This window comes from Nonomuraea sp. NPDC003201 (assembly GCF_053590415.1).
The window spans coordinates 1-57671 of record NZ_JBSFTC010000036.1; the positions used below are offsets into that span (position 1 = coordinate 1).

The window sequence follows — 57671 nt, forward strand, 5'->3', positions numbered from 1 at the left end:
GCACGATCTTCCTGGGCGGCCCGCCGCTGGTGAAGGCGGCCACCGGCGAGGAGGTCACGGCCGAGGAGCTGGGCGGCGGCGACCTGCACGCGCGGGTCAGCGGCGTCACCGACCACCTGGCCGAGGACGACGCGCACGCGCTGGCCATCGTCCGCGACATCGTCTCCACCCTGGCCCCGCGGGCCGCGCGGCCCTGGGACACGGTCGAGCCCGAGCCGCCCCGGCACGACCCGCGCGACCTGTACGGGATCGTGCCCGCCGACACGCGCCAGCCGTACGACGTGCACGAGGTGATCGCCAGGATCGTGGACGGGTCGCGCTTCCTGGAGTTCAAGGCCGAGTACGGCTCGACCCTCGTGACCGGGTTCGCCCACCTCCACGGCCATCCGGTGGGGATCGTGGCCAACAACGGCATCCTGTTCAGCGAGTCCGCCATGAAGGGCGCCCACTTCATCGAGCTGTGCGACCAGCGCCGGATCCCGCTCGTCTTCCTGCAGAACATCAGCGGCTTCATGGTCGGCAAGGCCTACGAGGCGGGCGGCATCGCCAAGCACGGCGCCAAGATGGTCACCGCCGTCTCGTGCGCGCGGGTGCCGAAGTTCACCGTCGTGATCGGCGGGTCCTTCGGGGCCGGGAACTACGCGATGGCCGGGCGGGCGTACTCGCCCAGGTTCCTGTGGATGTGGCCGAACGCCCGCATCTCGGTCATGGGCGGCGAGCAGGCCGCGAACGTGCTCACCACGGTCGGCACCGCCGACGCCGACGCGATCAGGGCCCAGTACGAGCACCAGGGCAACCCGTACTACTCCACGGCCAGGCTGTGGGACGACGGCGTGATCGACCCGCTCGACACCCGCACCGTCCTCGGCCTGGCGCTGTCCGCGGCGGCCAACGCCCCGCTCGAGCCCGCCGGTTACGGCGTCTTCCGGATGTGACGCATGTTGTTCGACCGTGTTCTGATCGCCAACAGGGGCGAGATCGCCGTACGGGTCATCCGCACGCTGCGCAGGCTCGGCATCACGTCGGTGGCCGTGCACACGGCGTCGGACGCCGGAGCCCGGCACGTGCTGGAGGCCGACCTCTCCCACCAAGTGCCGAAATATCTGGATATTGAGGCAATTGTCGGGGCGGCGCTGGCGTCCGGGGCGCAGGCCGTCCACCCCGGATACGGGTTCCTCGCCGAGAACGCCGCGTTCGCGCGGCGGTGCGCGCAGGCCGGGCTGGTGTTCGTCGGCCCGCCGCCCGAGGCCATCGACGCCATGGGCGACAAGATCCGCGCCAAGGCCACGGTGTCGGCGGCCGGGGTGCCCGTCGTGCCCGGCGGGGCCGAGCCCGGCGACTCGCTGGAGACCTGGCGCGACTTCCCCGCGCTGATCAAGCCCTCCGCGGGCGGCGGCGGCAAGGGCATGGTGCTCGTACGGTCGGCCGCCGAGCTGCCCGACGCCCTGGAGTCGGCCCGGCGCACGGCACGGGCGGCGTTCGGCGACGCGACCCTGCTGATCGAGCGGTACGTCGAGAGCCCGCGCCACATCGAGCTGCAGATCCTGGCCGACACCCACGGCAACGTCGTGCACCTGGGCGAGCGCGAATGCAGCCTGCAGCGCCGGCACCAGAAGATCATCGAAGAGGCCCCCTCGCCGTTCGTCGGCCCCGAGACCCGCGCCCGCATGGGCTCGGCCGCGGTGGAGGCCGCGCGCTCGGTGGGCTACGTGGGGGCGGGCACGGTCGAGTTCATCGTGGACGGGACCACCGGCTCCTACCACTTCATGGAGATGAACACCCGCCTTCAGGTGGAGCACCCCGTCACCGAGCTGGTGACCGGGCTCGACCTGGTCGAGCTGCAGCTGCGGGTGGCGGCGGGCGAGCCGCTGCCGTTCGGGCAGGACGACGTGCGGATCGACGGGCACGCCGTCGAGGCCCGCGTCTACGCCGAGGACCCGGCCCGCGGCTTCCTGCCGACGGGCGGCCGCGTGCTGGCGTTGCGCGAGCCGGACGGCGGCGTCCCGGGCGGCCCCGCACCCGTCGTACGGGTGGACTCGGGGCTGATCGAGGGCGGCGTCGTGGGCAGCGAGTTCGACCCGATGCTCTCCAAGGTCGTCGCCTGGGCGCCGGACCGGGCCTCGGCGCTCAGGACGCTCGACCGCGCCCTGGCCCGCACTGCCGTCCTCGGCGTGGTCACCAACATCCCGTTCCTGCGGGCCCTCGCCGGACATCCGGCCGTCAAGGCGGGCGAGCTGGACACCGGGCTGGTCGAGCGCGTGCTCCCCGAGCTGCTCCCGTCCGCGGACGTGCCCGCCGAGGTGCTCGCGGCGGCGGCGCTCGCCTTCCACACCCTGCCCCGGGGCGACGACCCGTGGGAGGTCACGGACGGCTGGCGGGTGGGCGAGCGGGCCTGGACGACGTGGCGGCTGGAGTCGAGGGACGGGGTGCACGCGGTCCAGGTCCGCGGCCTGCCCGAAGAATCCGCCGAAGTCCGGATAAACGATGAGATCGTGCCCGCGCGCATCCGGCTCGGCGACGGGGAGCTGACCGTCACGATCGGCGCCCGTACCGAGCACTACCTGCGCGTACGCCACGCCGACACGCTCTGGCTCGGCAAGGACGGCGCGGCGTGGGCGCTCACCCGGCACCTCATCGGCGACCCCGGCGACCGGCCCGGCGCGGCGGCCACGGGCGACGGCGTCGTCAGGAGCCCCATGCCCGGCACCGTCCTGGTGGTCAAGGCCCAGGCCGGAGACCGGGTCACCGAAGGCCAGCCGCTGGTGATCGTCGAGGCCATGAAGATGGAGCACACGGTCACCGCCCCGCGCGACGGCGTGGTCTCCGAGCTGGCGGTCCAGGCGGGCCAGCCGGTCGACATGGACGCGGTTCTCGCCGTGGTGAGGGAGGAGGGCTGATGCCGTACCCCATGGAAGGGTTGCCGCAGCAGGTCACGATCTACGAGGTCGGCCCGCGCGACGGCCTGCAGAACGAGTCCTCGATCGTGCCCGTCGAGGTGAAGGCCGAGTTCATCGACCGCCTCGCGGACGCCGGGCACAAGGTGATCGAGGCGACCAGCTTCGTGCACCCGAAATGGGTGCCGCAGCTCGCCGACGCCGACGGGCTGCTGGCCCGGCTGCGCAGGAAGCCCGGCGTGCGCTACCCGGTCCTCGTCCCCAACCTGCGCGGCCTCGACCGGGCCCTGGAACGCGGCGTGGACGAGATCGCCATCTTCGCCAGCGCCACCGAGACGTTCGCCGCCAAGAACCTCAACCGCAGCCTGGAGAGCCAGTTCGAGATGTTCGAGCCGGTCGTGGCCGGGGCGCTGGACAACGGCGTGCGGGTGCGCGCGTACGTGTCGATGTGCTTCGGCGACCCCTGGGAGGGGCCGACGCCCATCGCCCAGGTCGTCTCGGTCGGGGAGCGGCTGCTCGGGCTCGGCTGCTACGAGCTGTCCCTCGGCGACACCATCGGGGTCGGCACGCCCGGGCACGTGACCGCGCTGATCAAGGCGTTCCGCCGCCCCGAGCGGCTCGCCGTGCACTTCCACGACACCTACGGCCAGGCCCTCGGCAACACCCTGGCCGCGTTGAGAGCGGGCGTGACCACGATCGACGCCTCCACGGGAGGCATCGGCGGCTGCCCCTACGCCGAGTCCGCCACCGGCAACCTCGCGACCGAAGACCTGGTCTGGATGTTGCGGGGGCTCGGCATCGAGACCGGGCTCGACCTGGGCAAGCTCGTGTCCACCAGCACCTGGCTGGCGCAGCTGCTCGGCCGGCCCAGCCCCTCCCGCGTCGTACAGGCGCTGTCGAAAGGCTGACCATGCTCAAGGACGAGTACGAAGAGCTGCGCAAGACCGTCGAGTCGTTCGCCCGCGAGGTGGTCGCGCCGGTGATCGGCGACTACTACGAACGGGAGGAGTTCCCGTACGACATCGTGCGGCAGATGGGCGCCATGGGGCTGTTCGGGCTGCCGTTCCCGGAGGAGTACGGCGGCATGGGCGGCGACTACTTCGCCCTGTGCGTGGCGCTGGAGGAGCTGGCCCGCGTCGACTCCAGCGTGGCGATCACCCTGGAGGCCGCGGTGTCGCTGGGCGCGATGCCGATCTACCGGTTCGGCGACGCCGAGCAGCGCGAGCACTGGCTGCCCAAGCTGACCTCGGGCTCGGCCCTGGGCGCGTTCGGCCTGACGGAGCCGGGCGGCGGGTCCGACGTGCCGGGCGGGATGCGCACCACCGCCGTGCTGGACGGGCCCGAATGGGTGATCAACGGGACGAAGGCCTTCATCACGAACTCCGGCACCGACATCACCGCCGTCGTCGGCGTGGCCGCGATCACCGGCGAGCGGGAGATCTCCACGATCCTCGTGCCGAGCGGCACGCCCGGGTTCACGGTGTCGAAGAAGTACTCCAAGGTCGGCTGGAACGCCTCCGACACCCGCGAGCTGTCCTTCAGCGACTGCCGCGTCCCCGCCGCGAACCTGCTGGGCGAGCGCGGCCGCGGCTACGCGCAGTTCCTGCAGACCCTCGACGAGGGCCGCATCGCGATCGCCGCGCTCAGCGTGGGGCTCGCCCAGGGGTGCGTGGACGAAAGCCTCAAGTACGTCAGGGACCGGAAGGCGTTCGGCCACCCGATCGGCCACTACCAGGCCATCCAGTTCAAGATCGCCGACATGGAGACCCGCGCCCACACCGCCCGCCTGGCCTACTACCACGCGGCCGAGAAGATGCTGGCCGGGGCGCCGTTCAAGAAGGAGGCCGCGATCGCCAAGCTGGTCTCGTCGAACGCGGCCATGGACAACGCGCGGGACGCCACGCAGGTGTTCGGCGGGTACGGGTTCATGAACGAGTTCCCCGTGGGGCGCTTCTACCGCGACGCCAAGGTGCTGGAGATCGGTGAGGGCACGAGCGAGGTCCAGCGCATGCTCATCGCCCGGCAGCTCGGCCTGGGTGACCTCTGACCGTTTCCGGCCGAACGTTTTCGGCTGAACGTTTTCGGCGGGGCGAATCGAGGGAGTTTGCGTCCGCGACCTCGGACGATCTAGTGTCGTCAGTCATGACGGCTGACGATCTTCTCATCAGGAGGGCGGAGAAGGCGGACGCGGACGAGGTGTTCGCGCTGGCGCGCGAGTTCGGTCTGACGTTCAGACCGGAGCGCGGGGCCTTCGACGCCGCCCTGCCCGAGCTGCTGGCGAACGAGGACGCCCTGCTGCTCGCGGCCGTCGTGGGCGGTCGCGTGCAGGGCTACCTGCTGGGGTTCGTGCATCTGACCCTGTTCGCCAACGGGCCGGTCGCCTGGGTCGAGGAGGCCATGGTCGGCTCCGGGGCGCGCCGGCAGGGGATCGGCCGGGCCCTGCTGGAGGAGTTCGAGCGGTGGGCGCGCACGCGGGAGGCGGGCTACGTGGCGATGGCCACGCGGCGCGCACCCGAGTTCTACCACGCGCTGGGCTACGAGGCCTCTGCCACGTTCTTCCGCAAGGTCCTGCGCTAGCCCGGCCGGCCGGGAATTCTGTCGTGAGCTGATGGCATTCTTAGGGCGTGAGTATCCATGCCGTCAGTCCCCGCTTCGTCGGACGTGCCCGTGAGCTCGCCGCCCTCGGCGACGCGCTGGTCGGGGCGCGTGCCGGGGCGTCGTCCGCCGTGCTCGTCGGCGGCGAGGCCGGGGTCGGCAAGACGCGGCTGATCAAGGAGTTCACCGATCGGGCCGACGACGCGCTGGTGCTCGTCGGCGGCTGCCTGGAGCTGGGCACCGAGGGCCTGCCGTTCGCGCCGTTCACCGCCGTGCTGCGCGGGCTCGTGCGCGAGCTGGGCCGCGACGGGGTGGCGGCGCTCGTGCCCGGCGGCACCACGCGCGGGCTGGCGCGGCTGCTGCCCGAGTTCGGGGAGCCGGACGGAGACGGGCCCGAGGCCAGGGCGCGGCTGTTCGAGCAGGTGCTGGGGCTGCTGGAGCGGCTGGCCGAAGAGCGGCCCGTGCTGCTGATCGTCGAGGACGCCCACTGGGCCGACCGGTCCACCCGTGACCTGCTGTCGTTCCTGGTCCGCTACCAGCCGACCGCGGCGGGCCTGCTGATCGTGGTCACGTACCGCACCGACGAGCTGCACCGCACCCACCCCCTGCGCCCGCTCCTCGCCGAGCTGGGCCGGGTCGAGCGGGTGCGCAGGGTCGAGCTGCGCAGGCTCACCCGCAAGGAGGCCGTCGCGCAGGCGGCCGGCATCCTGGAGCGGGAGCCGTCCCCCGCCGACATGGACCTGATCTACGCGCGCAGCGAGGGAAACCCGCTGTTCGTGGAGGCGCTGCTCAGCGACGGAGGCGGCGTCGCGCTGCCGGAGTCGCTGCGCGACCTGCTGCTGGCCAGCGTCGAGCGGCTGCCCGCCGAGACGCAGGAGCTGCTGCGCGTGGCCAGCGCCGGCGGGCAGCGCATCGAGCACGACCTGCTCTCCGCCGTCGCCGGGCTCGACGAGAACGCGCTCTCCAGCGCGCTGCGGCCCGCCGTGGCGGGAAACGTGCTCACCGTCGACGGCGAGGGCTACTGCTTCCGGCACGCGCTGATCCGCGAGGCGCTCCACGACGACCTGCTGCCCGGCGAGCACACCCGCCTGCACACCCGCTTCGCCGAGGCGCTGGAGCGCGACCTGTCGATCCTGCCCGCCCCGCGCGGCGCGATCGAGCTGGCCCACCACTGGCACTCCGCCCACGACGCCACCTGGGCGCTGGTCAGCGCCTGGCAGGCGGCCGGCGTCGCCCGCAGGTCCACCGCCTACGACGAGCAGCTCAGGATGCTGTCCAGGGTGCTGGAGCTGTGGGACCAGGTGCCCGACGCGTCCGAGCGCATCGGCTGCGACCGCATCGACGTGCTCAGGAACACGGCCACGGTCGCGCACCTCGCCGGGGAGTACGAACGCTCCATCGCGCTGGCCGGCGCCGCCCTCGCCGAGATCGACCACGACGCCGACCCGATCAGGGCGGCCAAGCTGCTGCGCCAGCGCGGCCTGACCCGCTACGACCTGGGCCGCTCCGGCTTCGTCGACGACCTGCGCGAGGCGGCCGCGCTGGTCGCCTCCGACCGGCCGACCAAGCTCCACGCCCAGGTCCTGGAGACCCTGTCCCGTATGCTCCACGGGCGGGAGGTCTGGTCGGAGCGGCTCGCCACGAGCCGGCTGGCCATGAAGATCGGCCACGAGCTGGGCGACCGCAAGGTGGAGGCGCACGCGCTGATCGACCTCACCTGGGCGCGATTCGGCTTCTCCGAGATCGAGGCGCAGCTGGAGGCGTTCGCGGAGGCGCGCAGGCTCGCCGGCGGCGGCGAGGCGTACAACGCGCTGATGCGCTGCGCGATCTCCGAGTCCGACGCGCTGGAGGGGGCGGGCCGCCACGAGCGGGCCGCGCAGGTGGCCCGCGACGGCATCGAGGAGGCCCGCCAGTACGGGCTGGCCCGCACGTCCGGCGCGTTCCTGTCGATCAACCTGGCCGAGCCGCTGGTGTCACTGGGGCAGTGGGACGAGGCGCTGGAGGTGGTCGAGCACGCGCTCGACCTCGCGCCGCCGGCGCCCTACCAGGCCAGCCTGCAGGGGTTCGCCACGGACATCGCGCTGGCGCGCGGGGAGTTCGACCGGGCCGAGCGGCTGCTGGGGTCGTCGCGGAGCGTGCTGTCGCGCGGGACCTACCGCGACCAGACGGTCCTGCCGCACCTGTGCAGGGAGGTGCGGCTGCTGCACGCGCGCGGGGAGCTCGAGGCCGCGGTGGAGGTGGCAGCGAAGGCGCTGGAGGAGCGCGATCTGGTGGAGACCCCGCGCTACTCCTGGCCGGTGCTGGTGACCATCGCCGACCTGCTCGGCTCCGTGGTGCCGCGGCAAGGGTCCGGGGTGGGCACGCCGGTGGCGCGGCTCGGCGCGGCCCTCCTGACGCGGCTGCGGGCGCTGGGGCGGGAGCTCGAGGTCGACGGCGACCTCCAGCGGGCGGAGCACCTCACCTTCACGGCGCTGACGGGTCCCGAGCCGGACGACGGCGCCGCCGAGCCGCCCGGGTGGCGGTTCGAGGCCTGGGACCGGGCGGCGGGGGCGTGGGCGGCGCTGCGGCAGCCGTACGCCGAGGCGCGGTGCCTGGTGGGCGCGGCGCAGGCGGCGCTGGCGGACGGCGACCGGCAGGAGGCCGCGGAGCGGCTGGGCCGCGCGCGGGAGCTGGCCGCCCGGCTGGGCGCGACGCCGCTGCTGGAGCAGCTCGACGCCTTCGGGCGGCGGGCCAGGATCGGGGGCGCCGAGGAGGCGGCCGACGGGCTTCCGCTGGGGCTGACGGCCCGCGAGCTGGAGGTGCTGCGGGAGGTGGCGAACGGGCGGAGCAACCGGGAGATCGCCGAGGCGCTGTTCATCTCGGCGAAGACCGTGAGCGTGCACGTCTCCAACATCCTGGCCAAGCTGGGCGTCGCCACCCGGGGCGAGGCCGCCGCCACCGCCTACCGGCTGCGGCTGTTCGACGCGCCCCTTTGAACGGCAGGGCGAGTGCTCAGCCCGTCAGCTGGGCTTCCAGGCGGTAGCCGTCCACGGTGACGTAGACCTGGTCGCCGGGGCGCGCGTTCAGGCGCATCAGCACCGGCTGGAGGGAGTCGAAGACCGGCTGGTGGCCCTGCCAGACCAGGACGATGGCGTTGTCCCCGGGCCCGGTCACCGACAGCAGGGTGCCGGGGCGCATGCCGAGCTGGGCCGCGTAGCCCTCCGGCACCGGCACGGGGCCGCCCCTGAGGTGCTCCGGGGTCACCTCGATGCGCTGCCAGCGGCGCGGGTCCGAGGACGGGCTCGGCAGCGGCGGAGGCGGCGTCGGGGGAGAGCCTGCCAGCATCGGCGAACGGCCGCCCGACAGCGCCGAGAGCGTCGCCAGGGCCGCGGACGGGTCGATCGAGTTCGCCGGGGTCGGCGGGATGGGCTGGCCGCCCCGGTGGTGGTGGCCGTTGGCGCCCGGCGTGCGGCGGGGCAGGGGCTGGGCGGGCGACGGGGCCTCGGCCACCGGGTCGCCGCTCCTCTCCTGGGGCAGGGCGTCGTACCAGGCCCTGGCGGAGTGGGCGCGGATGCCCAGCTCGCCCATCAGCTCCACGACGTCCGCGTCGGGCGGGCTCGAGGCCAGCAGCTGCCTCGTACGGTCCTGGAGGCGGTGCAGGTCGCCCACGACCAGCCAGCCGTCCTGGAAGCGGCGGTCGGGCATGAGCGTCACCAGCACGCGCCACAGCGGGGTGCGCAGCGAGGGGACCGTCACGGGATGGGCCGGGTCGGCGCCGATCAGCTGGTCCTCGGTGGCCGCCGCGCCGAGCCATTCGGTCAGGCGGAACATGTGGCCCGTGACCGGCGCGGACTCCGAGGAGCGCAGCCAGTGCAGGACGCGTTCCTCGGCCGTGCGCTGGGCCTGGGAGAGCGCGTCCCGGTCGACCAGCATCTTGTGGGCGAGCGTCCGCAGGCTGACCGGGTCCTCGGCGAACAGCCGGTGCACGGCCACCGCCAGCTCCAGCTTGTCCAGGCTGCGGAACAGGTTGTCCACGACCCGCACCATCGCGTGGTCGGCGTCGGTCGGCACGGGGCTGCTGGGGACCGGCGGAGCGGTGGGAACGGGCGCCGCGTAGCTCGGGGTGCCGTTGCTCTTGGAGGCGCCCGGCGCGCCGGGGACGACGGGCATGGACCCCGTGCTGGGGCCGCCGGGGATCGCGGGCATCGACCCGGTGCTGGGACCGCCGGGGACGGCAGGCATCGACCCAGTGCTGGGGCCGCCGGGGACCGCGGGCATCGACCCAGTGCTGGGGCCGCCGGGGATCGCGGGCATCGACCCAGTGCTGGGGCCGCCGGGGACCGCGGGCATCGACCCAGTGCTGGGGCCGCCGGGGACCGCGGGCATCGACCCGGTGCTGGGGCCGCCGGGGGCGGAGCTGTTGTCCTGGCGGCCGGACTGGGCGCCGGGCTGGGCGTCGGACTGGGGGCTCGCGGGGCGCTGCGGGGCGCGGTCGGGCCGGCCAGGCTGGCCGGGGGCCGGGCGGCCCTCGCCGGCGAACCCCTGCGCCGGGAACGAGCCGCTCTGCGGCTGCGCGGAGAACGAGCCGGTCTGCGCGGGGAACGACCCCGTCTGCCGCGCCGGCCCAGCGGCGTCCGGCGCCGGCTGGGCCGGGAAGGAACCGGTCTGGCGGTCCTGGGACGGGCCGGTCTGGCGGTCCTGCGCGGGGGCGACCTGGCGGTCCTGAGAGGGACCGCCCGGGCGGTCGGATATCGAGGGGAAGGAGCCGGTCTGGCGGCCGCTGTCCGGCCCCTGGGCGGCCTGGGGGCCGGTGCCCGAGGGCTGCTGGGACGGGAACGAGCCCGTCTGGCGCTGGTCCGCGGCGGCGGCCGGGCGCTGCGGCGCGGCGTCGGCCTGGCCCGGGCGCTGCTCGGCGCCGCTCTGGGCGGCGAACATGCCGGTCTGGGGCACCGGATCTGCCTGGACGGGGAAGGAGCCCGTGCCCCGGATGAGCGGCCGGGTGACCTCGGGGTGATCGGCCGCGGGGGCCGCACGCTGGGCCGGGATGCGGCCGAGGATCTCGCGGAAGACGGAGCCGATCACCACTTCGGGCGTCGCCGACGGCGTGCCCAGGTCGCTGGGGGACAGGCGGCGCAGCCGCTGCCAGCCGCCGAGCCCGGTGATCGCCGTACGGGTGTCCTCGGGCCAGCCCGGCAGCGCCGGATCGATGTGGTGGACGGTCAGCGCGGGCAGCAGGTCGGCCAGCGGCAGATGGTCCCAGCGAGAGGAGGCCAGCCGCGCCAGCCGCTCGCAGATCCAGTCGAGCCCCGCCGTGCCGAGCGCCCTCGACAGCGCGAGGGAGTGCCACCATCCCGCCGGCAGCCGCGGATCGGCCAGTGCTTCGGCCACCTGCTGCGGGCGGCTCCAGCGCAGAGCAGGGACTAGGTCGCTCAGGCAGATCGATGACTCGACTTCCATCGGCGGACCTTATCCTCCCCAGTGAGCCGCGTGGTGCTGACCGAAACGCGTGTGGCTAATGGTGTAGCTTACGCGGCAAGCTATCAATCAGTGTGAATAGGGTAAAGACGGTTCAGATCCAAACCGTACCGTGGCCGACCGCCCACCTGGGCCACACATGCGGCACCAGCACGGCAACCAGCCTCCAAAGCCGCCTCCTCGCCGACACCCTGCAGAACCCCGGTGAGGTACCCGGCGGCGAACGCGTCACCCGCTCCCGTCGAGTCCACGACCTCGGTGGACACACCTGCCGCCGCCGCGACGACCTCGCCGTCCACGGCGGCCAGCGCGCCCCGTGCTCCCAGCTTCACGATCGCTGTGCCGTATGTCTCACTCAAGAGTACGGCGGCGCGCTCCGCCGTCGTGGCTCCACTCAGCAAGAGGGCCTCATCAAGATTCGGGAGGATCAGGCCGGCGGGGGCGGATTCGCGGATGAAACGTTCGACCCCGAAGTCGCGCAGCGGGCCGGTGGAGGCCGGGTCGACGCTGATCGCGATCCCGGCGGCGGCGGCCTCGGCCATCGCCAGCCTGGCCAGGCGCAGCCCGCCCTCCGCGAACAGCAGGTAGCCGGACAGGTGGAGCCGGCCGACGCCATCGAGCAGGGCCGGGTCCCAGTCGGCCTCGGAGATCAGGCCGCCAGCGCCGCGGTTGGTGAGCATCGTACGCTCGCCGCTGCGGTCCACCATCGCGATCACGACGGCGGTGGGACGGTCGGGATCGACCGAGACGTGCGGCCGGACCCCCGTCTTGGCCAGCTCGGTGGTGTGCCACTCGCTGCTGTCGTACCCGAGCCTCGCCAGCAGGCGCACGTCGGCGCCGAGGCGGGCGGCCCAGGCGGCGGTGTTCGCGCCGGAGCCGCCGGGGCGCAGGACGATGTCGGCCGCCGTGTCGGTGCCCGACATGACCGGCGAACCATGCAACGCCACCACATCGGTGACCACGTCACCGATGACGAGCAGGGCCCTGCCCGTCACTTTGTCCGTCACGGCCGCGCCCATGACCGGGCGATCTGCGAGGCCAGGGCGACGTTGCCGCGCACGGCGGCCAGGTTGGCCTCCAGGGAGGCCCCGCCGGTGCCGTCCACCAGGTAGCCGAGCAGGAACGGCGTGATCGCCTGCCCCTTGACGCCCTGCCGCTCGGCGGCGGCCAGCGCCTCGGCCAGCACGCGGTCATGGAGCTCGGGGTCGAGCTGCTGGTCCACGGGGACGGGGTTGGCGACGATCAGCGCCGTCTCCTGGCCGCCGAGCGCGTCCTGGCCCCGCATGATCTCCGCCGCGTCGGCGGGCGACTCGATCCGCCATTCGATCGGCTGGCCGGAGGAGTGCAGGTAGAAGCCGGGGAAGGTGTCCGTACGGTAGCCCGCCACGGTCACGCCGCGCGTCTCCAGGCGCTGCAGCGTCGCGGGCACGTCGAGGATCGACTTGACGCCGGCGCAGACGACGGTGATGCGGGTGCGCGCCAGCGTGTCGAGGTCGGCGGACTCGTCCTGGTCCTCGGTCCAGCCGCGGTGCACGCCGCCGAGGCCGCCGGTGGCGAAGACGCGGACGCCGGCGCGGGCGGCGAGGAACGACGTGGCCGACACGGTGGTGGCGCCGCTGGCCTTCAGCGCCGCCGCCACGGGCAGGTCCCGCTGGCCCAGCTTGCGCAGGCCGGACTCGGTCGCGATGCGCTCCAGCTCCACCTCGTTGAGGCCGATGCGGGGCACGCCGTCCAGCACGGCGATCGTGGCCGGGACGGCGCCGGCCGCCCGTACGATCCCCTCCAGCTCGCGCGCCACCTCCAGGTTGCGCGGCTGCGGCAGCCCGTGGGAGATGATCGTGGACTCCAGGGCGACGACGGGCGCGCCATTCGCCAGGGCCTCGGCGACCTCGTCGGACGGCTGCAGAACGGAGTCGGGGGTGCTGCGCATGGTGAGTTTCGTGCTCCTTGGGTGGGTCCTGGCCTGCTAGGGCGAAAAACGTATTTTACGGGATTTTGTGCGGAACTCAGCAGGCTGCGGCGCTGATCAGGTGGCGGTTCACCTGAGGATCACACAGGGGGTGCGGTGCCCGCCAGTGACCCGGCGGATCGTGAGAAATGTCCGAGAGTGAGCGTTGACGGGTGGTGTGGGTGGGGTCGTATGGTGCGGGGATGGGGTCGTATGACGTGATCGTGGCCGGAGGCGGGCACAACGGGCTGGTGGCGGCCGCCTACCTGGCCGGAGCGGGGCGCAGCGTGCTCGTCCTGGAACGCCACGACCACGTGGGCGGCCTGGCGATCTCCGCGCGGGCCTTCCCCGGCGTCGACGTACGGCTGTCGCGCTACTCCTACCTCGTCAGCCTCCTGCCCTCCGCGATCGTCCGCGACCTGGGGCTGGACCTGGAGCTGCGCCGCCGCCGCTACGCCTCGTACACGCCCAAGGGCGACACCGGCCTGCTCGTCGACAACGAGGACGCGGCGGCCACGGCAGCCTCGTTCAGGGGCGTCACCGGCGGCGCGGCCGACCACCAGGCGTGGCAGGACTTCTACGCCATGACCGCGCGCGTGGCGCAGGCGCTGGCGCCCACGCTGCTTGAACCCCTCCCGTCCGCCGCCGAGGTCGAACGGCTCGTCGGCCCCGAGGCGTGGCGGGACCTGTTCCGGCGGCCGATCGGGCGGACCGTGGAGGAGCGGTTCGGGGACGACACCGTGCGCGGCGTGGTGCTGACCGACGCGCTCATCGGCACGTTCGCCGACCCCGCCACCGACCTGCTCGCCAACCGGTGCTTCCTCTACCACGTGATCGGCGACGGCACCGGCGAGTGGAACGTCCCCGTCGGCGGAATGGGCGCCGTCTCGGGGGCGCTCGAGGCGGCCGCCAGGCGGGCGGGCGCCGAGATCAGGACCGGGACCGAGATCGTGGGGATCTCGCCGTCCGGCGAGGTCACGTTCGCGGACGAGGGCGGCGAGCACACGGTGAACGGCGGCCACGTGCTGGTCAACCTGCCGCCGGCCGTGCTCGACCGGGTGCTGGGCAGGCCCGGGGAGGCGCCGGAGGGCGCGCAGCTGAAGGTCAACATGGTGCTGACGAGGCTGCCCCGGCTGAAGGACGCGTCCGTGGACCCGCGGGCGGCCTTCAGCGGCACGTTCCACATCAACGAGAGCCGCGACCAGCTCGCCGCGGCCTACGAGCAGGCGGCGCGCGGGGAGATCCCGGAGCTGCCGCCGGCCGAGGTCTACTGCCATTCGCTGACCGACCCGTCGATCCTCGGGCCCGGGCTGAGGGGCAGGGCCGAGACGATGACGCTGTTCGGCCTCCACATGCCCGCCCGCCTTTTCCGGAAAAATCCGGATAAAGCGAGAAAGGCCGCCCTGGACGCCACCTTCGCCTCCATCAACTCCGTGCTCGCCGAGCCCATCGAGGAATGCCTGCTCAGGGCCCCCGACGGCACGCTGTGCGCCGAGGCCAAGACCCCGGTCGACCTCGAGAACGAGGCCGGGCTGCCCGGCGGCCACATCTTCCACACCGACCTGAGCTGGCCGTATGCGGAAGAAGGCGAGCGGTGGGGCGTGGAGACCGAGCACGAGCGCATCCTGATGTGCGGCGCCGGCGCCCGCAGGGGCGGCGGCGTGAGCGGCATCGCCGGCCACAACGCGGCCATGGCGGTGCTGAAGCGCTGATCCCCCTGATCCCCCTGATCCCCTCGGCTAATCCTCCGAGATCAGCCTCGTGGCCACCTCCATGGCCACGGCCGACCGCTCCGCCTCCGGCACGTCCAGGTCGAAGAGGAACGGCACGCTGCCCAGGATCACCGCGAACACCGCCAGCCGGGCCTCGAACTTCCGCACCGGGCCGGACTCCGGATCCTCCAGCAGGGACACCATCTTGACGATCCCGGCCTGCATCCGCTCACCGGCCGGCAGGCCCTGCATCACACCCTGGTTGACCTGCGCGAACTTGAACAGGGGACGCCACTGCCCCTCCAGCAGCTCGCCGATCCGCCGCAGGATCTCCCGCCTCGATTCGGGGGTCTTGGGCTGCGCGTGCCCCCACTCCACCAGCTCGTCGATCGACTCGGCCAGCCGCTCGCCGACGCTCTCCAGGATCGCCTCTTTGGTGCTGAAGTGGTAGTAGAGCGCCGGCCTGGTGATCTGCAGCCGCTCGGCCACCTCCTGCAGCGTGGTCTGCTCATACCCCTGCTCGGCGAACAGCTCCAGCGCCACCTGCCGGATCCGGTCCCTGGTGTCCGTCCGCCGCCCTGCCATCCCGCTCCCATCACTTGACGACCGGCCCGCGATTGCTTACTTTCGCGTAAGTAAGCAATGCGATCCGGCTTGTACGGGAGCAGACTATGGCCGAAACCTTCCCTGTCCAGCGCACCTGCCCGTTCGCGCCCCCGCCCGAGTACGAGCGGATGCGCGAGCAGGCCCCCCTCGTACGAGCCTCGCTCCCCGGCGGGGACGTCTGGCTCGTCACCCGCCACGCCGCGGCCAAACAGGTCCTGTCGGGCACGGGCATCAGCACCAACCCGGCGACCCCCGGTCACCCCAACTGGGCGTTCAGGCCGGAGCCGCCCACCCCCGAGGAGCGGGCCGCGGCAAAGGAGTTCGCGATCGGTCACTTCATCGACCTCGACCCGCCCGAGCACGGCCGGTTCCGGCGGCTGCTCATCCCCGAGTTCACCGTCAGGCGCGTCAAGGAGCTGCGGCCCGGCATCCAGCGCACCGTGGACGAGCTCATCGACGACATGCTGGCCAAGGGCGACGAGGCGGAGCTGGTGGAGGCGTTCGGGCTGGCGCTGCCGTCGCTGGTCATCTGCCAACTGCTCGGCGTCCCCGTCGACGACCGCGAGTTCTTCCAGTCGCGTACCCGCGAGATGCTCTCCAGCGCCGACGGCCCCGCCGCGAGCTACGCCGCGATCATGGCGCTCAGGGACTACCTCGACACCCTGGTCGCCAAGGCGGAGCAGCAGCCCAAGGACGACCTGCTCGGGCGGCTGATCGAGAGCGGTCAGCTCACCCATGCCGAGCTCGTGGGCGTGACCTTCCTGCTGCTCGTGGCGGGCCACGAGACCACCGCGAACATGATCCCGCTCTCCGCCCTCACCCTCCTGCGCCACCCCGCCCAGCTCGCCGCGCTGCGCGAGAATCCGGACAAGTGGCCCATGGCGGTGGACGAGCTGCTGCGCTACCACTCGATCGTGGACTGGGTGGCGTTCGACCGGGTGGCCGTCGAGGACCAGGAGATCGACGGACAGCTCGTCAGGAAGGGCGAGGGCATCTTCGTGCTCGGCGCCTCCGCGAACAGGGACGAGCGGGCGTTCGAGCGGCCGGACGAGTTCGACGTCGAGCGCGGGGCCCGCCACCACGTGGCGTTCGGGTACGGTGTCCACCAGTGCCTCGGCCAGAACCTGGCCAGGGCCGAGATGGAGATCGCGCTGCGCACGCTGTTCGAGCGCATCCCCGGCCTGCGGGTCACCGCGCCGGACGAGGAGCTGCCGATCAAGAGCGACGGCCCCATCTTCGGGCTCAAGGCGATGCCTGTGGCGTGGTGATCTCATGGAACGCGCATGATGGCGTTTATCAGGTTTTCATGATGAGCCTCTAGCGTTTGTCGCATGAGTGAGCCCGCACGGTTGCTGGTGGTGGACGACGAGCCCGCGTTGCGCGAGGCGCTGCAGTCGAGCCTGGAGTTCGAGGGCTACAAGGTCGTCACGGCCAACGACGGGCAGGCGGCGCTGGACGCGGTCGCGGCCGACACCTACGACGCCGTGCTGCTCGACGTCATGATGCCCCGGCTCGACGGGCTGACCGCGTGCCGGCGCCTGCGCGCCTCGGGCAACCACATCCCGGTCCTCATGCTCACCGCCCGCGACGCGGTGGGCGACCGGGTCTCGGGGCTCGACGCGGGGGCCGACGACTATCTCGTCAAGCCGTTCGAGCTGGACGAGCTGCTGGCCCGCGTCCGCGCGCTGCTGCGGCGGGGCGCGCTGAGCTCGAGCCCCGCCGAGGGCGCCGACACGCTCACGTACGGCGACCTGCGCATGGACCTGGCGACCAGGGAGGTCACGCGCGCCGACCGCCGGCTGGACCTGACCCGGACCGAGTACCTGCTGATGGAGCTGTTCCTGGCGCACCCGCGTCAGGTGCTCACGAGGGACCAGATCCTCAGCGAGGTGTGGGGGTTCGACTTCGAGCCGACGTCCAACTCGCTCGACGTGTACGTCATGTACCTGCGGCGCAAGACCGAGGCCGGGGGTCAGCCCCGCGTGATCCACACGGTGCGCGGGGTGGGGTACGTCCTACGGGCCACGCCGTGATCTGGCGCAGCCTCCGCACCCGCCTCACACTCCTGGTCGCGGTCGCCGTCGCCCTGGCGGTGGCGGTCAGCGCGGGTGCGTGCTTCATGATCGTCCGACACCAGCTGTACGACCAGATGGACCGGCAACTGGGCAACCCGCCCGGCAAGAACCCGCGCGAGCAGCTGGCCTGGCTCCAGCATGAGTGCGGCCCGGTCCCGCGCTCCCAAGAGCACTATGGGCCGCAGCGCTCGACCCAGATCATCTTCGCCGACGGCCGTCCTCCCTGTTACAAGGGGCCCGCTCTCGTGGTCACCGAGGAGGACAAGTGGGTGGCGGCCGGCGGGCGCTCGCATCCGCACAACGGCCTCGCCGAGGACGGCACGGAAATGCGCATCCTCACGGAGACCGTGGCGCCGGGCGTGGCCGTGATGGACGCCGTCCCAGTGGGCGAGCTGCGCAACACGCTGAAGATGGTGGCGTTGCTTCTCGGTGCGGTGGCCGCGCTGGGCGTGCTGGCCGCGGCGACCGCCGGCTTGCTCATCGCCCGGGCCGCGCTGCGTCCCGTGGGTCGCCTGACCAAGGCGGTCGAGCACATCGCGCAGACCGAGGACCTCGACACTCACATCCCCGTCGAAGGCGATGACGAGATCGCCCGGCTCTCATCCTCCTTCAACGCCATGACCACCGCCCTGGCCGGCTCCCGCGAGCGTCAGAAGCAGCTCGTCGCCGACGCCGGCCACGAGCTGCGCACCCCCCTGACCACCCTGCGCACCAACATCGACCTTCTCCTCCGCAGCGAGCAGACGGGCCGCAGCCTCGACCCCGACGCCAAGAAACGCCTGCTCACCAACGTCAAGGCCCAGTTCGCCGAGCTGTCCACGCTCGTCGCCGACCTCCTCCAGCTGGCCAGGGGCGACACCGAGCACGAGCCGCACGTCGAGCTGCCCTTTCACGAGGTCGTGACGGCGGCCGTCGAGCGGGCCAGGCTGCGCGGCGCCGAGGTGGTCAGCGACCTCAGACCCTGGTACGTCGTCGGCAGCGCCACCTCCCTCGAACGCGCCGTGCTCAACCTCATCGACAACGCCGCGAAGTTCAGTCCCGGCGGCCAGGTCGAGGTGTCCTTGTCGCACGGCCGGCTGTCCGTGCGGGACCACGGCCCGGGGCTGCCGGAGGAGGAGCTGCCGCACGTCTTCGAGCGCTTCTGGCGCTCCCCGTCCGCCCGTGGCCTGCCCGGATCCGGGCTGGGCCTGGCGATCGTGGCGCAGGCCGTCGCGGAGGCCGGGGGAGAGGTACGTCTGGCGAACGCGCCCGGTGGTGGAGCGATCGCGACAATGGACCTTCCCGGAACTCTCATGCGTAACTCAGAATCGGATAAGTCCCGTTAAAGACCCGACCCGTGAGCTGGCTGCATGGAGATAACAGCAGTAAGGACGCGCCTGGTCGAGGTGGTCGTCCCGGTCTACAACGAGCAGCGGGCGCTCCGCGAGAGCATCACCCGGCTGCAGACGTACCTCACCGGGAACCTCCCCTACGGCTTCCGCATCACGATCGCCGACAACGCCAGCACCGACAACACCTGGCAGATCGCCACGGAGCTCTCCCAGGAGCTCCCGCACGTGCGGGCCGTGCACCTCGACGAGAAGGGCCGCGGCCGGGCGCTGCGGCTGGTCTGGTCGCAGAGCGAGGCCGACGTCGTCAGCTACATGGACGTGGACCTGTCCACCGACCTCGACGCGTTCCTCCCGCTGGTCGCGCCGCTCCTGTCCGGCCACAGCGACCTGGCCATCGGCACCCGCCTGGCCAGGGCGTCCCGGGTCGAGCGGGGGCCGAAGCGCGAGTTCATCTCCCGCTCGTACAACCTGCTGCTGCGCTCGGTGATGGGGGCCGGGTTCTCGGACGCGCAGTGCGGGTTCAAGGCCGTCCGCACGGAGATCGCGCAGGCGTTGCTGCCCGGCGTCGAGGACGAGCAGTGGTTCTTCGACACCGAGCTGCTGCTGCTCGCCGAACGGCACGGGCTGCGCATCCACGAGGTGCCCGTGGACTGGGTGGACGATCCGGACAGCCGGGTCGACATCATCCAGACCGCGCTCGACGACCTGCGCGGCCTGGCCAGGGTCGCGCGTAAGACTCTCTCGGGGGCGGCCCGCATCCCGGTGCCGGCCCGGGTCCAGCGGGCCGAGCTGCCGAAGGGGATGGCCAAGCAGCTGCCCAGGTTCGCGATCGTCGGTGTGGTGAGCACGCTGGCGTACCTGGCGCTGTTCTCGATGCTGCGGCAGATCGTCTCGCCGCTGGCCGCCAACGCGGTCGCGCTGCTGGTCACGGCCGTGGCCAACACCGCCGCGAACCGCCGCTTCACGTTCGGCGTCAAGGGCTCGGTCGGGGCGATGCGGCACCAGCTCGAGGGCCTGATCGCGTTCTTCGTCGGGCTGGCGCTCACCTCGGGGAGCCTCGCGCTGCTGCCCGCCGGCGTCTCGCACGGGGTGGAGCTGGTCGCGGTCATCATCGCCAACGCGGCGGCCACGCTCGTCCGCTTCCTGCTGCTGCGCGTGTGGGTCTTCAACCCCAGGCGGAGGACGGCACGATGACCGCCACCGCCATGCGGCCCGGGCACCGGGCCGCAACGAGCCGCAGCCTGCCCGCACGCGTCCTGCTGGGCGCCGAGGAGGACCCGCGCTGGTCGCGGCCCGCCATGTGGGCGGTGCTCGCCGTCGCTTTCGTCCTGTACGCGTGGGGGCTGAGCGGCAACGCCAACGAGTACTACGCCGCCGCCGTCCTGTCCGGCACGCAGAGCTGGAAGGCGTTCTTCTTCGGCGCGCTCGACGCCGGATCGTTCATCACCGTGGACAAGCCGCCGCTGGCGCTGTGGGTGATGGGGCTGTCCGCGCGGATCTTCGGCTACGGCACGTGGAGCATGCTGCTCCCGCAGGCCCTGGCCGGGGTGGCCGCCGTCGGCCTCGTCTACTCTGCCGTGCGCCGCGCCTGCTCCGGGAGGACGTACGCCGACGCGGCGGCCCTGGTCGCGGCCGTGGTCATGACGCTCACCCCGATCACCGTGGCCATCAACCGGGACAACAACCCCGACACGATCCTCGTGCTGCTGCTCGTGCTGGCGGCCTGGTTCTGCCTGGAGTCGCTGCGTACCGGGCGCCTGCGGTCGCTGCTGGTGTGCGCGCTCTTCGTGGGGCTGGCCTTCAACGCGAAGATGCTCCAGGCGTACCTGGTGGTGCCGGCCTTCGCGCCGGCGTACCTGCTGTGCGCCCGCGTGCCGTGGCTCAGGCGGGTGGGGCACCTGCTGGCGGCCGGTCTGGTCATGCTGGTGTCGAGCGCCTGGTGGATGGTGATCGTCGACCTCTGGCCCCGTGACTCGCGGCCGTACGTCGGCGGCTCCACGGACAACTCCGTCTGGGACCTGGTGATCGGCTACAACGGGCTCGGCCGGATCTTCGGCCAGGGCGGCGGCCCCGGCGGCGGACCCGGCGGCGGACCCGGTGGCGGACCCGGTGGCGGCGGTGGTGGCGGCTTCGGCGGGGAGTCCGGGGCCGGGCGGCTGTTCAACGACATCCTGGCGGGGCAGATCTCCTGGCTGCTGCCGTTCTGCGTGGTGGCGCTGGCGTTCGCCGCGGTCATGCGGGTGCGCCGGATCGAGGGCCCGTCCGGGGCGGCGTGGCTGGTGTGGGGCGGCTGGCTGGTCGTCCACTACGCCGTGTTCAGCTTCTCCAGCGGCACCTTCCACCCGTACTACACGACCGCGATGGCGCCCGCCGTGGCCGCGCTGTGCGGGCTGGGCGGGGTGGCCATGTGGCAGGAGTATCGCCGCTCGCGGACCTGGGCCTGGGTGCTGCCGCTGGCGGTGGCGCTGACGGGCGGCTGGTCGTTCGTGGTGCTGCGCCGCACGCCCGACTGGGCGCCGTGGCTGGCCTGGGTCGTGCTCGGGGCGACCTTGGCGGCCGTGGTGGTGCTGGTGCTGGCCAGGGTACGGGCGCAGGTGACGGTCAGGATCGCCGCCCTCGCGCTGGCGGCCACGGTGGTCGCCGGGCTGGCCGGGCCCGCCGCGTACGCCGTCACGCCGCTGGGGTCGCAGGTGAACGGGACGAACCCGACCGCCGGCCCGAACGCGGGACAGATGGGCTTCGGCCGGATGGGCGGCGGCGCGGGCGGCCAGTTCCCCGGCGGCCAGATGCCCACCGGGCAGATGCCCACCGGGCAGATGCCCGGCGGGCAGGACGCGGGCGACGGGACGGGACGGACCGGCCGGGCGGGCTTCATGGGCGGCGGTCCCGGCGGCGGGATGAGCGACTCCATGGTGAAGTACCTCCTGGCGAACCAGGGCAAGGCCACCTGGCTGGTCGCCGTGAACAGCGCCATGCAGGCCTCGCCGACCATCCTGTCCACCGGCAAGCCCGTGCTCGCCATGGGCGGCTTCACCGGCAGCGACGCCGCCATGACCGTGGATCGCCTCAAAGAGCTCACCTCCTCCGGGCAACTCCGCTACGTTCTGTCGGGCGGCGACCGCGGCGGTCCGGGCCGGGGCAACACCGAGGTGAGCACCTGGGTCCAGCAGAGCTGCAAGGCCGTGGACGGCCAGGACGGCCTCTACGACTGCGCCGCGTAACGGGAAAGGGGCGCCTTGACGGTGCCCCTACCCATCAACCAGCACATTCTCGGGCCATCTGCCCATCAAGGCCCAAGTCGCCCAAGACAGGATGAAATATGGCCAACGATCCCGGCATCCCCGCGCGTCGCATTTCTCTCACCCGCTCCTCTGCTGCCTAACCTGCGAAAGTCGAGCACTTAACTAGGGGGAGACCATGACGATCAACATCGTCAAGCGCAGTGCCTGGAACGCCCGCCCGCCGAGAGACCCGGACGCCGTCGTCAAGGTCCCGTGGGCGAAGCGCACCGAGTTCGTCGTCCACCACAGCGAGGGACCGACGACGCAGACGCCGCGGCAGATCCAGGACTTCCACATGGACGAGCGGGGGTGGAACGACATCGGCTACAACTTCCTCGTACGGGACGACGGCACCGTGTACGAGGGCCGCGGCTGGGACGTGCGGGGAGCCCACGCCACGGATCACAACGTCAGCGGCATCGGATGCGCCTACATCGGGATGAACAGCCCGACCGACGCCGTGAAGATGGCGATCCGCGCCGTGTACGACGAGGCCTGCGCCAAGGCCGGCCGTACGCTGGCCAAGCGCGCCCACCTTCAGGTGGGCAACACCGACTGCCCCGGCACGAAGCTGCTGGCCTGGGTGGAGGCCGGCATGCCGGTCCCCGCCGCGGCCGGCGTCAATCTGCCGTCGGACGACGACCGGCTCGCCTGACGCGGCGGGGACGGCACCTCAGGTCGTGACGCCGGACCGGCGCCACGGCGCGAACGCGTTCCCCACGCGGTGCAGGGCGGGACGCAGCTCCGGATGGTGGCGCAGGATCACTGAGGCCATGCTGCTGTTCGCGATCCAGTCCAGCCCTGCCCTCGTGTAGACGCGCTCGGCGTAGTCAGGGGTGAAGAACCTGTCGCTGTTGAGCCTCCGCGAGGCCATGAGGATGAAGACCCGGAAGGCCGTGTCGCTGAAGGCGAACCCTTCCGGGCGCTTCTCGGCGAACATGCCCACGACCAGGTCGACGTCCTCCAGCCGGTCCGCGTACACCTCGCGCAGCTCCTCCGCCAGCGCCGGGTCGTCCGTGAGCGTGTCGAACCCGCTCGCCGGCGGCAGGTCGAGCAGCCTGCGGAACTCGTTGTAGCGGGGCACGCCCAGCTCCCGGCAGCGGATCAGGTCCGTGGCCGCCAGGTCCACCAGCTTGCCGTCGGGGCGTTCGAACTCCTGCAGCAGGCGCGGGAAGTTGCGCAGGACGATCGCGCCCGGGTGCTCGGTCCCGAAGGAGTACAGCAGGTCGGCGGCGGAGATGGCCGAGGCGACCCGCAGCGCCGCGGGGCCGGACAGCTCGCGCAGCGTGGTGTCGCGGATCCTGGAGTCGTCGCGCAGGTGGCGCAGGCTGTAGTCGTCGGGGATCAGCGGGTGCATCCGGTAGACGGCCGCGAACTCCTCGGTGATGCTGAACGGCACCCCGAAGTGGTCGGTGCGCGAACCCGGGATGCCGCTGATCGTCTCGCTCCGGCTGATCCTGCCCAGCGCTCTGTTGATCCGCTCGGAGGCCAGGCCCCACCAGTTCGCCCGCAGGCCGGTCACCGCCGTGGGGTGGCTGATGACCGCGGGCGTCCACTCCACGGTGTGGATCTTGGCGACGAGCGCGGCGTTGATCAGCCTGGCGCGCTCGAACAGCTCGTCGTCGCCCCAGGCCGGATACTCGGCGTGCAGCCGTTCGCAGATGGCGTTGTGCTCGTGCTCGAACAGCCCCTGCATCATCACCAGGCCGAGCCAGAAGCCCGGTTCGCGGGTCGGGTCGGCCTTGCCGCCCGCCATCGCCCGGGTCCCGGACGGGCGATGGCGGATCCTCCCCCGGGTTCCGGTGCGCAGGGCGCGCTGCTCCTCGTCGCTCAGTCCGTAGACGAGCGACAGGTCCCACCAGTGGGTGAGCGTGTTCAGCGAGGTCGCGGGGCCCTCGTAGCCGGGCGGGCGGGTCGGGTCGGGAGGGACCCGCGGGATCGTCAGCAGGGGTTCGGGCCAGTCGTCGCCCGGCTCCAGCGGGATGGTCCACGGGTCCTCGGACGGGCTGATCCCGTGGCTGAACCAGTCCCTGATCATGAACTGCAGCCAGGTCGCGGCCAGGACGTTGAGGGAGCGCGCGGGCTGGAACTCGGTCCGCGTCATGAGCCGCCGGCTGATCGTGCGCGGGTTCGGCGTCATGACCCGCTCGGGAGGCTCGGCATACGTGTGGTCAAACGGGACGTTCCGCCCGAACCGGGTCCCGGCCATGCCCATGGCCGGATGGTCCACGTCGTTGTACGAGCCGTCGGCGGTCCGCCGTACGTCGTAGCCCTTCGGGTCCGGGACGGGGGGCGGCGGGCCGACGGAGGGCAGGCGGCCGGTGTCGTACAGGTTCTGTTTGCGCAGCCGGTTGCGGATGCCCACCAGGACCGCCAGGCCGAGCGGGGTGGGCAGCCGGTCCCAGCCGAAGCGGTGGTCGAGCGCCCGGGCCAGCGCGTCATAGGCGGTCCAGAACCATGAGCGGCGATAGCCCGCCCCGGCGACCGGCGGTTCCCGCCCGGCGGGCGGCCGGACGCGTTCGGGCGCTTCGGCGCGTTCGGGCGCGGGCGCGGTGGCGTGGGCGGAGGCGGCGGTGAGGCGCGCGGCGATACGGAGTCGGTGCTTCATCGGATCTCCCCGTGGGCGGTCGGCGGCGGGTTTTCTGTGAGTGGTCGGCTACGGCATCGGCGCCGCGTACTCGCGCGGCCGGGGCAGGCCCAGGAGGCGGTCCGTCGCCGCGCGGTCGGGAGGCGGCAGCCGGTCCTGCCCGAGCCCCAGCCCGACCACGGACTCCAGGCCCTCCCGGGGCGGCGGGGGCGGTGTATCCGACGTGTGGAACCAGCCCTCCACGTGGTCGTGGAGCACCCCGCGCACGGAGGGGATGAAGGCGGTCAGGAACGGCCGGTCGCGGATGTCCAGCCGCTTCAGCCAGTCCGCCCGCTCGTGGTCGCCGAGCAGGAGCCGGCTCTCCGGGCCGCCGCCCCACGACAGGCCCATCCGGCCGCTGAGCGTGACGGACGACTTCCAGAGCATCCCGCGGAAGGAGGCGTAGCCGATGCCGGTGAACCGCATCGGCAGCCACGCCCGCGGCGGGCGCGGCACGTCCACGCGCATGACCAGTCGCCCGTCGAGGTCGTACTGGCTGCTGACCGTGGACCCGTCGGTGACGAAGTCGAGCGAGGCGCGCCGCTTGGGCATGCCCCAGATGCCGCGGCCGCCCTTGACGGAGATCTCGGTGCTCACCGGCATGTCGCCGATGTGGACGCCGGTGCCGAAGGCCGAGCGGAACAGCAGCGGGAGCAGCGGCGGGGCGGGCCGGCCGCCCGGCGTGCACAGGATCCCCGTGCAGAACTCCACGTACGTGCCGATCGGGGTGTCCTGGTAGTCCACGACCGCGATCAGCAGCACTCCCTCGCCGCGGATCCGGTACGGGCTCAGCTCCTCCGGCAGCGCCTCACGCGCGCCGCGCGGGTCGATCGGGTAGGCGGCGATGAACGCCGGGCTGCTCCGCGTCCCCACCGGCATCCGGAACGGGATGCCGTCCACGTTGGCGAATCGGCCGGCGACTCTGCCGGATGGGCGCCGGCGTCGTGCGGTGAAGGTCATCGGTTCCCCCTGTGCCGGGCCGGCGTGCCGGCCAGCTCCTCGATGATCAGCGGAAAGACGTCGCGGTGGGCGCGCTCGCCGAAGAACACGTCCAGATGGCTGTATCCGCAGAGAAGGTGCAGGGAGTGGTGGGGGGCGAAGCGGGAGAAGAAGTCGTAGGACCGGCGCTGGCTCTCCGGGAGGAAGCAGCGGTTCAGCTCGCCCGCCAGGAAGACGATCCGGGCGTCGGTACGCGGTTCCTGCGCCGTGTAGTCGTCCGGCAGGCCGTCGATGGGCTCGTAGCTGACCAGATGGCCACTGCGCACGCATTTGTCCATCTGCCGGAAGAAGGTCAGCGGCACCGGACCGAACTCGTGCGGGATCCAGAGGTCGTGCGTGGCCGCGCCGAGGTTCTCGTGCCGCCACAACGCGGGGAACCCGCTGCCGTACGTGAAGCTGACCAGCTTGCACACCGTGCTCCCGCACTCGGCGTGGGCGGCCTTGACCAGCTGGGTGATCAGCGCGGCCGCGCCCGGCGGCGGGTGGTCGCCCCAGGACGGGTCGAGGTAGGACAGGAACCTGCGCGTGACCGGCACCGCGTACCGGAGCTTGGCCCGCGACCAGCGCGGCACGACCGGGTGCAGGGACACCGCGTTCGTGATGATCGTGTCGACCTGGGGCACCAGGCCCGCGCACGCGGACATCATGAACGAGGTCGAGCCCTGGCAGTGGATGATCGCCTTGATCCGGTCGGCCCCGGTCTCCTCGACGACCTTGCGCACCGCGGCGGGGTGGTCGTATCCCGCCGCCTGGTCGAGGGTCCACGGGTTGGGCGGCAGGTCGATGCTGGCCCGCCAGTCCTCCAGCCAGACGTCGTAGCCCTGCGAGACGAGCATGTCGACGACGCTGGCGGGCACCGGCGCACGGAACACCTTGGACCGGACCCCCGCGCCGTGCACGAGGAGGACCGGGGCCTTGGCCGGCGGGGCGTGCCCGCGCACGTTGACGAGGCGCAGGTTCTTGCCGTCTCCGGCGGTGAAGGGTACGACGCGTTCGTGTGTAGCGGGTCGTCCATGCATACCGATCGCCACGATCTCGGGCCGCTGCCGGCCCCGGGCCGGCAGACCTGGTCTGGACTCCTGGACTTCCTGGTTCCGGTGCTCAGCTCACCGATCGGTTACTCTTGCATTCTACATCTCCCCGACTTTTCGGACCTGTCCGGACGAGGGAGAGGCAATGCGCCATAACGGTTCTGACCAGGCAAGACGTCCTGCCCGCGAGCACGCCGACGTCGTCGTGGTGGGCTCGGGGTTCGGCGGCGCGGTGGCGGCCTACCGGTTCGCGGAAGCGGGGCTGCGGGTGGTCGTGCTGGAGCGCGGCCGGCCGTACCCGCCGGGGTCGTTCCCGCGCGCGCCCGCCGCGATGGCGCGCAACCTGTGGGATCCGAGCGAGGGCCTGTACGGCCTGTTCGACCTGTGGAGCTTCCGCGGGCTCGGCGCGGCCGTCTCCAGCGGGCTCGGCGGCGGCTCCCTCATCTACGCCAATGTGCTGCTGCGCAAGCCGGAGCGGTGGTTCGTCAAGGAGAGCCCGCTGCCCGGCGGCGGCTACGAGCACTGGCCCGTCACGCGGGCCGATCTCGACCCGCACTACGACGCCGTGGAGCGGATGCTCAAGCCCCAGCGCTACCCCCTCGGCCAGCCGCCGTACGACACCACGGCCAAGACCCTCGCCATGCGCGAGGCGGCCGGGCGGCTGGGGCTGGAGTGGGAGCTGCCGCCGCTGGCCGTCGCCTTCGCCCCGGAGCCCGGCGGCCATCCCGCTCCCGGGCTGCCCATCCCGGACCCGGAGTACGGCAACCTGCACGGCCTGCCGCGTACGACGTGCCGGCTGCGCGGCGAGTGCGACCTCGGCTGCAACGACGGCGCCAAGAACTCCCTCGACCACACCTACCTGTCGGCGGCCCGGCACGCCGGCGCCGACCTGCGCACCCTGCACGAGGTACGGTGGCTCGCCCCCGCTCCCGGCGGCGGCTACGCCGTGAGCTACGTGGTGCACGAACCGCGCGAGGACCGGCGGCGGGTCAACACCCGGCGGCTGCCCCAGCGCACGATCACCTGTGACCGGCTCGTCCTGGCCGCGGGCACGCTCGGGACGACGTACCTGCTGCTGACCTGCGGTTCGGAGTTCCCCGGCCTGAGCCCCACGATCGGGACCCGCTTCAGCGGCAACGGCGACCTCCTCACCCTGGTCACGGACGCCCGCGACCGCGCGGGCCGCCACCGCTCGCTGGAGGGCAGCCGCGGACCCGTGATCACCAGCGCCATCCGGGTGCCGGACGCGGCCGACTCGGGGCACGGGGACCGCCGGGGCTTCCTGGTCGAGGACGCGGGCTACCCGCCCTTCGCCGAGTGGCTGGGGGAGTTCGCAGGGGTGCGCGGCCAGGCCAGGAGGGCCGGCAGGTTCGTGCTGGGCAGGATCGGGGCCCTGCTGAGCCACTCGCCGAGCAGCCGGATCAACGCCGAACTGGCCGCGCTGCTCGGCGACGGGCACCTGTCCGACGGGTCGCTGGGCCTGCTCGGCATGGGCCGCGACATCCCCGACGGCGTCATGCGCCTGCGCCGCGGCTACCTCGACGTCGACTGGACGACCGCCACGTCCATGCCGTACTTCACCACGATGCGCGGGGTCATGCGGGACATGGCGCGGGTCCTGCGGGCCGGCTACCGCGACAACCCCCTGTGGCTGGCCCGCAAGGTGATCACGGTGCACCCGCTCGGCGGCGCCCCGATGGGCCGCCACCCCGCGGAGGGCGTCGTGGACGAGTACGGCGAGGTGTTCGGGCATCCGGGCCTGTACGTCCTGGACGGGGCCTGCGTGCCCGGCCCGGTCGGCGTCAATCCCTCCCTGACCATCGCCGCGATCTCGGACCGGGCCTGCGAGCACGTCCTGGAGACCGCGCCCCGGACGGCGGCGCGGCGCGCGGAGGTCTCGTCCGGACTGAGCTTCACCGAGGAGATGCGCGGCCACGTCATGCCCGGCTCCGCCGACCCGGAGGAGGGCGAGCGGCTGGGACGCGCGAACGGGCACCCGCTGGCGGTCCACCTGACCATCACCGCCGGCGACGTCGAACGGTTCGTGGCCGACGCCGGGCACGAGGCGTCCGCCGCCGGGTGGGTGAGCTGTCCCGTGCTCGGCGGCGGACGCCTGCGGGTGGAGGGCGGGTCGTTCAACCTGTTCGTGGCGGGCGAGGACCCGGCCCGGCGGCGCATGCTCTACCGCCTGCACTTCACCGGCGACGGGGACGTCCCGCTGACGCTCACCGGGGTCAAGGACGTGCACGACGACCCCGGGGCCGACCTGTGGTCCGACACCTCCACCCTGTACGTCCGGATCCTGCGCGGGCACACCCGCCCGGCGGACGACGCGGAGGCCGAGGTGGTCGCCGCGGGGATCATCCGCATCCACCTGCCGGACTTCCTGCACCAGCTGACGACGTTCCGCACGTGGGGGCCGGACGGGGCAGCGGGGCTGGTGCGGTTCGGCCGGCTGTTCCTGGGCGAGCTGTGGGAGGCCTACCACGATCTCGCGGCGGGATCGCGGGTGCCCTGACGGCCGCCCGGCCTTGACAACGATGTCAATCGGCTCCTTGATGTTCTTATGGCCGTACCACTGATCGCCGCCCGCGGGATCATGAAGAGCTACGGCCACGTCGAGGCGCTGCGCGGCGCGGACTTCACCCTGCGGCCCGGCGAGGTGGTCGCGCTGATCGGCGACAACGGCGCGGGGAAGTCCACGCTCGCGAAGATCCTCTCGGGCGTCGAACGGCCGGACGCCGGGACGGTCGAGGTCGACGGCGAGCCGGTGGCGTTCGGGTCCGCCGAGGAGGCCAGGGGCGCCGGGATCGAGACCGTCTACCAGGACCTCGCGCTCTGCGCCGACCTCAGCCCCGCGGCCAACTTCTTCCTCGGCAGGGAACTGCTCAGGCCCGGCCTCCTCGGCCTGCTCGGCGTACTGGACAACGCCGCCATGCGCCGGGCCGCGCGCGAGGCGTGCGAACGGCTCGGCGTGCGGCTCCCGTCCCAGACCGCGCCGGTCTCCGGCCTGTCCGGCGGGCAGCGGCAGGGCGTCGCGGTGGCCAGGGCGGTGACGTGGGCGCGGCGGGTGGTGTTCATGGACGAGCCCACGGCCGCGCTCGGGGTCGTGCAGACCCAGCGCGTGCTCGACCTCATCCGCGGCGTGCGCGACTCGGGCGTGTCCGTGGTGCTGATCAGCCACAACATGCAGGACGTGATGGCGGTGTCCGACCGGGTGGAGGTGCTGCGGCTCGGACGCCGGGTGGCCCGCTTCGAGACCGCGCGCGTCTCGATGGAGGAGCTGGTCGGGGCCATGACCGGCGCGATCGAAGCGCGGGAGGAAGCGCCGGACGGGGGCGGCGAGCCGGACGGCCCTGGTCTCGACGGGCGGGACGGCGCGGGTCCGGGCGGGCGGGAGGGCGGCGTATGAAGGGGGTGCGGCTGGGGGAGCTGCAGGTCGTGTGGATCGGCCTGGTGCTGGTCGCGCTGCTGGCGGCGTTCTCGATCCTGGCGCCCACCACGTTCCCCACCTCGTTCAACCTGCTCAACCTCGTCAGCGACGCGGCCATCCTGCTGCTGCTCGCCACCGGCATGACGTACGTGATCATCACGGCGGGGATCGACCTGTCGGTGGGCGGGGTGCTGGTGTTCTCGGCCGTGGCGGCCGCCGAGGTCATGGACGCCACCGGCTCGCTCGCGCTCGGCACCCTGGCCGCCCTGGTGACGGGGCTGGCGTGGGGCGTGCTGAACGGCGTGCTGATCGCCCTGGGCCGCATCCCCGCGCTGATCGTGACGCTCGGGACGCTGGGCATGTCGCTCGGCGGGGCCCTGCTGCTCACCGGCGGGGTCGATCTGCGCGCCCCCACGGACCTGAACCTCGGTCTCGGGCTGGCGCGCTGGCTGGGCGTACCGCTGATCGTGTGGATCTGCGCCGCCATCACCGCCGCGCTCGCGCTCATGCTCGCCTGGACCCGCTTCGGGCGGCACACGTACGCGATCGGGTCCAACGCCGAGGCCGCCCGGCGCGGCGGCGTGGCCGTGCGCCGGCACCTGATCAAGGTGTACGGCCTGGCGGGGCTGCTGGCCGGGCTGGCCGGGCATCTGTCGCTCGCCAAGTACGGCATCACCGGCGTGTCCGCCCACTCCACCGACAACCTGCAGGCCATCGCCGCCGTGGTGATCGGCGGCACCTCGTTGTTCGGCGGCGTGGGGACGGTGGCCGGGACGGTCATCGGGGTGTTCATCCCGGTCGTGCTGCAGAACGGCTTCCAGATCCTGGGCGTGCGGCCGTTCTGGCAGCAGGTGGTGGTGGGCGCCGTGCTCGTCGCCGCCGTCTACGTCGACCAGTGGAGGCGCAGGGCCCGGGACGAGTAGGAGGAGGCACCACGATGCGCAAGGCTGTGGCAGCTCTGGGAACGCTGCTGTTGACGATCGCCGCCTGCGGCGGGCAGGGCGGGCAGAGCGGAGGCGGCGGCCAGGTCAGGGTGACGCTCGTGCAGGGGCTGGCGGGCGAGGAGTTCTACGAGACCATGGCATGCGGGGCGAAGGCCAAGGCCAAGGAGCTGGGCGTGGCGCTGGATGTCCAGGGGCCGCAGAAGTTCGACCCGACGTTGCAGACGCCGATCGTCAACTCGGTGGTGGCGAGCAAGCCGGACGCCATGCTCATCGCGCCGACCGACGTCAAGGCCATGATCGCGCCGCTGACCCAGGCCAAGCAGCAGGGCATCAAGATCATCCTGGTGGACACGGTGGTCGAGGACCCGGGCATCGGCCTGTCCAGGATCAGCACCGACAACGTCAAGGGTGGGGCGGCGGCGGCCAAGGCGCTGGCGGAGCAGATCGGCGACAAGGGCAAGGCGCTGGTCATCTCCACGGACCCGGGCGTGAGCACCGTGGACGCCCGCATCAAGGGGTTCGAGGAGGAGATCAAGGCTTCGCACCCCGGGATCACGTACCTGGGCGTGCAGTACTCGCACAACGACGTCGGCGAGGCTTCCAAGATCGTCAACGCCGCTCTGGCCAAGGACCCCGATCTGGCGGGGATCTTCGCCGCGAACCTCAACTCCGCCACCGGCGCCGGGTCCGCGCTCCAGCAGGCGGGCAAGCTGGGGCAGGTCAAGATGGTGGGCTTCGACGCGGGGCCCGCGCAGGTGAAGCAGCTCAAGGACGGCGTCGTACAGGCGCTCATCGCGCAGTTGCCCGGGGACATCGGGGCCAAGGGGGTGGAGCAGGCGGTCGCGGCGGTCAAGGGGCAGCAGGTCACGCCGTCGATCCCGACGGACGCCACCATCGTCACCGCGCAGAACGTGGACCAGCCGGAGGTGCGGAAGATCCTCTACAAGGCCGGCTGCTGACGGGCTCGGCGCGCATCGCTTCGGCGCGCTTGCCGGCTCGGCGCGGCCCGCTGAGCCGCCGACCCGGAGCCGCCGTCTTGCCAGGGCCGTGGTGACGCTCCCCGCCCCTCGGAGTGGGCGGTGCCACTACGGTGGCGCCGCCCGCGATCGCGTACCCGGGAGACGGGCTGGCGGCACCGAGCGACGTCCAAAGGGGCGCTGCGACCCTCCTGCCCGCCTTCGCCCGCCCGGTCGGCGCGAGGGGCGTTCTGGCGGGCTGGGGCGTGCGTCGGCGAGCGTGGGTGTGGGGTGTGGGGCCGAAATTCCGTGCAGGAGGCCGTAAGCCGTGTTTCGGGCCGAGCGGGGGAACGGTCAGGCGGGGAGGGCGGCGAGGAGGAAGGCGAGGCGGGCGGCGGCGGACTCGACGTCTTCGGCGGTGCCCAGGCGGTAGCCCCACGAGGTGATGTACGCGCCCTCGTCCGAGCACGTCACCGTCTCCGTCAGCGTGGCCGAGAAACGATTGCGGACCGACACGTAGGCCGGGTCGCTCGACAGGGCGAGGCTCTGGATGGTCAGGTCAGCGTGACGACCTGCGTGCCAGGCGAATCGCTCGAGGCAGAGCGCGGTATCAAGCATCATGCGTCACCTCCGCAACGTCTCGCGACAGAATTGCACGATCTTGGGTGGGGAGGCAAGCAATTGCTGCGGTTAATGTGATGTTTGTTTGCGGTAATCGTGAAGAATTCCGATGATGACCTCCCGCCCGGGTTCGTCGAACTCCGCCACCTTCGCATAGTCATCGAAGGCCCGGACGTAGAAGCCGATGTCATCGGGATCACGAAGGATCAGGTCCTTCGTCATGGTTTCCACCCCGACCATGGCCTCGTTGTAGATCCAGAAGCCGTTGATCGGGCTCGACGGCAGCTCCGTGCTGAACGGGATCACGCCGAACTCGACGTTCGGCAGCGTGCTGACGGCGAGTAATCGGTCGAGCTGGCCGCGCATCACCTCGGGCGGGGCGAGGGCGGTGCGCAGTGCCGCCTCCGTCACCACGAACCTGAACGTGCGCGTCCGGTCGTACAGGATCTCCTGGCGCTGCATCCGCACCCGCACCGCCGCGTCGATCTGGTCGGCCGCGCTGTAGAGGCGCTTGACCTTGCGGAAGACGTGCCTGGCGTATTCGGAGGTCTGCAGCAGGCCCACGATGATGCCGGGCTCGAACACGCGGAACAGCTTCGTGCGCGCCTCCAGGTCGCGGATGTCCTCCTGGAGGGCGGCCAGGCCGCTGCGGTGGCGCTGCTTCCAGTCGTCGTGCCGTTCGAGCAGCGCGATGGCCTGCCTGATGAGCTCGTCGGTCGTGTCGGGCGAGGCGCGTACGGCCTGCGCCCACACGACCACGTCATCCTCCGTGGCGGTCTGCCGGGCGTTCTCCAGGCGGGAGACCTTGGACGGCTGCCAGCCCAGCCGCTGGGCCAGCTCCTTGCCCGACAGGTGCGCGGCTTCGCGCAGCTGTCGTAACTGGCCGCCGAGGTCGATGCGCGCCTGCTGAAACGACGTCACGCCGCAAGAGGCTAGCCCTGCTTGCGTGGATCATGCCAGTGTCACTCGCAATTGTGATCAAGCGGTGGCCGAGGGTGTTCCTCCGCTGGTCGGGAAAGCGGTTGCCGGGCCGTCGGGGAGGACCCGGCGGGCGATTTCGGTGATGAGCTCGCGCGGAACCTCGACCGCGGCCTCGCCGTCGAGCACGTCACGGAGGTCCGCGAGCGCCTCCGGGTCGGTGACTTGCAGACCTTGCACGACGATGGTGCCGCGGTCGGTCTCGTACAGGGTGGGACAGGCGCCCGCCTCCGAGGTGGAGCCGAGGAACCGCATTCGCATGACGATCCTTCCCCGATAACAGGTGCAATTGCGCGCAATTGTACGACTCGAGGATTAAGAAGTGATCATTTTTCCGGAAATCAGCCGAGAACGCCGTCCATAAACTGATGTGCTCGTTCGAACAGTTGCAGGGTGGTTTCGTGTAGTACGTCCCCTATGTCCTTTGGTGCCTTTCCCGCGAACGCCCGCGCGTGCGAGCCCTCCAGGACGATGCCGAGCTTGAAGCAGGCCATCACCGCGTACCAGCCGACGGCCGACAGGTCGCGCTCCGACAGCGCCGCGTAGTACTCGATGAGCTCGCGCGGCTCCGGCAGCCCGGGGACGTGGCCGTTGTTGCTGGGCCAGGTGGCCAGCAGCCAGCCGAGGTCGAGCAGCGGGTCGCCGATCGTGCTCATCTCCCAGTCCACGATCGCGGCCACGCGGGGGCCGTCGCAGGCGAACATCAGGTTCGCGAAGTGGTAGTCGCCGTGCATGATCCCCGGGGTGAACGTCCGGGGCAGGTTGCGCGCCAGCCAGTCGGCCGTCTCGGGCAGACCCGGAATGTCGGGGCCCGGATAGCCGTCCAGCTCGCCGTACGAATCGAGCTCCTTGAGCCAGCGCGGCACCTGCCGCTCCAGGAACCCCTCCGGCCTGCCGAACCCCGGCAGCACCCCCGGATCGACCCGCCCCAGCTCGGCCAGCGCGGCCGCGGCCTCCAGCCCCATGCGGTGCCTGATCGCGGCGTCGGAGGCGTGCGGCTCCGGCAGGCCCGTCGAGGGGTTGAACCCGTCGATCGGCTCCATCAGGTAGAACACCGGCTCCCGCTCGGTCTGCGCGGCCACCAGCCTGGGCGCGGGCACGGGCGTGCCGCGCAGCGCCGCCAGCACCCGCGCCTCGCGGCGCAGCACCTCGTTGCTCCTGCTGCGGGCGTGCAGGGGAGGACGGCGCAGGATGTACGGGCGGCCGCCGCGCTCGAAGCGGACCATGACGTTCTGCGTGCCGCCCAGGACCGGCGCGACGCCCGTGATCGGGCCGCCGGGCAGGCCCTGGGCGTCCATCCACGTGCCGAGCGCGGCGAAGTCGATGGCGCTGACGTCGATGTGGGTGGAGGTCATGACCGCCCTTCGGCAGAATCATATTCTGGCCGCCCGACCCTACGAGAGCCCCGCACACCCGGTCAACCCGACGCTCTCCCGTCGCCTGGCGCCGTGCGGTCAGCCCAGCGCCTGCATGAACGGCAGGAACTGGCAGGCGCGCTCGCCCGGCAGGTCGCCGCCGTGCACCATCCTCGCGGTCCGCCACGGGTGGCCCATGCCGTGCGCGACCGCCCATGCGACCAGGCCGTCCATCGCCTCGTCCAGGTCCATGCGCACCTCGCCGCCCACGTCCAGCGCCAGGTCCGCGATCAGCGCCCGCGCGGTCTCCTCGTCCCGCGCCACGACCGGGCCGATCACGGTGTTGTCGTCGTTGCGCCAGCAGTGGCCGAAGCCGCCGTCCGCGATCCGTACCCGCTCGCCGAAGTCGAACATCCGCCGCAGCAGCGCCGACCTGTCCGTCCCGAACAGCTCCGCGTCCAGCTTCACGATCCCGTCCAGATCGGCCTCAGCGGCCGGACGGGTCCGGCCCGACGGCTCGCCCGCGAACACGCCCGTGTGCTTGACGACCCCGCCGACGGCCCGGAACCCCATCTGCTCGTACAGGGGGCGGCCGTTGTCGGTGGCGAAGAGGGAGACCGTACGGCCGCCGGCCCGCTCCATCACGTGCTCCATGAGCCGGCGGGCCAGCCCCTGCCTGGCGTACCTGGACGCGGTGAGGACCATGCTGATCACGGCGTGGTCGTCGCCGTAGCAGGTCAGGACGTTCGTGGCGGCCAGACCGTCGCCGTCGGGGGCGTCGATGCCGTACGCCTCGCCGACCTCGAGCAGGAGGCCCCACTTGTGGCGCTCTTGGGGCCAGTCGCGGTCCTTGGCCAGGCGGGCGCAGTCGTCGAGGTCCTCTTGGGTGAGTCGGCGGATGGTCATGGTTGCACCCTAGGGGACGATGGCACGATGGCACGATTGGATTACGTCGTTGCGGTCGATGTCGGCGGTACCACCTTCAAAGGCGGATTTGTCGCCCGTGACGGGACAATTCTGCATTTCGAGCGACGTGCGACGCCTCGCGGCGCCGACCAGGTGATCGCGGCGATCTCCGCCTTCGTCGCCGACCTCGCGCGGCCCCGCGCCGGTCGCCGCCCACTCGCCGTGGGGCTGGCGGTGCCGGGGCTGGTCACGCCCACCCATGCCGTCTACTCCGCGGCCTTCGGGTGGCGGGACGTGCCCGCCTCGTCGTTCGCGGACGTGGACCTGCCAGTGGCGCTCGGGCACGACGTCCGCTCGGCCGGGGAAGCCGAGCTGGCCTACGGGGCGGGCGGGGACGACGTCCTGTTCCTCCCCATCGGTACGGGTATCGCGGGCGCGGTCGTCCTGTCGGGCTCGCTGTACGGGGGCGCCGGGGGCTTCGCCGGGCAGATCGGTCACATCCCGGTCCGGCCCGACGGTCTGGCGTGCGGGTGCGGGCAGCGGGGATGCCTGGCCGCGTACGCGTCGGGCGGGGCCATCGCGGCACGCTACGGCTCGGGCACCTCCGCGGACGTGGTGCGCCTGGCCGCCGAGGGGGACGAGCGGGCGGCGGAGGTGTGGTCGTCGGCCGTGGACACGCTCGCCCTGGCGCTGGCCACGTACACCCTGGTGCTCGACCCGGCGCGCATCGTAATCGGGGGCGGGGTCTCGCTGGCGGGGGACGCGCTGCTGGTGCCGCTGCGGGAACGGCTGGCGGGGCGGCTGGCCTTCCGGCGGGCGCCGGAGGTGGTGGCGTCGTCCCTCGGCGTACGCGCCGGGCTCCTCGGGGCCGGGTTGCTGGGCTGGCGATCAATCGCGTAGGTGCGGAGGTATGTCCACCTCCTTCGCCCGCAGCTCCTCACCCAACGCCTTCGCCTGCGGGTCCATCCTCGGACTCGCGGCCACGCCCCTGCCGAGGAGGCCGTGGATGACGAAGTTGAGCGCCTTGATGTTGGGGAGCTCGTAGCGGTCGACGCGGTGCGGGGCGAGGGCTGGGAGGAGGCGTTGGAGGGTGTCGGGGGTGAGGTGGGCGGCCAGCCAGTCGTACCGTTCCCGGGTGTCGGTCCAGACGCCCAGGTTCGCGTTCCCGCCCTTGTCCCCGGACCGCGCCCCGGCAATCCGCCCCAACGGCACCCGCACCTGAGGCCCGACCACCGACGCCTGCCCGGCCGTCTGGGGCCCGACCACCGACGCCTCCTTGGCGCGGGAGGGCCCGAGCTCCTGCCCGTCGCTCCCGGCCTCTTGCCCGTCGTTTCCGGTGGCGCTCTCGGCCCCTTGGCCACCGTTCGTAGGCGCCGGGCCGCGTGGTGCCGCGTCCCGCCGACCCGGCGCTGAGAGGAGGGCCGGTGCGGGGTGCGGGGTGGTGGCTTCGGCTGCGTCGCCCGCTGCGCTCACCGTGTCCGCTTCGCTCGCAGTCTCCGTCGCGCGCGTCGCGCCGACCGTCTCCGTCGCGTCTGGAGGCCGGAGCCGCTGACCGCCGCTCCCCGTCGCGGGCCCGGCTTCTGGCGTGTCGGGGGTGGTGGGAGGGAGCTCGTTGCCGTTGAGGAAGATCCGGGGGTGGACCTCCGAGGCGGGGACGAGGACGGGCCAGTAGACCCCGTACGGCGTGGCGTTGCCCGGTGGGGTGAGGGCGTAGAAGCCCGGGTAGCTGGCGAGCCCCGTCTCCACCACGGCGGAGGAGAACGCGCGTCCCGCCCGGCGTTCGTCGGCGTCCATGACGGTGATCCGCAGCAGGCCCGAGTCCGTCAGCTCCACGTCCACCCGGTCGAACGAGTCCCGGGGAACGCGGGCCCAGAGGGCGTCCTGGGCGGCCCGGGCCTTGGCCTCCACGTCCAGGCCCGTCAGGACCAGGGTCATCGTGTTGCGGTAGCCCGCCAGGTAGTTGACGGCCACCTTGAGGGTGTCGGGTGGCGGCTCGCCCCGGACGCCCGAGATCAGGACGCGGTCGGGCCCGTCGTCCGTGAGGGTGATCGTGTCGAAGCGGGCCACCGCGTCAGGCCCCAGGTAGCGCGGGCCCCCGAGCTCGTACACGAGCTGCGCCGTGACCGTGCCGGCCGAGACCAGCCCGCCGGTGCCGGGGTGCTTGGTGATCACGGCGGAGCCGTCCGCGTTCAGCTCGGCGATGGGGAAGCCGCAGTGCGCCAGGTCCGGTACGTCCTGGAAGAACGCGTAGTTCCCGCCGGTCGCCTGGCACCCGCACTCGATGACGTGTCCCGCCACCACCGAGCCGGCCAGCTGGTCCAGGTCGCCCGGCCCCCACCCGTACCGCCAGATGCCGGGGCCGGTCACCAGGGCGGCGTCCGTCACGCGGCCGGTCACCACCACGTCCGCGCCCGCCGCGAGGGCGGTGGCGATGGGGCGGCCGCCGAGATAGGCGTTCGCGGTCAGGGGGGTCGCGGTGAGGGGTTCGCCGGTGTCGGCGTTGGTCAGGTCCAGGGGGCGGCCGGTGAGGTCGTCGCCCGTGATGTGGGCGATCGTGGGGGAGAGGCCGAGGCGGGTGGCCAGGTCGTGTACGGCCTCCGCGCAGCCGGCCGGGTCCAGGCCGCCGGCGTTCGTCACGATTTTGATGGATTTATCGAGACAAGGGCCCAGGACATCCTCCATTTGCCGGAGGAATGTCGGCGCGTACCCGGGGCGGCCCTTGAGGCGGTTCCCGGCGAGGATGAGCATGGTCAGCTCGGCCAGCCAGTCGCCGGTGAGCACGTCGATCGGCCCGCCCTCGACCATCTCCCGGGCGGCCGAGAGGCGGTCGCCGTAGAAGCCGCTGCAGTTCGCGATCCGCAGCGTCATCGGGCGGCCCACCTGGGCGGCCGCTTCTCCCTGAACGCCGCGATGCCCTCCTGCCCCTCCTCCGAGGTGAAGCGCTCGGCCGACAGTTCGGTCATCCGCCGCAGCCCCTCCTCGAACGACAGCGCGGGCACCTCCCGCACCATCCGCTTCGCGATGGCCAGCGCCTCGGGGCCGCCCTTGATCAGCAGTTCGGCGTAGTGCGCGACCGTCGCGTCCAGCTCGTCCTCCGGGACGGCCCGCGAGAGCAGCCCGATCTCCGCCGCCCGGGCCGCGTCGAACACCTCGCCGGTCAGGAAGTACTCGGCCGCCGCCCGGGGCTCGACCCGGCGCAGCACCGGCACCGAGATCATGGCGGGTACGACGCCGAGCCGTACCTCGGAGAAGGCGAAGGACGCCGTCAGCGGCGCGATCGCGAAGTCGCAGGCCGCCACCAGGCCCAGGCCGCCCGCCCGCGCCGTGCCGTTCAGCCGGCAGATGACCGGCTTCGGGCTCTCCCAGATCAGCGTGAGGACGTCGGGGAACGACGCCGTCACCGCCGCGCCCGAGGCCTTCTGCTCCTTGAGGTCGGCGCCCGAGCAGAACACGTTCCCGGTGCCGGTCAGCACGATCACCCTGGCCTCCGGCTCGTCCAGCGCCCAGTGGAGCCGGTCGGACAGGTCGGCGAGGAGCCGTACGGACAGGGCATTGCGGTTGGGCGGCGAGTCCAGCGTGACGGTCGCGACGCCCGCCGCCAGGTCCTTGTGCACCAGGCTCGTCATGCAGTCTCCTCCTGGATGATCGCCAGCACCGCGCCCGCTTCGACCTGCCGGCCCTTTTCGACGTGTACGTCCGACACCACGCCGTCGGACGGCGCCGCGATCCGATGCTCCATCTTCATCGCCTCGAGCACCAGCACCGGCTGCCCCTTCGTCACCCGGTCGCCGGGCTCCACCTCGACCCGGAGCACGCTGCCCGGCATGGGGGCCAGCAGGGAGCCGGGCGCGACGTGCTCGACCGGCTCGGGGAGGCGGGGGAGCGGGGTCAGCTCGGCGCACCCGCCGACGTGGTCGACGTAGACCCTGCCGTCCTCGTCATAGCGGGCCACCTCGAAGGTGTGCCGGACGCCGTCGCGTTCCAGGATCACCTCGTACGGCTCCGCGCTGATCACGGTGACGCCCGGGGAGAGCGGGTCGTAGACGACCTCGGCCTCCTCGAAGCGGGCCCGGCGGGGCTGGGAGCGCACGTTGCGCCAGCCGCTCGGGAGGCCGGTCAGCACGGTCGCCCGGCGGCGGTTCTCGGCGGCCATGGCGAGGGCGGCGGCCAGCACCGGGAGCTCGCCGGGCCCGTCCGGGGAGCTGCCGTCGAGAGGGCCGCCGGGGGCGAGGAAGCCGGTGTGGGTGTCGCCTGCCCCGAAAGCCTGACTTGTCAGGATTTTTACCAGTAAATCGCGATTTGTCGCGACCCCGTGGAGCTTCGCCCGCCGGAGCGCCGTGACCAGCTTCCGCACCGCCTCCGCTCGTACCCGCCCGTACCCGATCACCTTCGCCAGCATCGGGTCGTAGAACGGCGAGATCACCGACCCGGACTCCACCCCCGAATCCACCCGCACCTCCCCGGCGACCTCGAACCGCCGCAACACCCCGCTCTGCGGCAGATAGTCCCCGTCCTCCGCATAAAGCCGCACCTCCACGGCATGCCCGGCAGGCTCGGGCGGCGTCACCGGCAGGGCGGCCCCCTCGGCCACCTCGAGCTGCAGCCGCACCAGATCGACCCCGTAGACCAGCTCGGTGACCGGATGCTCGACCTGGAGCCGGGTGTTCATCTCCAGGAACGCCACCCGATCCCCCTTGACCAGGAACTCCACGGTCCCGGCCCCGACATAGCCGATCTTCCGCGCGGCCCTGACCGCCGCCTCGCACAGCCGCTCCCGCAGCTCGGCCGAGATCCCCGGCGACGGGCACTCCTCGACGACCTTCTGGTGCCGCCGCTGCACGCTGCACTCGCGCTCGCCCAGCGTCCACACCGTGCCGTGCCGGTCGGCCAGCACCTGCACCTCGACGTGCCGGGCGTTCTCCAGCAGCGGCTCCACGAACACGGTCCCGTCGCCGAACGCCGACGCCGACTCCCGCCGCGCGGACTCGACCTCCCGCGCCAGCTCCCCGGCCTCGCGGACGATCCGCATGCCGCGCCCGCCCCCACCGGCCGACGCCTTGACCAGGACCGGGAACTCCCCGGGCGCCTCCGGGTCGAGCGAGGGGAGCACGGGCACCCCCGCCTCCGCCATCAGCCGCTTCGCCTCGACCTTGGTCCCCATGGCCGCGATGGCCTCGGGCGGCGGCCCGGCCCACACCAGCCCGGCGTCCAGGACCGCCCGCGCGAACTCCGCGTTCTCGGACAGGAAGCCGTATCCGGGGTGCACGGCGTCCGCACCGGAGGCGCGGCAGGCGTCCAGGATGCGGCCGATGTTCAGGTACGTATCGGACGGGCGGGCGCCCGGCAGCCGTACGGCCAGGTCGGCCTCGGCCACGTGCGGCGCGTCCGCGTCGGGGTCGGAGAAGACGGCGACCGTCGAGATGCCGAGCGACCCGCAGGTGCGGAAGACGCGGCGGGCGATCTCGCCCCGGTTCGCGACGAGCAGGCGGGTGATCATGGCCGGAACACCCCGAATCCCGCCGGTTCGGGCACCGGCGCGCTGTTGACGGCCGACAGGCACAGGCCCAGGACGGTACGGGTGTCGCGCGGGTCGATGACCCCGTCGTCGTACAGGCGGCCCGACAGGAAGAACGGCAGCGACTCCGCCTCGATCTGGGCCTCCACCATCGCGCGCATCGCCGCGTCGGCCTCCTCGTCGTACACCTGCCCCTTGGCCTGCGCGGACGCGCGGCCCACGATGGACAGCACCCCGGCGAGCTGCGCCGGGCCCATCACCGCCGACTTGGCGCTCGGCCAGCTGAACAGGAAGCGGGGCTCGTACGCGCGCCCGCACATGCCGTAGTTGCCCGCCCCGTACGAGGCGCCCATGACGACGGTGAGGTGGGGGACGGTCGAGTTGGACACCGCGTTGATCATCATGGCGCCGTGCTTGATGATGCCACCCTGCTCGTAGTCCTTGCCGACCATGTAACCGGTCGTGTTCTGGAGGAACAGGAGCGGAGTGCGCGACTGGTTCGCGAGCTGGATGAACTGGGTGGCCTTCTGCGACTCCTCGCTGAACAGCACGCCGCGCGCGTTGGCCAGCACGCCCACCGGGTAGCCGTGGACGCGCGCCCAGCCGGTCACGAGGGAGGCGCCGTACAGCGGCTTGAACTCCTCGAACTCGCTCCCGTCCACCACGCGCGCGATCACCTCGCGGGGGTCGAACGGCACCTTCAGGTCCTCGGGGACGATGCCCAGCAGCTCTTCGGCCGGATATCTGGGCTCTCGCGCCGCCTGCGGGCTCATGCCCTGCTTGCGCCAGTTGAGGGAACGGACGATCCGCCGCCCGGTCCGCAGCGCGTCGTGCTCGTCCTGTGCCAGGTAGTCGGCGAGGCCGCTGGTCCTGGCGTGCATCTCGGCCCCGCCCAGGGACTCGTCGTCCGACTCCTCCCCGGTGGCCATCTTCACGAGGGGCGGGCCGCCCAGGAACACTTTCGCTCGTTCCCGCACCATCACCACGTAGTCGCTCATGCCGGGCACGTACGCGCCGCCTGCCGTGGAGTTCCCGAACACCAGCGCAATGGTCGGAACGCCCGCCGCCGACAACCGGGTCAGGTCACGAAATATCTGGCCACCCGGGATGAAGATCTCCTTCTGCGTCGGCAGGTCCGCGCCGCCGCTCTCGACCAGGTTCACGTGCGGGAGCCTGTTGCGCAGCGCGATGTCGGCCGCCCGGAGGGACTTCTTCAGCGTCCACGGGTTCGACGCGCCGCCGCGGACCGTGGGGTCGTTCGCGGTGATCACGCACTCGACGCCCTCGATCACCCCGATCCCCGACACCATTCCGGCCCCGACCGGGAACTCGCTGCCCCAGGCGGCCAGCGGCGACAGCTCCAGGAAGGGCGAGTCGGGGTCGATCAGCAGCTCGATCCGCTCCCTGGCCAGGAGCTTGCCGCGCCTGCGGTGCCGTTCGACGTACTTCTCGCCGCCCCCGGCCACCGCCTTGGCGTGCTCGGCGTCGAGCTCGCCCAGCTTGGCGAGCATGGCCTCCCGGCGCTCGCGGTAGTCGTCGCCCTCGGTGTCGAGCCTGCTCCTGATCACGCGCCCTCCTCCCGCAAACCTGACGTTCCCGTCAACCCGATCGCCCTGGCCCACAACCGTGTCAGGTGATCGACCGCCACCTGCTCGTCGGCCCGCTCCCCGAGATCCAGCCACACGTGGGCGAAGTGCTCCACCATCCCGCCCAGCATGACGGCGGTCAGCCGCGGATCCAGCTCCGGATCGGCCAGCCCCTGCTCCTGCAGCCGCTTCAACCCCTCCGCGCCCCGCCGCACGAACACCTCCCGCAGTTCGAGCAGCAACCGCCCGAACCTCTCCTCGGACGTGGCCGCCTGCTCCACCATCCGCACCAGCCGCGAGTTCGCCGCCCAGGCCCGCAGGTAGAGCCGGTTGGCCGCCTCGATCCGGGCGTACGGGTCGTCCGGGTCCGCCGCCGCGCCGACCACGCTGGCCGCGAACATCTCCCCGACCACCGCCGCCGCGACCTCGCCGAACAGCGCTTCCTTGGAGTCGAAGTAGGTGTAGAACGTGCCATGGGACACCCGGGCCCGCCCGCACACGTCGTCGATCCGCACGGCGTCGTACCCGTGCTCCTCGAACGCCTCCCGCCCAGCCTGCAGGAGCGCGGCCCGCGTCCGCCTGCCCCTGGACGTCGGCACCGAAGACCTGACGATCACGTCAACTACGCTAACGCAAAAAGGGCCCCGTACAAGGGGCCCTTTTCAGCGGATGTCGTCGTCAGGTCAGGTGCAGTGGCTCCAGCCGGACTTCCACGTCTGGCCGCCCCACGAACCGCCCCAGATCACGCACTTCTGCTTTCCGGGCAGACGGATCGGGCCGGCGTAGGCGGTGAAGTTGCCCGGGTTGCTGGCGCTGGAGCCGCCCTTCACCTGGAGGATGGCGTTCATCTGCGCCTTCTCCGGGAACAGCATGCGCGACATCGTGACCACGCAGTTCTTGCCCGCGGCGGAGTTGTACAGGAGGTAGACGGTGGCGTTGCCGCTGGCGATGGAGCGCGAGTCGATGACCTTGTAGCCGGAGCCGCACACGCTCGTCGCCTTGTACGGGTTCGGCTTGCGCGGGGTGTACGTCTTGCCCGGCTTGGCGGTGGAGGGGATGTTGCTCGTCGGGCCGGAGGACGGCTCGCCGGTCGAGTCGCTCAGCGTCGGCTCCACCACGGGGTCGACCATGTTGGACGACTTCTTCTTCGTCTTGGTCTCGGACGGCTTGGGCGTGGGGTGCGGCCGATTCGTCGTGGTCTGGGGCTGGGGTGCCTGGGTGACCGGGTTCGGGACCTCGGCGATGGGTTCCGGCTGCTTGGTGTGCTTGGCCTTGTTGCTCTCCGTCGGATCGATGCTCAGGGTGGGCACCGACACCGAGGTGTCCGTGGGCAGCGGCACCGGGGTCTGGTCGCCGGGCGGCGGGTCGACGGGCTGGCCGCCGCCGGAGCCGTCGCCGCTGGTCTTGTTGGAGGAGTTGCCGACGGCCACCACCGGGACTTCCTTGGTGTTGGCCTGCACCACCACGGCGCCGACGACCACGAGGAGGGCGGCGGCCGCGGCTCCGGACAGGGCGAGCGTCAGCGTGCGGCGCTGCTTCGCGGGCGCGCTGTCACCGGGGCCCGACGGGCCGCCGGGACGGGTGGGACCGCCCTGCGTTCCGGGCCTGCCCGGTCCGCCCGGCGTTCCCCCCTGGAAGGGCGACTGGCCCTGAGGCGTGCCGGGGCCGTGCGGCGGCATCCCGGGGGAGCCCGCACCGTGCTGCGGTGGCATTCCGGGCGCGCCCGGACCCTGCGGGCCGCCCTGAGGCGCTTGAGGGCCACCGTGAGGCGCCTGCGGGCCGTTGCCCGGCACCGGTGCCCCTGGCGTGGCGTTGCCGGGCACTCCGGGCTGGGAGCCGACCGGCCCGGCGGGTATCCCAGGCTGGGAGCCGGCGGGTCCGGCAGGCATACCGGGCTGGGAGCCGGCGGGCCCGGCGGGCATGCCGGGCTGAGGCGCACCGGGGGTCCCCGGACCGCCACCGGGCGTTCCCGACATGCCAGGTGTCCCAGGCTGCGGGGTGCCCTGGGGCTGGTTGCCCGGCATGGGGGACGCGGCCTGGGCGGCGGCCGCGGTGGGGCGGCCGTACGGGCCCGTCTGCGGGACGGGCGGGACGGGGCCGGTGGGCTGGGTCCAGGGGCCCGGGTAGACGTCCTGGCCCTTCGCCGCAGGGGCGCCACCCTCCACGCCCGCACCGGCCGCGGCGGCGGCGCCGCCGATCAGCTGCTGGCCCGTCACCGGCTCGATGGCGGACTTCGGGGCCGGCTGGCCGGTGAGGCGGACGATGAGCTCGTCCGCGCTGGGCCGCTGCGCGGGGTCCTTGGAGAGGCAGAGGCCGACCAGCTCCCCGAGCATGCCCTCCATCCGCCCGAGCTCCGGCTCCTCGTTGAGGATCCGGTTCATCACCACGGGAATGGAGTCGGCGCCGAAGGCGGGCTTGCCCGTCGCCGCGAACACCATCGTGACGCCCCAGGCGAACACGTCGGCCGCCTCCGACACCGCGGCCCCGCTGAGCTGCTCGGGCGCCAGGTACGAGGGCGTGCCCATGGCCATCCCCGTGGCCGTCGCGCCGGGCGAGTCCAGGGCGCGGGCGATGCCGAAGTCGATCACGACGGGACCCTCGGGCCCCATCAGGACGTTGGCGGGCTTGAAGTCGCGGTGCAGGATGCCGGCGCGGTGGATGGCCGCGAGTGCGGTGGCCGTGCTGATCGCGAGCCGTTCGAGGGCCGCACCCCGCCGCGGCCCCTCGTTGATGACCATCTCACGCAGCGACGGCCCCGGGACGTACTCGCTCACGATGTACGGACGGCTGCCGTCCAGGTCGGCGTGGAGCACTGGAGCGGTGCAGAATCTGGCCACCCGCTGTGCCACCGCCACCTCGCGCAGGAACCTCGTCCTGGCGTCGGCGTCGGCCACCAGGGCGTTGTGCAGCAGCTTGACCGCTACCTGCTCCCCGGAGTCACTCTTACCCAGATAGACAACGCCCTGGCCGCCCTCGCCGAGCCGGGCGACGATTTCATACGCCCCCAGCCGCCGCGGGTCGTCCGCCGCCAACGGCTGGAACTGATTCACGTCGGACCCCCATTACAACCCATTAGATGGGGCAAAACGCTACCAGCGTGATGGTTGGGACGTCTGCCGGACCTATCAGAAGTTTCATGTTTTGACGAAGAAAGTCAGGCCGCTGTAAGCCCGTCGTCGCAGGTCGGACGGGCTTCCGGCCCCAATGTCACGGCTTGGTCAAGGTGCCCACAGTCCGAGATTCTCCAGGCCAGAGCTAGATCGCCTTGCCCGGGTTGAGGATGCCCAGGGGGTCGAAGACCGCCTTGATGCCCTGCTGGACCTCGGTGACCACCGGCCCCGACTCCAGGTCGAGCCAGCGCCGCTTCAGCAGGCCCACCCCGTGCTCCCCGGTCAGCGTGCCCCCGAGCTCCAGCGCGCGCGTGAACACCTCGTCCGCCGCCGCCCACACCTCCGCCGGCGGCTCCGGCATGCCGCGGTCGAAGATGAAGACCGGGTGCAGGTTCCCGTCGCCGGCGTGCGCCACCGTGAGGATCTTCACCCCGTGCCGTGCGGACGTCTCCTCGATGGCGGTGATCATGTCAGGCAGCAGGGACCGGGGCACGCACACGTCCTCCACCAGGCACGCCCCGAGCCGCTCCTTGGCCTGGTAGTCCAGCCGGCGCAGCTTGATCAGCTCCTCGGCCTCCTGCGGGCTGGAGGACACGGCCACGAACGAGGCGCCGTTCTCCAGGCACAGCCGCTCCATGCGCTCGACCATGGCCTGGCTGTCGGTGGCGTCGGACTGGCCGATCAGCGTGGCCTGCGTGTCCGGTTCGAGCCCGATGTTGAGCCAGTCGTCGAGGGCCTCCAGCGAGGCGCGGTCGATCAGCTCCATGAGGGACGGCTGGCAGCCCGCCGCCATGATCGCCGAGACCGCGGCGCCCGCGTCCCGGAGCGAGCCGAACTCCGCCGCGAACGTGGCCGGCGGCGCTGTGGGCGCCCGCCTGAGCCGGACCGTGGCCGCGGTGATGACGCCGAGCGTGCCCTCGGAGCCGACGAACAGGCCGGTCAGGTCGTAGCCCGTGACGCCCTTCATCGTGCGCCGGCCGGTGCCGATCACGCGGCCGTCGGCCAGCACCACCTCGAGCCCGAGCGCCGAGTCCCTGGTCACGCCGTACTTCACGCACCGCAGCCCGCCCGCGTTCGTGGCCAGGTTGCCGCCGATCGTGGAGATCTCGTACGACGAGGGGTCCGGCGCGTACATGAGCCCGTGCTCCCTGGCGGCCCTGTCCAGGTCGGCGGTGATGACGCCGGGCTCGACGACGGCGATCTCGTCGGCGGGGGAGAGCTCCCTGATCGCGTTCATCCTGGCGAGCGAGAGCACGATCGAGCCGTCACCGGCGACGGCGGCGCCCGCCAGGCCCGAGCCGCCGCCCCGCGGCACCACGGGCACCCGGTGCTCGGTGGCCCACCTCATCGTCGTGACCACGTCGTCGCGCGAGGCGGCCAGCACCACGCCGAGCGGCTTGCCCGGCGCCACGAACGTCCGGTCGCGGGCGTAGGAATCGATCACATCCGGGTCGGTCAGGACGCGACCTTCGGGCAGAGAGCTCACCAACGCATCAATCGGCTTCACACCATGCACTTTAGGTCGAAATCACTCGGCCGGAGGGTCCGGCCGGACACGCTCCGCCTCCCGGTTTGCGCAGGTCGTTACTTAAGGCCAAACTGCCCAGGTGGAAGTCAGGTGCCCGGTGTGTTCGGAGACCGACCAGGTCGCCGCGGTCCCCGGAGCGGTGGCCTCCGGGACCACGTACAAGATCGGCAGAGTGCGGCTGCCCGGCGTGCGCGAGGTCGCCGACCTGCCCACGGCGGCGGCGCTGGGCGCCTCGAAACACGTCATGAGCCGAACGCAGCTCGCGGTCTGGCTGTCGTTCCCCAGCCGCCACTACACCCCGTGGGCCAGGAACCAGGGCTATCTCCTGCTGCTGGTGGCGGCTCTGGTGCACCTGGTCGTGTCGCTGGTGATCGCCATGGGCCAGGACCCCAAGTGGGGCGAGGTGCTGCTCGCCCCGTTCTGCCTGACCGGCCTGTTCTGGGGGCTCGGGCTGCTGAACGTGCTCGGCTCGTACGGCGCCAGGAAGCGCGACACCCTCGAGGCCCCGGCCAGGGAGAAGGCCCTGGCCGTGTGGGAGGGCCTCTATTACTGCGCGCGCGACAACGTCGTGTTCGAGCCGGGGGTCGGCGTCTCGTTCCATCCGAGCGAGACGCGCGAGTACATCTTCGGCTTCAGGAACGGCCGCTAGCTCAGCCCAGCTCCTCCGCCGCCGCGCGGGCGCAGACGGCCAGGCCCTCGATGGCCTGCTCCAGCTCGTCCAGCCCGGGGAAGGTCGGGGCGATCCGGATCGTGCGGTCGGCGGCGTCCTTGCCGTACGGGTGCGTCGCGCCCGCGGGCGTCAGCGCGATGCCCGCGGCCTTGGCCCTGGCCACCACCTCGGCGGCGTGCGGCACCTCCAGGCTGATGAAGTAGCCGCCCGCGGGGCTCGTCCAGGCGCCGAGGCCGCCGAGCCGCTCGGTCAGCACCTTGTCGACCAGCTCGAACTTCGGCCCGATCAGCTCCGCGTGCCGCCGCATGTGCGCGGCCACGCCCGCCGGGTCGCCCAGGAACTCGACGTGGCGGAGCTGGTTGAGCTTGTCGGGGCCGATGGACTGCTTGCCCGTGTTGTGCAGGAACCACTCGACGTTCGCGGGCGAGGAGCCGAAGAAGGACACGCCGGAGCCCGCCAGCGTCACCTTGGAGGTGGAGGCGTAGACGAACACGCGGTCGGCGTCGCCGTGCTCGGCGGCGAGCGTGAGCAGGTCGGCCAGCTCGTCCGGGGTGTCGGTGAGGTGGTGCACCGCGTAGGCGTTGTCCCAGAAGATCCGGAAGTCGGGCGCGGCGGCCGGCATGGCGGCCAGCCTGCGGACCGTCTCGTCGCTGTAGGTGACGCCGGACGGGTTGCTGTACTTCGGCACGCACCAGATGCCCTTGACGCTCGCGTCGGCGGCCACCAGGCGCTCGACCACGTCCATGTCGGGGCCCTCGGCGTTCATCGGGACGGGCACCATCTTGATCCCGAACCGCTCGGTGATCGTGAAGTGCCGGTCGTATCCGGGGACCGGGCACAGGAACGTGACCTCCGGCTCCTCCACCCACCGCCGCGCGGCGCCCGGCACCCTGGTCAGCAGCGCGTGCACGATCGTGTCGTGCATCAGGGCCAGGCTGGAGTTGCCGCCGACGACCAGCTGGCCGGCGGGCACCTGGACCAGCGGCGCGAACAGCTCGCGCAGCTCGGTCAGGCCCTGCAGGTTGCCGTAGTTGCGGCCGTCGGTGCCGTCGGCCGCCCGGTAGGACGTGGGCAGCTTGAGCAGGTCGTTGGAGAGATCGAGCTGGCGCGGCGACGGCTTGCCCCTGGTGAGGTCGAGCGAGAGCCCTCGCTGGACGAGGGCGGCGTAGTCAGCCTGAGCAGTCACGGGATCTTCTCCTCCGAAGTCGGGTCCGGTTACGAAGGATAGAAGACCTCACCCGGTGAGCCCGCGGATATCCGCAATGTGGGACATGTGGCGCGTCAGGCGAGGAGGCGGCCGGGGGCGTTGCGGCGCAGGAAGTCCTCTGCCTCCGCCAGGGACAGCCCGGGGCGGTGGGCCAGGATGAGCCGGTCCACCCCCGCGTCCGCGTAGGCGCGCACGGTCCCGGGGTCGAGGGGGCGGGCCGGGGTGACCGAGATGTGCGGGGTGGTGCCCGCCGCCGCGGCCTCGGCGCGTACGGACTCGATCTGGGCCGCCGCCGCCCGCAGGCCCAGCATCCAGCCATACCAGCCGTCGGCCAGCTCGGCGGCCCGCCGGTGCGCGGCGCGCGTGTGGCCGCCCATGACGACCGGCACGCGTCCGAGCGGGCGCGGGTGGGCGTCGACACCCTCGAACGAGACATATCGGCCGTGGAAGGCGGGCTCGTCCTGCTCCCACAGCGCGCGCATCGCCCGCAGGTACTCGGCCGTGCGCTCGCCGCGGCCCTCCAGGGGCACGCCGAGCGCGCGCAACTCCGGCTCCAGGTAGCCGGCCACGGCCCCGAACACCAGCCGTCCGCCGCTGAGCACGTCCACGCTCGCCAGCTGCTTGGCCAGCACCAGCGGGTCGCGCTGGGGCAGCACCACGCAGCCGGTGGCCAGCAGGATCCGCTCGGTGTGCGCGGCCAGGAACGCCAGCGAGACCACGGCGTCCAGCAGCGGCGCGCCGGGTTCGAGCGGCGAGGGCTCGACCCGCGGGCTGGGCAGGACCACGTGGTCGGCCGTCCACAGCGAGTCGTAGCCCAGCTCCTCCGCCAGCGCGGCGATCCTGGCCGCGCCGCGCCGGTCGGCGCCGGCGTAGCCGTTGGGCATGTGAAATCCGAGCGTCATGGGCACGCCTGGAAACGCTAGGCCGGATCCAAGCGATCCACCAGCGACGATCACGCATGGGTCGCATGCCGCGCCCGCATGTCAAACCTTCCGGTGCGAATGTCAAAGAACGTCTTCCCGAGCGGCGCCGCTTGGCGTGGAATGGGTAGATCGGGGCAGGCCATGGTGGGCCGCGTCCGGCGGTCCGCCGCAGGTAGCCGAATCGCGCCTGAGGTGGGCGGCGTCCAGCGGTCCGTCGCAGGTAGCACTCCGCACTGGAGGGAGCAGCCGTGACGACTGTTCGCGAGACCTCGATCGAGCAGGTCAGGCGCCGCCGCACCGGGACCGTCCTCGCCTCCTGGCTGTCGACGACCGACCACAAGGTCATCGGGTACCTCTACCTGATCACCTCGTTCGGGTTCTTCCTCGTGGCCGGCCTCATGGCCATGGTCATCAGGGCCGAGCTCGTCTCCCCCGGCATGCAGCTGGTCAACCAGCAGCAGTACAACCAGCTGTTCACCATCCACGGCACGGTGATGCTGCTGCTGTTCGCCACCCCGCTGTTCGCGGGGTTCGCGAACGTGGTCATGCCGCTGCAGGTCGGCGCGCCCGACGTGGCCTTCCCCCGGCTGAACGCGGTCGCGTACTGGATGTTCCTGTTCGGCGGGCTGATGGTGGTGGCCGGGTTCTTCACCCCGGGCGGGGCGGCGGACTTCGGGTGGTTCGCCTACACGCCGCTGTCGACGGCGCTGTACTCGCCGCAGATCGGCGGCGATCTGTGGATCATGGGCCTGGCGCTGTCGGGTCTCGGTACGATCCTCGGCTCGGTCAACTTCATCACCACGATCATCGGCATGCGGGCGCCCGGCATGACCATGTTCCGGGTGCCGCTGTTCACCTGGACCGTGCTGCTGACCAGCATGATGGTGCTGATGGCGTTCCCCGTGCTGGCCGCGGCGCTGCTGGTGCTGGAGTCGGACCGCAAGCTGGGCACGCAGGTCTTCCACAGCGAGAACGGCGGCGCGCTGCTCTGGCAGCATCTGTTCTGGTTCTTCGGCCACCCCGAGGTCTACATCATCGCGCTGCCGTTCTTCGGGATCATCTCCGAGGTGATCCCGGTCTTCAGCCGCAAGCCGCTGTTCGGCTACCTGGGGCTCGTCGGCGCGACGATCACCATCGCCGGGCTGTCGATGACCGTGTGGGCCCACCACATGTTCCCGACCGGCCAGGTGCTGCTGCCGTTCTTCTCGCTCATGACGTTCCTCATCGCGGTGCCGACCGGGGTGAAGTTCTTCAACTGGATCGGCACGATGTGGCGGGGCCATCTGAGCTTCGAGACGCCGATGCTCTTCGCCGTCGGGTTCCTGGTGACCTTCCTGCTCGGCGGGCTCACCGGGGTCATCCTGGCCTCGCCGCCGCTCGACTTCCACATCAGCGACACGTACTTCGTGGTCGCGCACTTCCATTACGTCGTCTTCGGCACGGTCGTGTTCGCGATGTTCTCCGGCTTCTACTTCTGGTGGCCGAAGATGACCGGCCGGATGCTCGACGACCGCCTCGGCAAGGTGCACTTCTGGACGCTGTTCATCGGCTTCCACACCACGTTCCTGGTGCAGCACTGGCTCGGCATGCTCGGCATGCCCCGCCGGTACGCCGACTACAGCCCGGGCGACGGCTTCACCGCGCTCAACGAGTTCTCCTCCGCCGGGGCGTTCCTGCTCGGGGCCTCGACGCTGCCGTTCCTCTACAACGTCTGGAAGACGGCCAGGTACGCGCCCAAGGTCACCCTCGACGACCCGTGGGGGTACGGCGGCTCCCTCGAATGGGCCACCAGCTGCCCGCCGCCGCGCCACAACTTCGTCAGCATGCCCCCGATCCGCTCCGAACGGCCCGCCTTCGACCTGCACTACCCCCGCGAGCAGGCGGAGCTGCCCTCAGTAGTTGAGCACGACGAAGCCTCCGAGGCCGAGCCTCGCCCGGAGAATCCCGACTGATCATGAAATTTCGCCTATCTAGGGAGATCGGCGATGTCAGGCACGCGAATCCCCTTCACGCCCGAGACGGCCCCCTGCGGGAAGAAGTCCGGCGGTGAGCGCCTCGTCGACGACGACGGCTACGGCCTGGTGATCCGTGACCAGTTCTTCGACTGCGGCTGCCGCCGGATCCGGCACGAGTACCACGACGGCAGCATCCACCTGTCCGCCATCCGGCACGACGGCAAACGGGTGAAGGACCCGATACAACCCGACCACGGGAAGTGACGTAATGATCGACGTGCTCATCGTCGGAGGAGGCGGAGCGGGCCTGCGGGCGGCCGTCGCGGTCGCCGAGAGTGACCCGTCCCTGAAGGTGGCGGTCGTCTCGAAGGTCTATCCGATGCGCAGCCACACCGTCTCCGCCGAGGGCGGCGCCGCCGGGGTGATCGGCGTCGGCGACACGCTCGACGAGCACTGCTACGACACGATCTCCGGCGGTGACTGGCTGTGCGACCAGGACGCCGTCGAGGCGTTCGTGGCCGAGGCGCCCGAGGAGCTGATCCAGCTCGAGCACTGGGGCTGCCCCTGGAGCCGGGAGAGCGACGGGCGTGTGGCGGTCCGCCCGTTCGGCGGCATGAAGAAGATGCGCACCTGGTACGCGGCCGACAAAACGGGCTTCCACCTCTTGCACACCTTGTTCCAAACAACCCTGAAATATCAGGACGTGTTGCGGTACGACGAGTGGTACGTCACCAAGCTCGTCGTCGACGACGGCCGCGTCCACGGCGTCGTGGCCGTCGAGATCAGGACCGGCCGCATCGAGACCATCGCCGCCAGGACCGTCATCCTGGCCACCGGCGGCTGCGGCCGCGTCTTCCCCTTCACCACGAACGCCGCCATCAAGACCGGCGACGGCATGGCCCTGGCCTACCGGGCGGGGGCGCCGCTGAAGGACATGGAGTTCGTCCAGTACCACCCCACGGGCCTGCCGTTCACCGGCATCCTCATCACCGAGGCGGCCAGGGCCGAGGGCGGCTGGCTGATCAACAAGGACGGCTACCGCTACCTGCAGGACTACGACCTCGGCAAGCCCACGCCCACCCCGAAGCTGCGCAGCATGGAGCTGGGCCCGCGCGACCGCCTCTCCCAGGCGTTCGTGCACGAGCAGCGGAAGGGCCGCACGGTGGACACCCCGTACGGCCCGGTCGTCTACCTGGACCTGCGCCATCTGGGCGAGAGCAAGATCGACGCCCGCATCCCGTTCGTACGCGAGCTGTGCCGCAGCTACCAGAACCTCGACCCGGCCACCGACCTCATCCCGGTGCGCCCGGTCGTGCACTACATGATGGGCGGCGTCCACACCGACATCGACGGCGCCACCCCCGTCGCCGGGCTGTTCGCGGCCGGGGAGACCGCCTGCGTGAGCATCAACGGCGCCAACCGGCTCGGCTCCAACTCGCTGCCCGAGTGCCTGGTCTTCGGCCGCCGGGCCGGGATCGCCGCCGCCGAGTTCGCCAGGTCGCACCGGGACGGCGAGCCGGCCGCCGTGCGGAGCCAGGGGGACGACGAGCGGCGCCGGTTGGAACGCGTCCGGGAGGGCAGCAGCACCGGTGAGCGGATCGCCGACCTGCGCGAGGAGATGCAGCACACCCTGGAAGGGGCCGCCGGCATCTACCGCACGGGCGACGTGCTCACCAAGGCCGTCGACACGCTCGCGGAGCTGCGCGAGCGCGCCGAGGAGGTCCGCATCGACGACACGAGCACCGCGTTCAACACCGAGCTGATCAACCTTCAGGAGCTGCACACCATGCTGGAGGTCGCGCAGACCATCGTGGCCTGCGCGCTGAACCGGCAGGAGTCGCGCGGCGCGCACCAGCGCACCGACTTCCCGGCCAGGGACGACGCCGCCTACCTCGCGCACTCCCTGGTGCACCGCGCACCCGACGGCACCCCGTCCGTCGGGCTGCTCCCCGTGACGATCACCCGCTGGCCTCCGGGAGAAAGGGTGTACGGACGTGACTGATGGGACGGCGACGATCAGGGTCGAGGTGGCCCGGTACCGGCCCGGCGAGGACGAGGAGCCGGTGTTCCAGGGGTACGACGTGCCGCTCATGGCCGACTGGGCGGTCCTCGACGGCCTCAACCACATCAAGGACCAGCTCGACGGCAGCCTGTCGTACCGCTGGTCGTGCCGGATGGGCGTGTGCGGCTCGTGCGGCATGACCGTCAACGGCGAGCCCAGGCTGACCTGCGGCACCTTCCTCACCGAGTTCGGCGCGGGCCCGATCAGGATCGAGCCGCTGAAGGGCTTCCCGGTCATCAGGGACCTGGTCGTGGACATCGACGGGTTCCTGGCCAAGCTGTCGTCCGTGCGGCCCTGGCTGGTCAGGGAGGGTGAGGAGCTGCCGCTGACCGCCGAGTACGCCCAGACGCCCGAGCAGCTGGAGGCGTACAAGCAGTACAGCATGTGCATCAACTGCCTGCTCTGCTACTCGGCCTGCCCCGTCTACGTGCTCGACCCCGACTTCCTCGGCCCGGCCGCCATCGCGCTCGCCCAGCGCTACAACCTGGACTCGCGCGACATGGGCGACCGGTTCGACGTGCTCAACCAGGAGGACGCCGTCTGGGGGTGCACGTTCGTCGGCGAGTGCACGCGGGTCTGCCCCAAGCACGTGGACCCGGCCGAGGCCATCCAGCGCTACAAGCTGACCGCCGCCCTGCGTTCGGTCCTGCCGTGGAGCAGGCGATGACGACCGCCTACCGCCCGCCGCGCGACAACCTCTGGTTCGTCCGCACCCGCCACTGCGCGGTGTTCGTGCTGCGCGAGCTGACCAGCGTCTTCGTGGCCTGGTCGATCGTCTTCGTGCTGATGTTCGCCGACGCGGTGCGCGGCGGCGCCCTCCAGGAGTTCGCCGCGCTGGCCGCCCGGCCGTGGATGATCGCGATCAACGTGCTCGCGCTGGCCGCGACCGTCTTCCACACGATCACGTTCCTCAACCTCGCCCCCAAGGCCACGGTCGTCCGCCTGGACGGCTGGCGGGTGCCCGCCTGGATGATCCAGGGCGGCAACCACTCGGCCTGGGTGGCGATCTCCCTCCTGATCGCCTACTTCGTCCTGAGGTCGCCATGAGACGCACCCTGGAGCCGTACCTGTGGCTGCTCTTCAGCGGCGGGGGAGTGGTGGCGGCGCTCGTGCTGCCGGTGCTCGTGCTGCTCTTCGGGGTGCTCATGCCGCTCGGCGTGGTCGACTGGCCCGCCCCCGAGCAGCTGCGCGCGCTGCTCGACCCCGTGCTGGTACGGCTCGCGCTGCTCGGGGTCGCCGTGCTGTGCCTCTTCCACGCCGCGCACCGGATCAGGTTCACCAGCGAGGAGGTGCTCGGCATCGCCAGGTTCGACCTGGTCATCGCGGTGATCTGTTACGGGGGCGCCGTCGCGGGCGGGATCGTGGCGGGGCTCGTATTGTTCTGATTCCTTATGCCAACAGTGCGCTAAATGTCCCCCTTTGATCACATTTCAACGACGTACTTTACTATTCGTTGAAACACCCTCTAACGTCCGGCATTGCACACCCCTATGGCCATGCGCCCGGCGACCCCGGGCAGAGAGGGTTCCTGGTGCCCAGCACGAAGCGCTTATTAGCAGCATTGCCGGCGGTCGCCCTTCTCGGCGCCGCCCTGTCCGCGCCCACGGCTCAGGCGGCGTCCGTCGCGAAGTACGAGCCCACCGCCGCGGACTACTACATCAACTATGCTCCTCCGGCGGTCGAGAAGGACCCGCAGGAGCCGTCGGTCAACGACAAGAACCAGCGCTCGCTCAGTCCGGCACAGAAGTTCGACCGCAAGTTCACCAGTGGAAATCCGGCCGCCGGCCGCATTCTCGCCGCCCGCGAGAACGAGGCCATCAGGACCGGCCGCAATCCCGCTGAATGGATTTTCAAGAACTCCAAGCAGACCCGCACGGCCAAGCTCCTGACGATCCTCGTCGAGTTCAACGAGCAGGCCAACGACGACTTCTCGGGCTTCAACCGGCCGCGCACGACCGACAGTGACGCGAACGACTGCGTGGTGGAGCCGCCCCGCACGCTCAAGAACGGGCCGCTCCACAACAAGATCCCCAACCCGGCCACGCTGCCGCACAAGGACAACAACTCCTTCTGGGTCAAGGACTTCAGCCCCGAGCACTTCAACAAGATGCTCTACACCGACAAGGGCATCACCGAGCGCGTCCGCCCCGACCTGAAGGACCCGCGCGACGGCAAGCCCGGCATCGACATCTCCGGCTACACGATGAAGAAGATGTACGAGGAGATGTCCAAGGGCGCCTACTCCGTCACCGGCTCGGCGGCCGGCTGGATCAAGGTCCCGCACTCCGAGGCCTGGTACGGCGCCGCGGCCTGCGGCGCTCCTCCGCAGGACATGTCCGGCCACCCCGACAACCCGCGCGGCGCCCAGCAGCTGCCGATCGACGTGGTGGAGAGCCTGGTCAAGGCCCAGCCGAGCTTCCCGTGGGCGGACTACGACGTCGAGGACGTCGCCGACGCCGACGGTGACGGCAACTTCAACGAGCCCGACGGCGTGATCGACCACCTGGTGCTGGTGCACGCCGGCAAGGACAAGTCGTCCGACGGCGGCGCCGAGGGCACGTACGCGATCTGGGCCCACTCCAGCGCGGTCGCCGGCGGCTACAAGATCCCCGGCACCGACAAGAAGATCTCCAACTACATCGTGCAGCCCGAGGACTCCGGCGTCGGCGTCTTCGCCCACGAGTACGGCCACGACCTCGGCCTGCCCGACCTGTACGACACCTCGGGCCAGGCCAGCTCGGCCGTGGACTTCTGGGACCTGATGTCCAGCGGCTCCCACTCCGGCCCGATCTTCCAGTCGATGCCGTCGCACATGGGTCTGTGGGACAAGTGGGTGCTCGGCTGGGCGAACCCGAAGACGTTCAACCCGGGCGACGCCTCCAAGATCGTCACGGTCGGACAGTCCTCGCGCACGCCCAAGCTCACCGAGGACGGCGTCCGGGTCAACCTGGCCTCCACGCCGCTCAAGATGATCGACCCCCACAGCGGCTCGAACGCCTGGTGGAGCGGCCTCGACCAGGACTGGGCCAACCTCACGGTGACCCGCGACCTGCCCGTCCCCGCCGGGACCGATCTCAGGTTCTGGATGTGGAACAACTACGTGATCGAGCAGGACTGGGACTTCGGCTTCGTCGAGGTCTCGACCGACGGCGGCCAGACCTGGGCCCAGCAGAAGGTCTTCGACGAGGCCGGCGCCGAGGTCAGCACGCCCGACGACTACCCGGACCCGAACAACAACCTGCACGCCTTCGGCCAGAAGAAGTACGGCCTCACCGGTGACAGCGGCGGCTGGCGGCACGACTACGTCAACCTGACGCCGTTCGCCGGCAAGACGATCAAGCTGCGGATGACGTACAACACCGACGCCGCC

At 71.7% G+C, this 57671-nt stretch carries 47 protein-coding genes (1 of these 47 running past the window's edge); 26 read left to right on the plus strand and 21 right to left on the minus strand.

Annotated elements, in window-relative coordinates; genetic code table 11:
• From ACWDX9_RS16450 to ACWDX9_RS16475, 6 genes are all read left to right on the plus strand, one after another.
• Positions 1-935 (plus strand): acyl-CoA carboxylase subunit beta (locus ACWDX9_RS16450; protein ID WP_449954236.1); only part of this gene is annotated, 935 nt, incomplete at its 5' end.
• Between the two features lie 3 nt (positions 936-938).
• Positions 939-2897, plus strand: coding sequence for an acetyl/propionyl/methylcrotonyl-CoA carboxylase subunit alpha (locus ACWDX9_RS16455; protein WP_449954239.1), 1959 nt, complete (start codon positions 939-941; stop codon positions 2895-2897).
• On the plus strand, positions 2897-3802 hold the full coding sequence (locus ACWDX9_RS16460; RefSeq protein WP_449954241.1) for a hydroxymethylglutaryl-CoA lyase: 906 nt from the start codon (positions 2897-2899) through the stop codon (positions 3800-3802). Before ACWDX9_RS16455 ends, ACWDX9_RS16460 begins: the two co-directional genes overlap by 1 nt.
• A 2-nt stretch (positions 3803-3804) precedes the next feature.
• A complete protein-coding gene (locus ACWDX9_RS16465; RefSeq protein WP_449954244.1) occupies positions 3805-4941 on the plus strand; it encodes an acyl-CoA dehydrogenase family protein in 1137 nt (378 codons plus the stop codon).
• A 95-nt stretch (positions 4942-5036) separates the two neighbouring features.
• Positions 5037-5471, plus strand: coding sequence for a GNAT family N-acetyltransferase (locus tag ACWDX9_RS16470; RefSeq protein WP_350722284.1), 435 nt, complete (start codon positions 5037-5039; stop codon positions 5469-5471).
• A gap of 47 nt (positions 5472-5518) precedes the next feature.
• The gene (locus ACWDX9_RS16475) at positions 5519-8464 is read left to right on the plus strand and encodes a helix-turn-helix transcriptional regulator (protein ID WP_449954247.1); all 2946 of its coding nucleotides are present in this window, start codon (positions 5519-5521) and stop codon (positions 8462-8464) included.
• Between the two features lie 16 nt (positions 8465-8480).
• Here the strand turns inward: ACWDX9_RS16475 and ACWDX9_RS16480 are convergent, their stop codons facing one another.
• The 3 genes from ACWDX9_RS16480 to ACWDX9_RS16490 all read right to left on the minus strand — a co-directional run bounded on the left by ACWDX9_RS16480 (position 8481) and on the right by ACWDX9_RS16490 (position 12873).
• Positions 8481-10925, minus strand: a complete 2445-nt coding sequence (locus tag ACWDX9_RS16480) for a hypothetical protein (protein ID WP_449954250.1) — start codon at positions 10923-10925, stop codon at positions 8481-8483.
• Positions 10926-11008: 83 nt separating this feature from the next.
• Positions 11009-11950, minus strand: coding sequence for a carbohydrate kinase family protein (locus ACWDX9_RS16485; RefSeq protein ID WP_449954253.1), 942 nt, complete (start codon positions 11948-11950; stop codon positions 11009-11011).
• On the minus strand, positions 11947-12873 hold the full coding sequence (locus ACWDX9_RS16490; RefSeq protein ID WP_449954255.1) for a pseudouridine-5'-phosphate glycosidase: 927 nt from the start codon (positions 12871-12873) through the stop codon (positions 11947-11949). The genes ACWDX9_RS16485 and ACWDX9_RS16490 overlap by 4 nt, the downstream gene beginning before the upstream one ends.
• A 221-nt stretch (positions 12874-13094) precedes the next feature.
• On the opposite strand from ACWDX9_RS16490, the gene ACWDX9_RS16495 reads away from it, so the two are divergent.
• On the plus strand, positions 13095-14603 hold the full coding sequence (locus tag ACWDX9_RS16495; protein WP_449954257.1) for a phytoene desaturase family protein: 1509 nt from the start codon (positions 13095-13097) through the stop codon (positions 14601-14603).
• Between the two features lie 27 nt (positions 14604-14630).
• Here ACWDX9_RS16495 and ACWDX9_RS16500 read toward each other — a convergent pair whose 3' ends face one another.
• On the minus strand, positions 14631-15188 hold the full coding sequence (locus tag ACWDX9_RS16500; protein ID WP_449891362.1) for a TetR/AcrR family transcriptional regulator: 558 nt from the start codon (positions 15186-15188) through the stop codon (positions 14631-14633).
• A gap of 86 nt (positions 15189-15274) precedes the next feature.
• Here ACWDX9_RS16500 and ACWDX9_RS16505 point away from each other — a divergent pair, with 86 nt between their 5' ends.
• The 6 genes from ACWDX9_RS16505 (at position 15275) to ACWDX9_RS16530 (ending at position 22551) form a co-directional block, all read left to right on the plus strand.
• On the plus strand, positions 15275-16477 hold the full coding sequence (locus ACWDX9_RS16505; protein ID WP_449954260.1) for a cytochrome P450: 1203 nt from the start codon (positions 15275-15277) through the stop codon (positions 16475-16477).
• Between the two features lie 63 nt (positions 16478-16540).
• Positions 16541-17242, plus strand: a complete 702-nt coding sequence (locus ACWDX9_RS16510) for a response regulator transcription factor (protein ID WP_350722270.1) — start codon at positions 16541-16543, stop codon at positions 17240-17242.
• Positions 17239-18609: a HAMP domain-containing sensor histidine kinase gene (locus ACWDX9_RS16515; RefSeq protein ID WP_449954263.1), complete on the plus strand. Its 1371-nt coding sequence runs from the start codon at positions 17239-17241 to the stop codon at positions 18607-18609. The genes ACWDX9_RS16510 and ACWDX9_RS16515 overlap by 4 nt, the downstream gene beginning before the upstream one ends.
• Positions 18610-18633: 24 nt before the next feature.
• Complete coding sequence (locus ACWDX9_RS16520) at positions 18634-19809, plus strand: glycosyltransferase (RefSeq protein ID WP_449954266.1); 1176 nt, start codon at positions 18634-18636, stop codon at positions 19807-19809.
• Positions 19806-21836: an ArnT family glycosyltransferase gene (locus ACWDX9_RS16525; RefSeq protein ID WP_449954269.1), complete on the plus strand. Its 2031-nt coding sequence runs from the start codon at positions 19806-19808 to the stop codon at positions 21834-21836. The genes ACWDX9_RS16520 and ACWDX9_RS16525 overlap by 4 nt, the downstream gene beginning before the upstream one ends.
• A gap of 196 nt (positions 21837-22032) precedes the next feature.
• Positions 22033-22551: an N-acetylmuramoyl-L-alanine amidase gene (locus ACWDX9_RS16530; RefSeq protein ID WP_449954271.1), complete on the plus strand. Its 519-nt coding sequence runs from the start codon at positions 22033-22035 to the stop codon at positions 22549-22551.
• A gap of 18 nt (positions 22552-22569) precedes the next feature.
• Here the strand turns inward: ACWDX9_RS16530 and ACWDX9_RS16535 are convergent, their stop codons facing one another.
• Genes ACWDX9_RS16535 through ACWDX9_RS16545 form a run of 3 tightly spaced genes read right to left on the minus strand, consistent with a single transcriptional unit; the run spans position 22570 to position 26540 of the window.
• Positions 22570-24504 carry a peroxidase family protein gene (locus ACWDX9_RS16535; protein WP_449954274.1) on the minus strand — a complete coding sequence of 645 codons (1935 nt, stop codon included), beginning with the start codon at positions 24502-24504 and terminating at the stop codon, positions 22570-22572.
• Positions 24505-24552: 48 nt separating this feature from the next.
• Positions 24553-25482: an acetoacetate decarboxylase family protein gene (locus ACWDX9_RS16540; protein ID WP_449954277.1), complete on the minus strand. Its 930-nt coding sequence runs from the start codon at positions 25480-25482 to the stop codon at positions 24553-24555.
• Positions 25479-26540, minus strand: coding sequence for a hypothetical protein (locus ACWDX9_RS16545; RefSeq protein ID WP_449954280.1), 1062 nt, complete (start codon positions 26538-26540; stop codon positions 25479-25481). The genes ACWDX9_RS16540 and ACWDX9_RS16545 overlap by 4 nt, the downstream gene beginning before the upstream one ends.
• 157 nt (positions 26541-26697) lie before the next feature.
• Between ACWDX9_RS16545 and ACWDX9_RS16550 the strand changes: the two genes are divergently transcribed.
• From ACWDX9_RS16550 to ACWDX9_RS16565, 4 genes are read left to right on the plus strand one after another with little or no spacing between them, the layout of a single operon-like run.
• A complete protein-coding gene (locus ACWDX9_RS16550) occupies positions 26698-29070 on the plus strand; it encodes a GMC family oxidoreductase (RefSeq protein WP_449954283.1) in 2373 nt (790 codons plus the stop codon).
• 48 nt (positions 29071-29118) lie between these two features.
• The gene (locus tag ACWDX9_RS16555; RefSeq protein ID WP_449954284.1) at positions 29119-29964 is read left to right on the plus strand and encodes an ATP-binding cassette domain-containing protein; all 846 of its coding nucleotides are present in this window, start codon (positions 29119-29121) and stop codon (positions 29962-29964) included.
• The gene (locus ACWDX9_RS16560; protein WP_449954287.1) at positions 29961-30908 is read left to right on the plus strand and encodes an ABC transporter permease; all 948 of its coding nucleotides are present in this window, start codon (positions 29961-29963) and stop codon (positions 30906-30908) included. Before ACWDX9_RS16555 ends, ACWDX9_RS16560 begins: the two co-directional genes overlap by 4 nt.
• Before the next feature lie 14 nt (positions 30909-30922).
• Entirely contained in the window at positions 30923-31888 is a 966-nt protein-coding gene (locus ACWDX9_RS16565) for an ABC transporter substrate-binding protein (protein ID WP_449954290.1), read from the plus strand.
• Between the two features lie 351 nt (positions 31889-32239).
• On the opposite strand, the gene ACWDX9_RS16570 is transcribed toward ACWDX9_RS16565, so the two are convergent.
• The 5 genes from ACWDX9_RS16570 to ACWDX9_RS16590 form a co-directional block, all read right to left on the minus strand.
• Positions 32240-32506, minus strand: a complete 267-nt coding sequence (locus ACWDX9_RS16570) for a hypothetical protein (protein ID WP_192786285.1) — start codon at positions 32504-32506, stop codon at positions 32240-32242.
• A gap of 69 nt (positions 32507-32575) precedes the next feature.
• On the minus strand, positions 32576-33427 hold the full coding sequence (locus ACWDX9_RS16575) for a helix-turn-helix domain-containing protein (RefSeq protein ID WP_192786284.1): 852 nt from the start codon (positions 33425-33427) through the stop codon (positions 32576-32578).
• A gap of 57 nt (positions 33428-33484) precedes the next feature.
• Positions 33485-33745: a hypothetical protein gene (locus ACWDX9_RS16580; RefSeq protein WP_449954294.1), complete on the minus strand. Its 261-nt coding sequence runs from the start codon at positions 33743-33745 to the stop codon at positions 33485-33487.
• A gap of 80 nt (positions 33746-33825) precedes the next feature.
• Entirely contained in the window at positions 33826-34839 is a 1014-nt protein-coding gene (locus ACWDX9_RS16585) for a phosphotransferase family protein (RefSeq protein ID WP_449954297.1), read from the minus strand.
• Positions 34840-34938: 99 nt separating this feature from the next.
• Positions 34939-35745 (minus strand): GNAT family N-acetyltransferase, encoded by an 807-nt coding sequence (locus ACWDX9_RS16590; protein ID WP_449954300.1) that lies wholly within the window; start codon positions 35743-35745, stop codon positions 34939-34941.
• A gap of 27 nt (positions 35746-35772) precedes the next feature.
• On the opposite strand from ACWDX9_RS16590, the gene ACWDX9_RS16595 reads away from it, so the two are divergent.
• Positions 35773-36645, plus strand: a complete 873-nt coding sequence (locus ACWDX9_RS16595) for an ROK family protein (protein ID WP_449954303.1) — start codon at positions 35773-35775, stop codon at positions 36643-36645.
• Here the strand turns inward: ACWDX9_RS16595 and ACWDX9_RS16600 are convergent.
• From ACWDX9_RS16600 to ACWDX9_RS16630, 7 genes are all read right to left on the minus strand, one after another.
• Positions 36634-38613 (minus strand): acyclic terpene utilization AtuA family protein, encoded by a 1980-nt coding sequence (locus ACWDX9_RS16600; RefSeq protein ID WP_449954306.1) that lies wholly within the window; start codon positions 38611-38613, stop codon positions 36634-36636. The genes ACWDX9_RS16595 and ACWDX9_RS16600 overlap by 12 nt on opposite strands.
• Positions 38610-39371 (minus strand): enoyl-CoA hydratase-related protein, encoded by a 762-nt coding sequence (locus tag ACWDX9_RS16605; RefSeq protein WP_449954308.1) that lies wholly within the window; start codon positions 39369-39371, stop codon positions 38610-38612. Before ACWDX9_RS16605 ends, ACWDX9_RS16600 begins: the two co-directional genes overlap by 4 nt.
• Positions 39368-41242: an ATP-binding protein gene (locus tag ACWDX9_RS16610; protein ID WP_449954311.1), complete on the minus strand. Its 1875-nt coding sequence runs from the start codon at positions 41240-41242 to the stop codon at positions 39368-39370. Before ACWDX9_RS16610 ends, ACWDX9_RS16605 begins: the two co-directional genes overlap by 4 nt.
• Positions 41239-42771, minus strand: coding sequence for an acyl-CoA carboxylase subunit beta (locus ACWDX9_RS16615; RefSeq protein WP_449954347.1), 1533 nt, complete (start codon positions 42769-42771; stop codon positions 41239-41241). The genes ACWDX9_RS16610 and ACWDX9_RS16615 overlap by 4 nt, the downstream gene beginning before the upstream one ends.
• Positions 42772-42824: 53 nt before the next feature.
• The gene (locus ACWDX9_RS16620; protein WP_449891345.1) at positions 42825-43463 is read right to left on the minus strand and encodes a TetR/AcrR family transcriptional regulator; all 639 of its coding nucleotides are present in this window, start codon (positions 43461-43463) and stop codon (positions 42825-42827) included.
• A gap of 66 nt (positions 43464-43529) precedes the next feature.
• Positions 43530-45896 (minus strand): protein kinase domain-containing protein, encoded by a 2367-nt coding sequence (locus tag ACWDX9_RS16625; RefSeq protein ID WP_449954314.1) that lies wholly within the window; start codon positions 45894-45896, stop codon positions 43530-43532.
• A gap of 205 nt (positions 45897-46101) precedes the next feature.
• Positions 46102-47463, minus strand: coding sequence for an FAD-binding oxidoreductase (locus tag ACWDX9_RS16630; RefSeq protein ID WP_449954317.1), 1362 nt, complete (start codon positions 47461-47463; stop codon positions 46102-46104).
• 100 nt (positions 47464-47563) lie between these two features.
• Here ACWDX9_RS16630 and ACWDX9_RS16635 point away from each other — a divergent pair, with 100 nt between their 5' ends.
• Entirely contained in the window at positions 47564-48133 is a 570-nt protein-coding gene (locus tag ACWDX9_RS16635; RefSeq protein WP_350722230.1) for a hypothetical protein, read from the plus strand.
• Between the two features lies 1 nt (position 48134).
• Here ACWDX9_RS16635 and ACWDX9_RS16640 read toward each other — a convergent pair whose 3' ends face one another.
• Positions 48135-49340 (minus strand): aminotransferase class I/II-fold pyridoxal phosphate-dependent enzyme, encoded by a 1206-nt coding sequence (locus ACWDX9_RS16640; protein ID WP_449954320.1) that lies wholly within the window; start codon positions 49338-49340, stop codon positions 48135-48137.
• A 95-nt stretch (positions 49341-49435) separates the two neighbouring features.
• On the minus strand, positions 49436-50263 hold the full coding sequence (locus tag ACWDX9_RS16645) for a TIGR03619 family F420-dependent LLM class oxidoreductase (RefSeq protein WP_449954323.1): 828 nt from the start codon (positions 50261-50263) through the stop codon (positions 49436-49438).
• 269 nt (positions 50264-50532) lie between these two features.
• On the opposite strand from ACWDX9_RS16645, the gene ctaD reads away from it, so the two are divergent.
• The 7 genes from ctaD to ACWDX9_RS16680 form a co-directional block, all read left to right on the plus strand.
• Positions 50533-52236, plus strand: coding sequence for an aa3-type cytochrome oxidase subunit I (gene ctaD, locus ACWDX9_RS16650; RefSeq protein ID WP_449954326.1), 1704 nt, complete (start codon positions 50533-50535; stop codon positions 52234-52236).
• A 33-nt stretch (positions 52237-52269) separates the two neighbouring features.
• Complete coding sequence (locus ACWDX9_RS16655; protein ID WP_350722223.1) at positions 52270-52503, plus strand: hypothetical protein; 234 nt, start codon at positions 52270-52272, stop codon at positions 52501-52503.
• A gap of 4 nt (positions 52504-52507) precedes the next feature.
• The gene (gene frdA / locus ACWDX9_RS16660; protein ID WP_449954328.1) at positions 52508-54241 is read left to right on the plus strand and encodes a fumarate reductase (quinol) flavoprotein subunit; all 1734 of its coding nucleotides are present in this window, start codon (positions 52508-52510) and stop codon (positions 54239-54241) included.
• Entirely contained in the window at positions 54234-54968 is a 735-nt protein-coding gene (gene sdhB, locus ACWDX9_RS16665; RefSeq protein WP_449954330.1) for a succinate dehydrogenase iron-sulfur subunit, read from the plus strand. Before frdA ends, sdhB begins: the two co-directional genes overlap by 8 nt.
• Positions 54965-55348 carry a hypothetical protein gene (locus tag ACWDX9_RS16670; RefSeq protein WP_449954333.1) on the plus strand — a complete coding sequence of 128 codons (384 nt, stop codon included), beginning with the start codon at positions 54965-54967 and terminating at the stop codon, positions 55346-55348. Before sdhB ends, ACWDX9_RS16670 begins: the two co-directional genes overlap by 4 nt.
• Positions 55345-55686 carry a fumarate reductase subunit FrdD gene (gene frdD, locus ACWDX9_RS16675; RefSeq protein ID WP_449954335.1) on the plus strand — a complete coding sequence of 114 codons (342 nt, stop codon included), beginning with the start codon at positions 55345-55347 and terminating at the stop codon, positions 55684-55686. Before ACWDX9_RS16670 ends, frdD begins: the two co-directional genes overlap by 4 nt.
• A gap of 146 nt (positions 55687-55832) precedes the next feature.
• Positions 55833-57671 carry the 5' portion of an immune inhibitor A domain-containing protein gene (locus tag ACWDX9_RS16680; RefSeq protein WP_449954338.1) on the plus strand. It continues 906 nt past the right edge of the window, so only the first 1839 of its 2745 coding nucleotides appear in the window; it begins with the start codon at positions 55833-55835; the stop codon falls past the right edge of the window.

Coding starts and splice junctions, on each gene's coding strand:
- ACWDX9_RS16455 (WP_449954239.1), top strand. CDS start 939: ATGTTGTTCGACCGTGTTCTGATCGCCAACAGGGGCGAGATCGCCGTA.
- ACWDX9_RS16545 (WP_449954280.1), bottom strand. CDS start 26,540: ATGCATGGACGACCCGCTACACACGAACGCGTCGTACCCTTCACCGCC.
- ACWDX9_RS16505 (WP_449954260.1), top strand. CDS start 15,275: ATGGCCGAAACCTTCCCTGTCCAGCGCACCTGCCCGTTCGCGCCCCCG.
- ACWDX9_RS16585 (WP_449954297.1), bottom strand. CDS start 34,839: ATGACCTCCACCCACATCGACGTCAGCGCCATCGACTTCGCCGCGCTC.
- ACWDX9_RS16460 (WP_449954241.1), top strand. CDS start 2,897: ATGCCGTACCCCATGGAAGGGTTGCCGCAGCAGGTCACGATCTACGAG.
- frdD (WP_449954335.1), top strand. CDS start 55,345: ATGAGACGCACCCTGGAGCCGTACCTGTGGCTGCTCTTCAGCGGCGGG.
- ACWDX9_RS16540 (WP_449954277.1), bottom strand. CDS start 25,482: ATGACCTTCACCGCACGACGCCGGCGCCCATCCGGCAGAGTCGCCGGC.
- ACWDX9_RS16655 (WP_350722223.1), top strand. CDS start 52,270: ATGTCAGGCACGCGAATCCCCTTCACGCCCGAGACGGCCCCCTGCGGG.
- ACWDX9_RS16595 (WP_449954303.1), top strand. CDS start 35,773: ATGGCACGATTGGATTACGTCGTTGCGGTCGATGTCGGCGGTACCACC.
- ACWDX9_RS16670 (WP_449954333.1), top strand. CDS start 54,965: ATGACGACCGCCTACCGCCCGCCGCGCGACAACCTCTGGTTCGTCCGC.
- ACWDX9_RS16610 (WP_449954311.1), bottom strand. CDS start 41,242: ATGATCACCCGCCTGCTCGTCGCGAACCGGGGCGAGATCGCCCGCCGC.
- ACWDX9_RS16495 (WP_449954257.1), top strand. CDS start 13,095: ATGGGGTCGTATGACGTGATCGTGGCCGGAGGCGGGCACAACGGGCTG.
- ACWDX9_RS16525 (WP_449954269.1), top strand. CDS start 19,806: ATGACCGCCACCGCCATGCGGCCCGGGCACCGGGCCGCAACGAGCCGC.
- ACWDX9_RS16500 (WP_449891362.1), bottom strand. CDS start 15,188: ATGGCAGGGCGGCGGACGGACACCAGGGACCGGATCCGGCAGGTGGCG.
- ACWDX9_RS16550 (WP_449954283.1), top strand. CDS start 26,698: ATGCGCCATAACGGTTCTGACCAGGCAAGACGTCCTGCCCGCGAGCAC.
- ACWDX9_RS16480 (WP_449954250.1), bottom strand. CDS start 10,925: ATGGAAGTCGAGTCATCGATCTGCCTGAGCGACCTAGTCCCTGCTCTG.
- ACWDX9_RS16580 (WP_449954294.1), bottom strand. CDS start 33,745: ATGCGAATGCGGTTCCTCGGCTCCACCTCGGAGGCGGGCGCCTGTCCC.
- ACWDX9_RS16510 (WP_350722270.1), top strand. CDS start 16,541: ATGAGTGAGCCCGCACGGTTGCTGGTGGTGGACGACGAGCCCGCGTTG.
- ACWDX9_RS16565 (WP_449954290.1), top strand. CDS start 30,923: ATGCGCAAGGCTGTGGCAGCTCTGGGAACGCTGCTGTTGACGATCGCC.
- ACWDX9_RS16600 (WP_449954306.1), bottom strand. CDS start 38,613: ATGACGCTGCGGATCGCGAACTGCAGCGGCTTCTACGGCGACCGCCTC.
- ACWDX9_RS16530 (WP_449954271.1), top strand. CDS start 22,033: ATGACGATCAACATCGTCAAGCGCAGTGCCTGGAACGCCCGCCCGCCG.
- ACWDX9_RS16570 (WP_192786285.1), bottom strand. CDS start 32,506: ATGATGCTTGATACCGCGCTCTGCCTCGAGCGATTCGCCTGGCACGCA.
- ACWDX9_RS16535 (WP_449954274.1), bottom strand. CDS start 24,504: ATGAAGCACCGACTCCGTATCGCCGCGCGCCTCACCGCCGCCTCCGCC.
- ACWDX9_RS16465 (WP_449954244.1), top strand. CDS start 3,805: ATGCTCAAGGACGAGTACGAAGAGCTGCGCAAGACCGTCGAGTCGTTC.
- ACWDX9_RS16520 (WP_449954266.1), top strand. CDS start 18,634: ATGGAGATAACAGCAGTAAGGACGCGCCTGGTCGAGGTGGTCGTCCCG.
- ACWDX9_RS16590 (WP_449954300.1), bottom strand. CDS start 35,745: ATGACCATCCGCCGACTCACCCAAGAGGACCTCGACGACTGCGCCCGC.
- ACWDX9_RS16615 (WP_449954347.1), bottom strand. CDS start 42,771: ATGCTCGCCAAGCTGGGCGAGCTCGACGCCGAGCACGCCAAGGCGGTG.
- ACWDX9_RS16470 (WP_350722284.1), top strand. CDS start 5,037: ATGACGGCTGACGATCTTCTCATCAGGAGGGCGGAGAAGGCGGACGCG.
- ACWDX9_RS16645 (WP_449954323.1), bottom strand. CDS start 50,263: ATGACGCTCGGATTTCACATGCCCAACGGCTACGCCGGCGCCGACCGG.
- ACWDX9_RS16555 (WP_449954284.1), top strand. CDS start 29,119: ATGGCCGTACCACTGATCGCCGCCCGCGGGATCATGAAGAGCTACGGC.
- ACWDX9_RS16490 (WP_449954255.1), bottom strand. CDS start 12,873: ATGCGCAGCACCCCCGACTCCGTTCTGCAGCCGTCCGACGAGGTCGCC.
- ACWDX9_RS16560 (WP_449954287.1), top strand. CDS start 29,961: ATGAAGGGGGTGCGGCTGGGGGAGCTGCAGGTCGTGTGGATCGGCCTG.
- ACWDX9_RS16605 (WP_449954308.1), bottom strand. CDS start 39,371: ATGACGAGCCTGGTGCACAAGGACCTGGCGGCGGGCGTCGCGACCGTC.
- frdA (WP_449954328.1), top strand. CDS start 52,508: ATGATCGACGTGCTCATCGTCGGAGGAGGCGGAGCGGGCCTGCGGGCG.